We start from the raw sequence: 52,235 nt of genomic DNA on the forward strand, positions 1-52,235 counted from the left end.
CGAACTCGGCTTCGCGCACATCCAACGCAAAGGCAATCTCTACAGGATAGTCTACGAAGCTTAGCGGCCAGTAAAGATGCCTGTGATGCGCCAATCGCAGGGAATGAGGTGAATGACTCCACGACGCTTGCTACTCACGATCACCGAAATGCTAGGCAAGGTCGATGTGCGCGCTGAAGAGCCGATCATCCGGCGACGCGACCGGACGCCGACCATCACCGTGCGCGGCGACATCGCCGATGGCTTGCAGCCCCCCGGACGTGTCCAGAGCTATTACAAAGCAGCTTCAGCCTATAATCGACAAGCTGCCGGCTGGCTATTCTGCCTCCAAGCATGCGGTGGAGGGGTTGTCAGAAACGCTGGATCATGAATTGCGCCAGTTTGGCGTTCGCGTCACATTGGTCGCTCCGCACTACACCAAGACAAGTCTGGAGGCCAACTCGTCGCGGGTTCAAATGGTCATCAACGCTTATGATCACGAATGCAACGCTGTTACGAACGCCGTGGCTGAAAGTGTTGAGAGCGCACCGGGACCGGCTCTGGTGGCTAACACCATCGTCGAGGCGGCACTGGGCGCATGGCGCATGCGCCGCATGCCATCCGGACAGGCGGCACTTTTGAGTATATTGCGCCGCTTCATGCCTACGGGGTCGGTCGACGCCAGCCTGAGAAAAAAGCTGGGCCTTGAATGAAATGCAGGCCAGGTGCAAGCGGCGCTGCGGCGGAAGATGATGCTAGATCAGCTAATGCACGTCGCTTCTCGGCCTATGCGATTAACGCTCGCATCGACGGCCCTGGTGCATAGTCCATACCCAATTGGGCGTACCTGCAACTCTTCAACACGGGATGCTCGCAAAGTAAGAGGAGGGAAGCCGTTCAGCGTTGAGTAATAAAGCGTTGCCAATTCAGAACCTAGGATGAAATCGGGCAACAAACGGCGGCATGTTCGCTATCATCACGGCGTCTTTGCACTTGGCGCCCGCGCTGTGCGGCCACGCATGGCCGGCCTGACTGGCACGCTTTGCCCATACTCATTCCACCAAGCCATGAGCGCTGCCATCGTCGGGCCGAGCCCGCGGGCTTTTTCCGTGATTTCGTATTCGACCCGTGGCGGCACTTCCGCAAACACCGTGCGCAACACCAGACCGTCCGCCTCCAGCTCGCGCAGTTGCGCCGTCAGCATGTGCTGAGTGATGCCTGGAATGGCCTTGCGCAATTCTCCGAAGCGGTACAGGCGCTGATTGAGCAGCCACATGATTTCCAGTTTCCATTTGCCTGAAAGCAAGGCAAATGCGCGCCGCATTTCTTCGTGCATATTCAGATGCACTTCTCCATTAGTCTGCTTTTCCATACTAAGCCCTATTTTTTCATCCTACTTGTGGGTATTCATATTAGTCGATAGTCTGGCTGCATGTCCAACTCTTATGCTGAATAGCAAAAAACTCGATGGCTCTTCTTACCTCCACCTATTGGATCAGCACTGCATTGCTGTCGCTGCTCTATTTCGCGTCTGCCTCCATGTACATCGCCAAGGGCGCCTTTGTCCGGCAAGCGCAAGCGGAGTTAGGCTACGCGTCCTCCCACCTCGTGCCCTTCATGATCGTAGTAAAGATACTCGGACCCGCTGCCATTCTGTGGCGCTTCAACGTGGCGCTCAGTGATCTCGCCTATGCCGGCATCTTCTATCACCTGGTCTTGTCCGGTTTGGCACATCTGGGCGTGCGCAAACCCAAAGGCGCCATTCCTGCGGCCATTGGACTCATTCTCCTGGCCGCATCCTTCGCGACACAAAATGCCGCTCGTGAAATTGCTTCGCCGTACGCACCAGCCGTGACGGTGATCCAAACCTCTCTCAACTAATGGAAACGACTCTAATGGAAACGAACATGTATCGACTCAATAACAAAGTAGCCATCGTCTTCGGTGCCGGTCGCGGTATCGGACGTGCCACCGCCAAACTGTTCGCGGCAGAAGGTGCGAAAGTGGCGGTGCTCTCGGTGACGCAGGCGAATATTGATGCCGTCGTGGCCGACATCGAAGCGGCAGGCGGCACGGCCATCGGCGTGCGCTGCGACGTTAGCAATGGCGATCAAATCAAGGCTGCAGTGGATCTGGTGGCCGATACCTGGGGCCGTATCGACATTCTCGTCAACAATGCCTTCGATCCATCCTCGGTTTCGTCGTCGGTTCTCGATCTCTCGGTTGAGCAGCTGCAACGTAATTTTGAAATGGGGCCAATCGCTTACCTGCGGACGATGCAAGCTTGCTATCCCCATCTCAAGGCCAGCGGTGAAGGTCGCGTCATTAACCTCGCCTCGTTGGCGGGTGTCCTTGGCATGGTGGGTTATGCCCCCTATAACATGGCCAAGGAAGCCGTGCGCGCACTGACGCGATCCGCTGCGCGCGAGTGGGGCGCCGACAAGATTACCGTGAACAACGTCTTGCCGATCGCAGATACCTGGGGCGCAGCCGATGTGCCGCCGCCTGCCAATGCACTCGCCCGCCATGGCTCGCCGCAGGAGGACGTCGCACCGGTGGTTCTGTTCCTCGCCAGCAAGGATGCGCAGTTCATCACCGGCTACAGCCTCACGCCCGATGGCGGAATGATCATCGACGCTGCGCGTTGAGGCGTGGGCGACATCCGCCGGCAACTATTGATGAGGGCGCAGGCGCGCCCATCTTCCTGGCGGGGTTTTATTTGTATTTGAGAAATGCAAGCCGAACGCCGGGCTGGCCCAGCGCCTGGGCCAGCCCGGCAGGATCGGCCAGGCGGCCGATGTGCGAGTAGGAGTAGGGCGATGTGAATGCGTTGTAGAAGACAACCACCGTCTTCGAACCATACAGCATGAGGTCTCCATTGTGGATCATGCCCGGCTGGGTCGCTTCGGCAGGCAGCGCTGTCGGCAGATCTGCATGTTTTTCGTTACCGTTGAGTTCAGCCATGTCCAGCGTTAGCGGCAGCAGTTCGGCAAAGGCTTGCCCAGTCGCGTTGTCGGACAAGGTGACGACGAAGCAACGTTCTCCAACGATCATCCACATGCGCGACTCCTCCGGCTTCAGGGGTACCGCAGCCGCGGAAGAAGCGCATGGCACGGAGGCAGATTGCTGTCGGGCTTCGCAAGCGCCTAGGAAGAGCAGGCCAAGCAACAGGCCCAGTCCATGCAGGCGATCAGATAGGCGGCGTTCGCTCTTGCCGGCCACTGGATGCCGTGCGCCGTTACGAACCGCTGGCTTGCGCGCAGTCATTGCTTGCTCCGGTACATGGATCAGCTTGCCCGCAGCGCTAGCGCACGCGAGGTCAGGAAGGCTGCCAGCAACAGTACGGCCGCGCTGGCGATGAACGTGCTCTGGTATCCACTCCGGTCGAACAGCAGACCGCCGATCGTGGAACCCAGGGCGATGGCGAGTTGCACGACGGCCACCATCAGCCCGCCACCCGCCTCTGCATCCCGGGGCAGCGTTACTGCCAGCCAGGACCACCAGCCTACCGGCGCGGCGGTCGCGACAATGCCCCAGATGCCCAGCAGTGCCGCCACGGCAGCGACCTTGCTGCCAAAGAGGGTCAGCGCCACCGCGATCAATGCCATCAGGATGGGAATGGCAACCAGTGTCCGGGAAAAATTCCACTTCAGGAACTTGCTGATGACGGTGGTGCCGATAAAGCCGCCTACGCCAATTGCCAGCAGAATCAGCGACAAGGTGGATATGCCTACCCGCGTCACGCTTTCAAGGAATGGCCGCAAATAGGTGAACAAGGCAAACTGACCCATGAAAAACGTGCTGACAGCGAGCATGCCCAGGGCAACCTTCGGATCCCGAAGTAGTCTGAAGGCGTTGCGGGAATCCGCCGAGGCAGTCTGGGGTGGCATGGAAGGCAGGCTGATCCACTGCCAGACAAAGGCAATCAACGCCACTGGCACCAGGCAAAAGAAAGCGCCACGCCATCCGACGACGGAACCGAGATAACTGCCCAGGGGTGCGGCGACGACGGTCGCCAGCGCATTGCCGCCATTGAAGATGGCCAAGGCACGCGGCACCTGATGGGAGGGTACAAGGCGCATCGCGGTGGCCGCCGACAGGGACCAGAATCCGCCAACCACCACGCCGATCAGCGCACGTCCCAGCATGTACAGAAAATAGTTCGGCGCCATCGCGACAACGCCACCGGAGGCGGCCATCAGTGCGGTCAGCCCCAGCAGGAGCATCTTGCGATTCATGCTGCCAGCCATGGTGGAAATCGACAGGCTGGTGAGCACCGCAAACACGCCGGAGATGGCAATTCCCTGTCCCGCCATGCCTTCGCTGACCCGGAGATCCCTGGCCATGGGCGTCAACAGGCTGACGGGCATGAACTCCGAGGCGATCAGCGCGAAAACGCACAGCGTCATGGCGAAGACCCCGCCCCACATGGCCGCCTGCGTACCGGCGTCAGCGTGCCCCTGCACGCCATCCGGGATCGTGCTGCTTATTGGTGCTGTCATGGTATGGGCTTATGCCAGATTCTTGTGGAAGAATGCGTTCAACTTCTCCCAGGGGATGAGTTTCACCCGGTCATACAGATCGACGTGCCCGGCGCCTGGCACGATCACCAGTTCCCTGGGGTGGGCCGAAAGCCGGAAAGCCTCTTCGCTGAATTCCCGGGAATGCGCCTGGTCGCCCGTGATAAACAGCATGGGACGCGGCGAAATCGTCGCGATGTCGTTGAACGGATAAAAGTTCATGAACTTGACGTTGCTGGCCAGCGTCGGGTGCGTCGTCAGTTCGCGCGACGACCCTGCCGGGGTGAACTCGCCGCGCTCGGTGCGATAAAAGTCGTAGAACTCGCGCTGGATCGGATGCGTATTGCCATCGAGCTTGTGCACGGTTCCGCCGGTGTACTTGATGGCGCCACCGGTAAATTCCACATAGCGCTGTTGCGCCGCCTCGGCAATGATCTGCTTGCGTTGCTCCAGCGTCTGCGAATGGTGCAGTGCATTGCGGTTGGCGGCGCCCATATCGTACATGCTGACAGTGGCAATGGCCTTCATGCGCGGATCGATCTTGGCGGCACTGATGACGAAACTGCCGCTGCCGCAAATGCCAAGAACGCCGATCCGTTCCCTGTCGACGAATGGCTGGGTGCCCAGATAGTCCACCGCCGCGCTGAAGGCTTCGGCGTAGATGTCCGGCGCTACGGCATTGCGCGGCTGGCCGGCGCTTTCGCCCCAGAACGACTGATCGATGGCCAGGGTGACGAAACCCTGCTCGGCCAGTTTCTGCGCGTACAGATTCGAGCTTTGCTCCTTTACCGCGCCCATCGGGTGGCCGATGATGATCGCGGGATGCCTGGTATTGCGGTTGAGATCCTTGGGCATGAACAGATCGCCGACGACCTGCATCTGGTACTGATTGTTGAAACTGACCTTGCGCGCAGTGACTGTCGCGCTCCTGTAGAAGTTGTCAGCGTTGTTGGACATGTCCGGCACGGGCCTGTTATCGGCGGCGAAAGCTGGACTAGTGGCAACGGAAAGGCTGCCCAGCACGGCCATGCCGGTGCCAGCAGTCTTCAGGAAATCACGGCGTGTTACATCATCTATGGTCATGTCTGTTTCTCCAGTTCGTTAGGTATGGGGCACGTTGTAGGTGTTGACGTGCATCGTACGTCGCGCTTTACGCACCTGCGCACCGAAATCTCGAACAGGTATATGTGTAACAGCCATGAATGTTTTGTATATTTATATTAAAAATCGCACATTCCACTTGGTATCATCGATTGCAAGGCAACACAACGGGATCCCCTTAACAGCCAGTTTCAGGAATTGTTCAAATGGCCAGAGATAATATTATTGATATTCTTATATTTTTCGAGGTCGCTCGCCAACGCAGTTTCACCCGTGCGGCCATCAAGCTGGGCATGTCCCAGTCCACACTCAGTCACATCATTCGGGATCTGGAAGCCCGGCTGGGCGTGCGGCTGCTCAATCGTACGACCAGGAGCGTTTCGCCGACCGAAGCAGGCGAGCGCCTGCTGACCAATGTCGCGCCGCGGCTTGATGAGGTTCATGCCGAAATCGCCGCTGTCAGCGATTTGAATGGCAAGCCCGCGGGAACAGTGCGCATCACCGCCATCGACCATGTTATTGATACCCTGCTGTGGCCAAGGCTGGCACCAGTGCTGCCTCACTATCCGGACCTGAATATCGAGATTCAGTCAGATTACAGGCTGATCGATATTGCGGCCGACCGTTATGACATCGGGGTGCGCTATGGAGATCAAGTGGCGGAGGACATGATTGCCGTGCGGCTCACGCCCGACATTCCTACCATGATCGTTGGCTCGCCTGCCTACTTCTCCTGGCATACGCAACCCGCCAATTTGCAGGACCTGATGAAGCACAATTGCATCACACTGCGGCTCGCAGGCAGTGGCGGCATCTACGCGTGGGAGCTGCAATATGATGGACGCAGCGTGGAAGCCCGGGTGAGTGGGCAGGCCGTGTTTACCAGCGCCGTGCCCATGGTGCAAGCGGCCTTGAGCGGCAATGGCCTGGCGTTCGTCACGGAAGACCTGGTGGCGGGATACATACGGGAAGGCCGATTAATCAGCGTTATGAGCGACTGGTGTGGAAAGTTTCCTGGCCTCCATGCGTACTATCCCAGCCGCCGCCACGAATCGAGGGCACTTCGGATTGTTGTCGAGGCTATTCGTCACAAGGAGTAAGCCAGGAAGCTGATCGTCAGATCAGGCCGCGCCTAAATTGATGTGTCCAAGGCGCTGCTCATACAGATCATTTCTTTGACCGTCTGCCTCTGGCCGCTTACCGTCATCGGCAGCTTACCTATGCTACGCCCAGCTGCCGGATCAGACTTTGTTGGCCAGTACGTAATCGACAAAAGCGCGCAGTTTTGGAAGAGCTTTACTTCGACTGGGATAGTAAAGCGTCAATCCGGAAAACGTCGTCGAAAAGCTGCTGAGAACAACTTCCAGTGTCCCAGCATGAATGTTGCGGGCCACTATGGAGCGAGGAAGTCTGAAGAGGCCCACGCTTTGCTCCGCAGCGTGGATACAAGCAGGGACTTCGTCGAGGATCAGGGGGCCGCGCACGTGCACGCTAACTGCCGCTCCATCGATACTGAATGCCCAGTCGTCCAGCACGATGTCTGCTTGTTTGAAGATGATACAGGGAATGTTTCGGAGATCGTCCGGTGTTGCTGGGCGCCCGTAACGTGCTAGCAACCCAGGTGAGCCCACCACCACTTGCGGTTCGCCAGGCGTGAGAGGCACCGCCACCATGTCCCCATGAATGATCGAACGAGGACGCACACCAGCGTCACATCCCTCAGTGACGATGTCCACCATCCGATCGTCGCCGACGAGCTCCAGTTGTAGCTGTGGATGTGCGGCAAGAAATCCCGTAACGAATCGCTCAGTCAAAACCTGGATACTTGCCCTTGGAGCACTGATGCGCAACAAGCCTGTCACCGAATGGCCGAGACTGCGCGCCGATTCAATTCCATGTAGCAACTGCTGCGCTGCGGGGCGAACTTGCAGCAACAGCCGTTCTCCCGCCTCGGTCAAGCCGACGCTGCGCGTCGTTCGGGCCAGGAGCGTCACGCCAACGCGAGCTTCAAAAGCGCGGATCGCTTGACTGACGGCAGACGGAGTAATACCCAGACGCCTGGCAGCTGCGCGGAAACCGCGCTCCTCGGCCACTGCCAGGAACACGACCACGCCGTCCAGATCGCCCCGACCAATTGTGTAGTTCATCTACACAGTATAAGCAGTGGAGAACGGATTCTCAAGAGCGTTCTCCTAGCGCAAGATAAAGACTTCAACATCAAGGAGTTCTTATGAGTACTAAATCCAAACAATCCCGCGCCTTTGGCATTGACTACGCAATCGGCGTTGCAGGTCTTTCCATTCGGTCGCTGCCCATTCCCACGCCAGCACCAGGCGAAGTTCTTGTGCATGTGCGCGCTTCGTCAGTGAACTATCGGGACGTGATCATCCTGGACGGAAATTACCCCATTCCCAATACGGCAGGCCGGATTCCGCTCTCGGACGGCGCTGGAGAAGTTGTAGCGGTAGGAGAGGGTGTCACCCGCTTCAAAGCAGGCGACCGGGTGACCAACGCATTCTTCCCGGAATGGATCGACGGCCCTTTCACCGGGAAGTACTCGCAGTACGCAGGCAATATTGACGGTTGGCTGGCCGAATATCGCGCGGTGGCCGCAGACGGGTTGATCTTGATTCCAGACAGCCTCGATTTCGAAGCAGCTGCTACGTTGCCCTGCGCCGGCCTTACCGCATGGTCTGCCCTCAAAGGCTTGAAGGCAAGCGAAACCGTTGTCACCCTGGGAACTGGCGGCGTGTCGCTGTTTGCCGTCCAACTGGCAAAAGCGATGGGGGCCAAGGTGATTGCCACGACGTCCAGCGACGCAAAGGCCGAGCAACTCAAAGCGCTGGGTGCGGATGCAACAATCAACTACAAGGAACAGCCCGCGTGGTCTGAACTGGTACGCAAGCTGACAGATGGAAGCGGTGCGAACCGCATCGTGGAAGTCGGTGGCGCAGGAACATTTGAGCAATCGATCAAGGCCATCGCCCTGGGCGGGCAAGTATCGATGGTCGGTGCAGTGGCAGGATTTCAAGGAGCCGTTGAAGTCCTCCCCATGTTCATGAGCCAGGCGCGCTACCAGAGCATTGCGGTGGGCAGCCGCCAAGACCTTGAAGATTTGGTACGATTTATTTCAGAGCACAGCATCCGCCCGGTCATCGACAGCAGTTTCGTATTCGACGATGCGAAGCTCGCATTCGAACGACTGATGACACGCGACGTATTCGGCAAGGTGGTGATCATGCACTGACCATCAACTTCACCGCAACGACACCTTATTGATCAAGGATCGACCATGACTGCCTACGTTATTTTTATTCGGGAAAAGACGCTGGATCAACGCGAAATGGACATATATGCCGAAAAGGTCCCCGCCACGTTGCCCAGTATACCCATCGAGATGCTCGCCGCTTACGGTCGCCTGGAAGTCTTCGAAGGGGAAACGCCGGAAGGTGTTGTCTTGTTCTCATTCCCGACCGTTGAAGACGCTAAGACTTGGTACTACAGCAAAGCCTATCAGTCGGCTGCCGAGCACAGACATGCAGGTGCAAGGTACAGAGGATTTGTCGTAGAGGGCTCGACGTGAGGGTTACGCACTTCTTTTAGAAGTACTTCCGGTCGGTAATCGTCAAGATCGCCACAATTTAGTTCCTGCCTTTGGCGACCTTGCGGGATCGCGATTCGCTGCGCGGCTTCTTCCAGCGTGAGCACTTGGGGCAGCACCAGTTTGACTGCCTGGGCCCGGAACTTTGGTGTCTATGTCGTTGATTGCATGTTTTCACTTCCTTTCACAAGCTTATCAAATGTAGGTGTCCGAAAATGCCAGGCTCGCTCAATAGCGAGGCGTCTCGCGGCCGGAGACGCCATGCGGTGTCTACATTGGCACAGTCCGTCAGAGGCGGTACAGACTGCCGGAGCCAACGCCGTCCACCGGCGTGCCGTCCGTGCAGCCGGCTATCGGCAAACCCTGCGCCCATCCGGCTGCCAAGGCATGCACGTCACGCAAGGGATCGGACGCCTTGGCGCGCTCATTGCGAATGCGGCAGGTTTCAGGATCAGTGGCAAACAGACCGCGCGCGAAAACGCGACCCTGCTCGGCCAGCTTCGCGGTCTTCGGCCCGCGGATCTCCGCGAAGCGCAGCAAGGCTTCATCGAGGCAGCCGTCCGTCCCAACCAGACACCGAGCCAGATGCCAGGCGTCTTCCAGCGCCTGACAAGCGCCCTGGCCAGATGTCGGCAACGGCGCGTGCGCCGCATCCCCCACGAGCAGCACATTGGCCCGGCTCCACGTGGGCAGCGGCTCCAGGTCGTGCACGGCAATCAGTCGGATGGCATGCGCCGCTGTCGCCTGGATGATGCGGGTGACAGGCTCCGGCCATCGCGCGAACAGATCCTCAATCTCCTTACGCATATCCGCTGCGGGCGCCGCCCCCGGCAATGGCCGTGCCTGCGCCGCCGCCCAGTAGACCAAATCCGGCCGGACCGCCACGCAACCGAAGCGATCACCCGACCCCCAATAATCCTGAATCGCGATATCGTCCACCAATGCACTCTCTCCCTGCGCCACACCCACCCAGTTCACGAAGCCTTGATAAACTGGCGTATTGTGCCCCGCGACGAACCGGCGTGCCACCGAGTCCATGCGGCCATCGGCACCGATCAGCAGATCTGGACGAATGCTTACCCCGTTGTCGAACCGCGCCACGGCTTTGCCGCCAGCATCGAGGTCGATCGCCACCGCCCGATGCCCGAATTCTACCGGGATCCCGGCCTGCGCCGCATGATCCAGCAGTACCGCCTGCAAGTCCCGGCGCAAAATCGTATGGGTCGGATGTCCCATCATCTGGTCTAGCAGCGCAATATCGATACCCCCCAAAGAATTACCCGCGGCATCCTGACGGTGCATCGCCACTGGCCGGCCTGCCACTGCAGCGATGTCTTGCAGCAGCCCGAGTTCCTCTAGCACAAAGCCGGCGTTGGGCCAGAGCGTAACGCCAGCCCCCATCGTCGCAGGCCCCGTCCGGCGCTCATATACGCGGGGACTGTACCCCCGCTTGCTCAATGCAAGCGCCACGCTCAACCCTGCAATGCCGCCGCCAAGTATTCCGATTTCCATGCTGAAGCTCTCCTATTCAATCCGTCCCGATGCGCCGCCGGCGGCGATCCATCGGACGAGACGGCATCTTAGATTCCGCCACTGCGGAGTACTAGTATGTGAAAATGGGCAGCTTTCATACCTTAATCGGGATAATAATGCGCAATGCCCTCGACCTCAATACAGTCCGTGTCTACGTGGCGGTCGTCGATGAACAAAGTTTTGCCGGCGCGGCACGCCTGCTGACCCTGCCATCTTCTAACGTCAGCCGCCACGTCGCCTCGCTGGAACGCACGCTGGGCGTCCGCTTGCTGGAACGCAGCACCCGCCACCTGCGCATGACGGAAGCTGGCAGGCTACTCTACGAACGCGCAAAACCCTTGCTCGACGCCTTACTCTCCACTGAGGAAGAGCTTGGCGCAGTACAGCGTGAACTGCGTGGCCCCCTAAGGATGTGCATGCCAGGCGAAGCGCCAAGGCTGCTGGCGCCTATCCTGGCCGAATTCTGTAGCCTCCATTCCGGCATCGAACTGGAATGCGACACGCGCCTGACCGGTCTGGAAGCTCTCCGGGAAGACATGGACTTGTCCATCGTCTTCCATCGTGGGCGCCAGGATGACAGTACCTTCATCACCCGCGAACTCGCGACGCTGCCCAGCATCGTGGTCGCGGCGCCCGCCCTGCTAGCCAAAACTGGAGTGCCGCGCCACGTGCGCGAACTTAGGTCATTGCCTTGCATTACCACCTTGAGCGCATTAAAGGGCCAGCCCTGGCAGTTTCTCGACGCCACAGGCGAAATCGTGAAGGTATCTGTGCGTAGCCGCTATCGTGTTAACAGCGGAGAACTGGCATTGGCGGGCGCGCGGCAAGGCATCGGCTTCGCGATAGTGGCGGCCTATCCATGCCAGGAAGATCTTGCCGCGGGCCGATTGCGGGAAGTGCCGCTGGACCTGTGCCCTGCGCCGCTGCAATTGCTTGGCGTGTACAGCCATCGGCATTCCGTGACTGCGCGGGTTCGGGCTTTACTGGAATTCATACAGGTGCGGTTGGAAGGAGTCGGGAGCGGCTCAAGATGAAAATCGAATTGAGGGATACGCCCGAATAACCGAATGTCTGCTCCGGGGTGCGGGTTCAATCGATCAATGCAACACTTTAACTTAACAGCATCGTTGCAGAGCGGAAATGATGCGGAAGAGAACTCGAATCGATTGCGCCGCGACCCGCGAAACCATAGATAGAGCATCGTAAGGCGGGGAGTTCATATATGGGTCTGCGCACGCTCAAGCAGCTCTTGCTTGAGCGTGATCGTAGTCTCTGCAAGGCGGGGAGGGCAGGTAATCCAGACCCGGTCTCGTCGTTGGATCAGGCAGCTACGAGATCGCACACCAGGAATCGGCCAGGACACCCAGCCCCCTAACTCGATCCATCGGGCCTTCGTCTTCCAGCATTTTGGAGCAGGTGTGTCCAAGCTACGGGTGGCGATTCACAGTGCGATGAATGGCTCCTCCGGCGCGGTGCCGGTGGGCTTCTGCTCGAGCTGTTGGTGGACGCGCGCGGCCAGCAGCAGGTGGGGCGGCCGTTGCCGGCCGAAGACGTCCTGGCGCAGTGCATGCTCGGCGTCGGCTTAGCGCAGGCTCAACAGGCCGAGCGCGGAGAGGCCTCGTCCATCAGCCACACGTCGTCGCTGGCGATGAGCGCATGGGCGATGCCGGCGTGCTGGTGCCTGCCGCCGTCTAGCTACAGGCGCACCCTAAGGGCAGCCGCAGGAGCGGCGGATGCGCATGGTTGCGGGCATGCGCACCACGCTGCGCGCCGCGTCCGGCTCCCTGATGCGCCGGATCAGCTGGCTCACCGCGCGCGCACCGATGTCTTCCAGCGGCTGGGCGGTGACGGTCAGGCTGGGGCTGAACAGGTCGGCCCAGTCGAGGTCATCGAAACCGGCGAAGGCTATTTCCCCCGGTATCACCACGCCCGCTTCCTTCAGCGCGCGCATTGCACCGAGCGTCATCAGGTTGTTGCCGGAGACGATGGCGCTGGGCCGGTCGGGCAGGGCCAGCAGCGCGTGCACGGCCAGGCGCGCCGGTTCGACGCTCGATTCGCCGCACGCCACCAGGCGCTCGTCAATGGCCACCCCGGCCGCCGCCAGCGCCCTGCGGTAGCCCGCCAGCCGCTCGCCGCTGGTCGAGTTCCACTGCGCCCCGGACAGGTAGCCGATGCGGGAGTGGCCGTGTCCGATCAGGTGCGCCACCAGCGACTGCATCGCCTCGGTGTTCTCGACGCCGACCTGGTCGAATGGTGTCGGCAGCAGATGGTCGACCAGCACCGCCGGGATCTGGTTGGCCTCCAGGTACTTCAGCGAGCGCAGCGCGCCGTCGTTGGTCGGTGCCATCAGGATGCCGTCGACCCGGCGCTGGTGGAAGGCCTGGACCACGCGCAGTTCCTGCTCGGGGTCGTCGTGGGTGTCTGCAAACAGCATCATCAGGCCGGCCTTGCCGCAGGCGGTGTCGATGGCCCGGACGATTTCCGAAAAATAGTGGTTGGCGAACGTCGAGATGGCCACGCCTATCGTGCTCGTGGTCGAGCGCGCCAGCGAGCGCGCCAGCGAGTTGGGGATGTAGCCGGCCGAGGCGATGGCCAGACGCACCACCTGCTCGGTCTCCGGGTCGACCCGCCGGGTCCCGTTGATGACGTGGGAAACGGTGGACACGGATACGCCGGCAACCCGGGCGACGTCGTTCATGTTAGCCAAAGAGCGGCCCTTCCATTGTTTTGTGTTCAGTCGTGCAGGATAGCACGGCCAGGCGCAAGCGCTTGCGCGCAGAGACGGGGAAAATTGCAAAGTGTCAAAAAATAGTGGTTTTTTCGCCGCGCAAGCGCTTGCGCAAGCGCTTGTATGTATCGTACTATCTATTCGGAGCTTGAAATGAGGCAGGCCGCTGGCACCGCGGCGAGCCCGTTTTATTGCACCGCGCGCAGACGCGGCCTCCGCACCAGCCGACTTGGCGGACCAGTACTACCTACATGGAGACAAGACAGATGAAAACATTGTTTAGCGCCCTGGCGCTGGCCGGACTGGCCGCGCTCGGCGGCAACGCCGCGGCCGCCCAGCCGGTGATCGGCGCCCTGATTCGCAACCTCGACGACCAGTTCCTCGGTGACTACGGCAGCAACCTGAAAAAGATCGCTGCCGCCAAAGGTGCCGAGTTGAAACTGATGGACGCCCACGGCGACATGGCGACCCAGCTCGACCAGCTCAACACCTTGCTTAGCCAGGGCGTCAAGTATTTCGTGGTGGTGCCGGTGGTGACCGAAGGCAGCGACCAGATCGCCCAGGCGATCGCGGCCAAGGGCGGTGGCGCTGCATTTTCCAACACGGCGCCGACGGTGAAGGCGCTCAAGACGGGGCGCAACTTCTTCCTCGCGTCCTCGCCCGAATCGGTGGCCGGGCAGATTCAGGCCGGCATCGTCGACGACTACTTCAAGAAATTCCCCGCCAAGCTGGGCCCAGGCAGGTCGATCAACCTGCTGATGCTGCTCGGCCAGCTGGGGCACCCGGCGCAAATCTACCGCACCCAGGCGGTGCTGGCGTCGCTGCAGCAGAAAGGCTACAAGGTCAATGTGCTGGCCAAGGACACCGCCAACTGGCAGCCGGAGGAGGCGCAGCAAAAGATGGACGCCTGGCTCAATGCCTACCGCGGCAAGTTCAACCTGGTGCTGGCCAATAACGATTCGATGGCGCTGGGCGCGGTCGAGTCGCTGGTCACCGCCAAGTATGTCGATGACCCGGCCCGGCCGGGCGTGGACGTCGACGGCGACGGCACCTCGCTGAAGGTGCCGGTGATCGGCGTTGACGCCACCCCGGTGGCGCTGCGCTCGATGGCCGAGAAAAAACTCTATGCCACCGTGCTGCAGGACGCCGGCGAGCAGTCGGCGACGGCCTTTGAACTTGCCTACCTGATGGCCACCAAGGGCGCCGTCGGCGGCGCCACGGTGCGCGGCTACAAGCCGCTGGCTGCGGCCATCCAGGAGGCCCCCGCCAACAACGCGGCGGTGGTCGGCCAGGTCTATCTGGTGCCCTTCAAGGCCGTGACGCAGGATAACTACAAGAGCTTCGCGAAGAAGTGAGGCGGACCGGCAGCGCGCGCCGCGATGCCGGCCGCGCGCTGCGTCACTGGAGGGGACGAACATGGATGGCACGTCTTACGTTATTGAAATGAACAACATCAGCAAGCGCTTTCCCGGCGTGCAGGCGCTCGACGGCGTCACGCTGCGGCTGCGCCCGGGCAAGGTGCACGCGCTGATGGGGGAGAACGGCGCCGGCAAGTCGACGCTGATGAAGTGCCTGTTCGGCATGTATCGGCCGGATCAGGGCGAGGTGCGCTTGCGCGGTCAGGTGCGGCAGTTCCAGCATTCCCGCGACGCCCTCGACGCCGGGGTGGCGATGATCCATCAGGAGCTGGCCAACGCGCCAGCGCGCTCGGTGCGCAGTAATCTGTGGCTGGGCCGCGAGCCGACCCGCCGGGTCGGGCCGCTGCGCCTGCTGGATCACCGCAAGATGCGCGCGGACACCGCCGCGCTGATGCGCAAGCTGGGCATGGACATTGATCCGGACGCCATCATCGGCGAGCTGTCGATTTCACACCAGCAGGCGTGCGAGATCGCCAAGGCGGTCGCCTACGACGCCGCCGTCGTTGTCATGGACGAGCCGACCTCGTCGCTCACCGACAAGGAGGCCGAGCAGCTGTTCCGCATCATTGGCGAACTGACCCGGCGCGGCGTGGCGGTGGTCTACATTTCACACAAGATGCACGAAATTTTCCAGATCGCCGACGAGGTGTCGGTGATGCGCGACGGCCGCATGCTCGGCACCTACGACGCCGGCGCGATCGACGAGGAGCAATTGATCCAACTGATGGTCGGGCGCGAGTCGAGCCAGCGCTTTCCCCCGCTCGACAGTGTGCCAGGCGCGACACGCCTGAAGGTGAACGCGCTCAGCTCGCCCGACCCGCGCTCCTTCCAACAGGTCAGCCTGGAATTGCGCCGCGGCGAGATCCTCGGCATCGGCGGCCTGATCGGCGCCGGCCGCAGCGAGTTCGTCGAGGCCCTGTTCGGCCTGCGCCGGGTGGCCTCCGGCAGCATCGAGATCGACGGCAGGGCGGTGCGCATCGGCAGCAGCCGCGAGGCCATCGTCCGGCGCATGGGCCTGGTCACCGAGGACCGCCGCGGCTCTGGCATCTTCCCGCAGTTGTCGATCACCCGCAACACGGTGATCTGCTCGCTGGGGCGCTATAAGGGCCGCTGGCGCACGCTGCAGCACGCGCGCGCTGGCGCCGAGGCGGCGCGGTTGAATCGCCAGCTCGGCACCCGCAGCGCCTCGATGGAGACGCCGATCGGCAGCCTGTCGGGCGGCAATCAGCAAAAGGTGCTGATCGCGCGCTGGCTGATGACCGATCCGGACATCCTGATCATGGATGAACCCACCCGCGGCATCGACGTCGGCGCCAAGTTCGAGATCTACTCGGTCATGGCCGAGCTGGCGCGGCAGGGCAAGTCAATCATCATGGTGTCGTCCGAAATGCCCGAGCTGATCGCCATGTCGCACCGCGTCATGGTGCTGTGCGAGGGCCGCCACACCGGCACCCTTGAGCGCGCCCACGCCAGCCAGCAGGAGATCATGCGCCTGGCCACGCAATACCGCTGACGCCAGCGCCGCCCCCACCCAACATCCCATACGGAGACAATCTAGCATGAACACTCTGACCAAGGCGGCCGACGAGGCCGCCATCTCCGGCGCATCCGCGCCCCGTCCCACCCCGGCGCCGGCACCGGGCCGCCGCCTGCTCGCCTACCTGCGCGCACGCACCAACCTGCTGACCTTTGTCGTGCTGGCCACGGCGCTGGCGCTGCTCACCGACGGTGCCTCGCTGTCGCCGGAATCGATCAAGAATCTGGCCGTCGCCGAGTCGGTGCGCGCCCTGGCCGCGCTGGGTGTGGGCATGATCATCATCACCCGCGGCATCGACCTGTCCATCGGCGCAGTGGTGTGTCTGGTCAGCAGCGTGGCCGCCTCGTTCGCCCAGAACAGCGACTACGCCGCCGCCCTGTATCCGGGCGTCGTATTTCCGCTGTGGTTGCCGGTGCTGGCCGGCGTGCTGACCGGCGCCGCCTTCGGCCTGCTCAACGGCCTGCTGGTGGCGCTGGCGCGCATCCCGCCCTTCATCGCCACGCTGGGCACGATGTCGGTGGCCTTCGGCTGCCAATTGATCTACACCCGTGCCAACGTGGTCGGCAGCCTGACGGACGCCTACAAGGAAATCGGCCAGGGTGCCCTGTTCGGCATACCCCACCTGGCGCTGTTCGCGTTGCTGGCCGCCGCCGCCGTGTACCTGATGCTGGCCCACACGCGCCAGGGCGCCAGCCTATACGCCATCGGCGGCAACCCTGCCGCAGCGCGGGTGTCGGGCATCAACGTCAAGCGGGAACTAGTGCTGGTGTATCTGTACGCGGGCGTCCTGTACGGCATCGGCGGCGTATTGCTGTCGAGCCGGCTCGGCCTGGCCAACGCCCTCACCGGACGGGGCATGGAGCTCGACGCCATCGCCGCCGTGACCATCGGCAGCGTCTCGCAAAGCGGCGGCATCGGCACCGCCGGCGGCATGGTGCTGGGCGTGCTGACGCTGGGGATCATCAACTACGGCATGACCTTCCTCGGCGTCGACTCCTACTTCCAGCTGGTGATCAAGGGTGGCATCATCATCGTCGCCGTCTACTTCGACATGAAAAAAACCGCCAGCGGCGAATAAGGGAGACAAACATGCTTGTTGGAATTCATCCCTGCGTCAGCCCCGAGCTGCTCTACGCCTTGGCCCGCATGGGCCACGGCGACGAGATCGCCGTGGTCGACGCCTACTATCCGGGCCACAGCAACAACGACCTGGTGATCCGCTGCGACGGCAGCACGGCGGCCGAGTTGCTGGCCGGCGTGCTGCCGCTGCTGTGCCTGGACGACTACGTTGCCGCGCCGGTGGCGATGATGCAGCCCGAAGCGCATGACCGCTGCGACCCGGAACTGGAGCGCGACTTCCGCGCCGCCATCGACCGCTGCTGGCCGGGCACGCCGGCGATCGCCCACATTGCCCGCCAGGAGTTTCTGGCGCGCTCGCGCGCCGCCTTCGCCATCGTCGTCACCGGCGAGCGCCGCAAGTACGGCAACATCTTGCTGCGCAAGGGCGTGCCGGGGCCACAATGAGCGCCGGCGCCGACACGGTTGTCGCCGGGCCGGCGCTGCTCGGGTCGCTTTGCTACCCTCCTTGCGCTTGAGGAGTGCGCCCAGGCGCAGCCGGTGGACGGTTGCCAGCGTGTCGCTCAGCGTAGCGTGAATGCGCCGGTTGGCTCGGGTGATCGCGTCGGCGTTGAAGGTGTGGTAGCGGATCAATTCATCTTTGGCGTCTGGTCGTGCCAACAGGCTTTCGCGCTCAGTGGCAGACAGGAACGAACGGCGTGACATGTAGTTTTCTTCTTCTTGAAAACGAGGGATGCTGAGAGGCCACACCAAGCTATCGACGCGACACGCGAAATCAAGGCATTGCGAATCTCGAACATAGTTCTTGAAATGTGACTTTCAAACAAATACTATTTCAATGAGTTTTGAGAAGGAAAATTCTAATGTTCGTCGTTTTACTGCACTACGTTCAACCGCTGACGGTCGTCGAAAAATATCTGGAGGAACATCGCAAGTTCCTGGATACGCACTACGCTGCTGGTCATTTCCTGGCCTCTGGTGCCCAAGTGCCTCGAACCGGTGGCGTCATTTTGGTTAGAAACCTGAACCGCGAAGAATTGGATGTTGTACTGAATGAAGATCCGTTCTGTCGTGAGCGGCTGGTCACGTACCAGATCATCGAATTCAGCCCAACTAAGTGTGCTGTTGGCGCGGAAAAGTTCTTTTCATTAAAGAGTTGACTGGCGAGAGACAAGCGATGTTGATCGGTTGAGCGGGTACGTTGCACACCAGCCGATGCTGACCGAGATGACGTCAATCGGGAAGAGCATCCCTTTAAAAGTGGGCATGCCCTGCTGCCAAAGTTTCGATAGAGCAGCTTACCCGACGCAGCGGCCGCGTCGCCAATGGGACAGAACCCTGGCGAACACGCGGAAAAATCGTGATGCAAGTGGCCGCGAACGGCTAGCTTGCGGCGCGCGGTCCGGTGCCGCTGCTTTCCCGTATCACCAGCGACGATGCGAGCTGCAACTGCCGCGGCGGCGTACCCGACAATTGCGCGAGCAGACTGTCGACCAGCGCCTTGCCTGCGTCGATCATCGGCGTGCGCACGGAGCTCAGTGGCGGCTGAAAATTGGAGGCGGTGATGATATCGTCGTAGCCGATCACGCGCACGTCGTCCGGCACCTTCTTGCCGAGCGCCGCCAGCGCGCCGATCGCGTTCATCGCCATCGGGTCGGTGGAGGCGAAAATCCCGTCGAACGCGCCGTCGCGGGGATAGCGCTCGGCGATCACGGCGACCACCGATTCGCGCGACTGGTTGGCTGCCAGGGTCAGGTCGGCGGCAGGGACCAGCCCGCGCGCGTGATGGGCCTGCAGATAGCCGGCGTGGCGCTGGCTGATCTCGGGCAGCGCCGTGTCGCCCAGGAAAGCGATGCGCCGTGCGCCCGCATCCAGCAAGTGCGACGTCGCCAGGAAGCCGCCCTGCGCATCGTCGCCGCCCACCGAACCGTACAATTGCCCGGGCAGCCGCGCGCCCCACACCACGAAGGGCAGGCCTTGCACGGCCATCGCCGTCAATTGGTCATGATGCCCCCACTGGCCGATCAGGATAAAGCCGAGGCACCGCCCGCCCTTGTACGCCTCCGCCGCCAGATCGAGCCGGTCGGCCGACACCCGCGACAGCAGCATGTCCATGCCGCACGCGGTCAGGGCGTCGGCGATGCTGCCGATCAATGTGAGAAAGAACGGTTCCGACAGCGGCAATTGCTCGACCGGGTCGTACGGCACCACCACCGAGATGGTGCGGTTTTGATTCAGGCGCAGATTCCTGGCGCTGGCGTCGATGCTGTAATTGGTTGTTTTGGCCAGTTCGGTGATGCGCTTGCGGGTTTCCTCGCCGATGCGCCCGGTCCCGGACAGCACCCGCGACACGGTCGAGCGCGACACGCCGGCCATCCGCGCGATGTCTTCCATCTGTGTGCGCGACGGCCGCTGGAAAGGTGAGGCCACGCTGTCGTCCGGCTGCTTCTTGTCAGTCATTGTGAATCCCGATAACTATTTAAAAATTGCGATGGCTGTCCGCCGGGCATCTTACACCGGGCGTCGCCAACCTTCACGTCGCACGCGGCCGATGAAAAAGCAACCGATTGCGCAAAATGGCTTTGCCTGTATACACGTTCTCAGCGCCAATGTCACTCGAAAGGCTACTTGTGTTTGAAATTGTCAGTTTTCGGCCAAAAAAAATTAAATTATTGCAGCCAATCCACATAAATGCGATAGTGAGCAATCGATTGCGCAAAAGCGACATTCAGATTGCTAAGTAACCCTCGGGAAATTATTGTGAATTTATGACGAACAGAACCGGATGCTGTGCAAGGCGCCTGCAGTGACGCAGTGCGAGTACTGCTAGCTGCGGACAACACCGCACAGTGCCGGTGATGGAAGTCAGAAATCACAATAATCTATTGGGGGTTACTTAGTCATCAAAGCCCGGTACGACCGAGGCGACGGCGCATCGAGTATGAGGACAAGCTCGGAACCTAAAAAATCAAGGAGACCAGATGACGTTTCAACTCACCCCCCTTTCCCTGGCGTGCGCCATGCTGGTGCACGCTGCCGGCGTCCACGCGCAGGAGGCCGCCGCAGACAAGGCCTCCGACACCGGCACGCTCGAAGCGGTGACCATCACCGCCCAGCGCCGTTCGGAAGTGCTGTCGAAGGCGCCACTCGCGGTCAGCGTGGTCAGCCAGAAGGCGCTGGACGCCCAGGGCATCACTTCGTTGACCGACATCGCCTCGTCGGTGCCCAACATGGCCGTCGCCAGCAACGGCTTTTCCATGCGCGGCATCGGCAGCAACGCCTCCTTCGGCGGTTACTCGACGGTCGCGGTCCACGTTGACGGCATCTACGAACCGAACTATCAAGTGCTGAGCCTCGGGCTATATGACGTCGGCCGCATCGAGGCGCTGCGCGGCCCGCAGGGCACGGTGTACGGCCGCAACGCCACCGTCGGCGTGGTCAATGTGATCACTGCGCGCCCGACCGCGCGCCAGCAACTGTTCGGCGACGTCAGCTATGGCGAGCACAATGACGTGACCGCGCGCGCCGTGGTGAACGTACCGGTATCCGAGACGCTGCTTCTGCGCGCCTCCGCATTGCGGCGCACCAGCGACGGTGACGAGCCGGGCAGGGCGGTCTCCAGCCGCTACGGCAAGGTCGACCTGTCGAGCGCGCGCGTGGCGGCGGCCTGGCAATTGGGCGACAGCCTGAAATGGAATGTGTCGTTGAGCAAGCTGGAGGACAAGGGCACGATCGCGGCGGTCCACAGCGTCGCCTATAACTACTTCCCCGACGCCAACATCGCCGCCGGCACTCTGGGCAAGCGTGTCACCGTGCCGGTCGACACCAACGTCGGCGGCATCGGCGGCGGTGGCGCCGGCACCGGCATCCGCAAGGATCTGGCCCAGACGGGGCTGCGCTCGTCACTGGTGTGGGCCGTCAACGACGATTGGACGGTGACCTACCTGGCCGGCTTGACCAAGCTGGTCAATAACGGCGTCGACCTCAACTCCGGCATCTTCAGCCTCTACAACAAGGACAACAAGACCATCACCCGCAGCCACGAGTTGAACGTCAATTACGAGAGCGACCGCCTCAAACTGGTCGGCGGCCTGTACGACTACCGCGACGAGCAGACCGGACTCTACGGGGTGCGCATCGGCAACGCGCTGCCGGCGCCGCTGGCGGGCGTGCTGCCGCCGGGCCTCGCCTTCGCCCCCGGCGCCGGCAACCTGCCGTCCGGGTATGGCAACCTCGACGCGGCAGTGCGCAACAACGCGTTGAAGAACACCTCCAGGGCGGTCTTCGGCCAGGCCACCTACAGCGTCTCTGATGTCTGGCGCATGACCCTGGGCCTGCGGGGGACGCGCGATACGGCGCTGACCGACACCGATACCCAGGCTTGCCAGTACGGAACCATGCAAGCGCTGGCGGCCAACCTGCCGTGCGGCGTGCCGTTCGGCCCGGCGGTCAACGCCTCCGGCACCACCAGCTCGCGCAACACCAGCTACAAGGTGACCTCCGAGTTCGATCTGAGCAAAACCGACATGTTGTACGCCACCGTGTCGACCGGCTATCGCGGCGGCGGCGTCACGCCAAACGTGGCGACCCCGTACCTGACATACAAGCCGGAGACCCTGACCAGCTTCGAGGCGGGCTGGCGTGGCCGGCTGCGCGGCGACACCTTGGGCCTGAACCTGACGGCCTTCAGCATGGATTACAAGGACCTGCAGGTGAGCACTATCGGCAAGAATCTGTCGGGCAATAACGCCGTCGTGACCGGTAACGCCGCCACCGCGCGCGTGCGCGGCATCGAGGCCGAGCTCGACTGGAGGGTCACGCGCCAGGACCATCTGCAGGGCTTCCTTACCCTGCTCGACGCCAAGTTCGGCACCGTCGCGCCGGGCATCGACAACGCCAACGCCGTCGACGTGCTGTACAACAACTTCGCGCCGACACCGATCAACACCGCACCGCTCGACAACAGCGGCCGGCGCTTGCCCAACGCGCCCAAGGTCAGCGCGCGCCTGCGCTACGCCCATACCGTCGATCTGGGCGCCAACGGGCAATGGACGCCGTCGATCCAGACGTATTGGCAGAGCGGCAGCCATTCTGTCATCGACAACCTGACCAGCACCGATCCGCTGCTCGGCTACCGCAAGGCCTACAGCAAGACCGACCTCAACCTTGACTGGCAAAGCCAGGACAGGCGCTGGAACGTCAACGCCCACGTCTATAACGCCGAGGACCGCAAGGTCTATACCAGCAACACGCAGATATTGGCGCTCAGTATCGCGTCGTATATGCCGCGGCGCACCTTCGGCCTGCGTGTCGGCTACACCTTCTATTGAAAGTGATCGTGCATTCAACAATATCCAACCAACGGAGTCCAGCGCATGCTAAGTAAAGTCTATCGGCCAGCCATCCGTTCGCCCGAGGTGGACGGCGACGGCTCGCTGATTTTCCGGGTGGCGGCACCGGCGGCCCGCCAGGTGCGGGTCGAGCTCGACGCGCTGGCGGCGCCGCTGCCGCTGGACCGCGCCGCTGACGGTATCTGGCGCGGTAGCAGCCCGGCGCTGCCGCCAGACCTGTATTGCTACCGGCTCGTCATCGACGGCGTGTCCGTGCTCGATCCCGCCAACCCGTGGATCAAGCCATCGAGCACGGGCCTGGGGGAGAGCATGGTGCTGTTGCCCGGCCGGCCCGATGCCGCTGCGTTGCCGTGGCAGCATGGCGACGTGCCGCGCGGGCTGGTGGTGCGCCACAGTTACCGTTCCGCCGCCATCGGCGGCGACCGCGAGTTCTACGTCTATACTCCGCCCGGCTACGACCGGCGTTCCGGCCGCACCTACCCGGTGCTGTATTTGCTGCACGGCTTGGGCGATGCCGCCGGCGCCTGGTTCAATGCCGGACGCGCAGACGTCATGCTCGACGCGCTGATCCACGACGGCCGCTGCCGGCCCATGCTGGTGGTGTGTCCGTCCGGGCATTGCGATCCAGGCATGGCCAGCGACCTGCCGCCGCCGCTCGCCGGGGTGGCGCTGCGCAACATCGAGCTATTGGGCGCCAGTCTGCTGGATGAGGTGTTGCCGCTTGTTGAGTGTAACTACTCGGTTGACGCCGACCGGCGGGGCAGGGCGGTCGGCGGCTTGTCGATGGGCGGCGCGCAGGCGCTGTTCGTCGGTCTGAACGCGCCGCACCGGTTCGCCCATGTCGGCGCGTTCAGCCCCGCCACCTTCATGTTCGAAGGTCACTTCGAGGCCTGCCTGCGGCAGGCGCCGTCGCCAACGGCGGTGCCGCGCCTGTCCGTCAGTTGCGGGCGCGACGACTTTTTGATCGACGACGTCCGCCGCTTCGTCGACTGGCTGGCCGCGCGCGGCGTCCCGCACAGTTGGCAAGTGGTCGACGGCGCGCATGCATGGCCGGTCTGGCGGCGCAATTTCATCGATTTTGTCGGTACATTATTTAACAAGGATCATCATGACGATTCACTTGACAACTCTGGCGCGTAGGCGCCTGGCCGCCGCTATCGCCGCCGCGCTGTGCTGCGCGCTGCCGGCGGCCGCCGCGACACCGTCCCCGAATACGCAAGGCATGGTCGAGGCGCCTTGCGCCGGCTTGCCGGCGCTACCCGACGTGCCGCGCGCGCTGGTCGACATGTTCATCGAGCCCGGCGCCATGCGTCCGGCGGAACTGGAGCGCCTGATCGCCGGACCGATCATGGCGCAGCGGGCGCGGGCCGAGGAGATGCGGCGCCAGCTCGACTGGCCGGACCTGTGCCGCTACGCCGCCGCCAACGCCGGCGTGTTGGCGGCCGGCACCGCCGTCGACGGCGTCTTCCTGGGCGACTCGATTACCGAGCTGTGGTCAGAGTCGGCGGCCCGGGTGTTCGGTGACCGCTGGCTCAACCGCGGCATCGCGGGGCAGACTTCGCCGCAGATCCTGTTGCGCTTTGCCGCCGACGTGGCGGCGCTGCGGCCCCGTTTCGTCCATCTCATGGCGGGCACCAACGATATCGCCGGCAACACCGGCCCCACTTCGGCGCGGCGCTATCAGGACAACATCGAAGCCATGGTGGCGATCGCCAAGCGTCAGGGAATAGCCGTGCTGCTGGCGAGCATCCCACCGGCAGCCAGCATGCCCTGGCGTCCCAGCCCCGGCACGCCGGCGCGTATCGAGGCCTTGAACCGTTGGCTCAAGGCGCTGGCGCTCAGCGAGGGCCTGGTCTACGTCGACTACCATGCCGTGCTGGCGGCGCCGGATGGCGCGTTCCGCGCGGACTTTTCGAACGATGGCGTCCATCCGAACAACCGGGGCTATGCGCGCATGAAAAGCGTACTGGAATCCGCGCTCGGCCAATTACCCGACAAGAGGTCGCAAAACGGGCGCGCCGCCACACCTACCGTCAAGGAGTAACAGAATGAGCGAGTTCAATTTCAAGTCAGTGCAGACGGCGCCACGACGCGCCTTCTTCAGCGCGTGCGGCGCGCTGGCGGCCGCCGTCGCGGCACACGGGGCGGCCCGGGCGGCGGCGCCAGTCTCGGCGCAGCCGGGGCCGATACCGCTGCCCCCGACTGTGTCGGATGGCTGGCCCAGGATGTTCGCCGACCTGGCGGCCTTCCCCAAACCGGCGCTGCCGTCGCCGGACGATGTGGAAGCCTGGGACGCCTTGCGCCAGCGCCTGGCGGCGATGTTCGAGGAGATGAGCCGCGAGCGCGTCGCCGCCACCGGCGTGCGATCGCGCAAGGGTACGCTCGGCGGCGTGCCGGTGATATGGCTGGAGCCGCCGCATGTGCGGCGCCGGGACTGCCTGATCGTCTATGCCCACGGCGGTGCCTACACGCTCGGCACTGCCGGCTCGACGCTGCTGGCGCCGGCGCAAATGGCGCTGGCGACGGGCTTGCGCGTCGTCTCGATCGACTACACCACGGCGCCGCGCGCGAAGTGGGAGCGCACCACCGACGACGTGGGCAAGGTGTTTTCCGCACTCTACGCCGATGGCTACGCGCCGCGCCGGATCGGCTGCTTCGGCGACTCGGCCGGCGGCGGCCTGCTGGCGGGCGCCTTGCTGCGCATGCGCGACCGCAAGATACCATTGCCGGCCGCAGCCGCGCTGTGGTCGCCCTGGACCGATCTCGACTTCCAGGGCGACACCCTGCGCACCCTGGCCGCCGCCGACCCCATCGTCTCGACGGAGGCATTGCGGCCGAGCCGTGACGCCTATGTCGGCGTTGGCGAGCGGCGCAATCCGTACGCCTCGCCGGTGTATGGCGACTACAGCAAAAGCTACCCGCCGACCCTGGTGCAATGCGGTTTGCGCGAGGTCTTGCTGTCGGACTCGGTGCGCTTGTACCAGGCGATGGCCGCTGGCGGCGTCGCGGTGACGCTGGATGCGTACGAGGGTATGCCGCACGTGCACCAGACGATGGCCGACACCAGCCCGGAAGCCCAGCGCGCCATCGCCAAGACGGTGGCTTTCTTAATCGGCCACATCGAATCCTGACGCCACGCCATCAAGCGCACTTGCGCCGGCACGGTGGAAGGGACCACGCTGAATGGGGTGCCCGCCGTCCGGCTTCGTTTTTATCAAGTTAATCAAATCGGGATGACAACATGACACGCTGCTTCGTTCGATACAAACAACGCCCGCATGCCGCCGCGGCGCTGCTCGCCTGCCTGGGCGCCATCGCCGCCGCGCCGTCCTTCGGCGCCAGCTTCGAGCAACGCTGCCTGGCGATGGGCGACAAGGCGCCGCCGTCCACCACCTTCCGCGTGCGGCAGGCCATCTATCACGCCGACGGCGAGCCCCAGGAAATCCGCCTGGAGCAGGGCGGCATCCGCATGGCTAGACTGCCGGCCCACTGCGAATTGATCGCCGAGACGCCGGCACGCCAGGCTGACGGCCAGCGTTACGCCATGCGTTTCCGCCTGCGGCTGCCGTCGGACTGGAACAACCGTTTCCTGTTCCAGGGCGGCGGCGGCAGCAATGGCGACATCGGCGACGCCACCGGCAAGCTGTACGGCGCCGACGACACAGCCATCGAACGGCGTTACGCGGTGCTGAGCCAGGACTCCGGCCACGACAACGCCAGCAACAACGACCCGCTGCGCGGCGGACAAATGGTGTTCGGTTCCGACCCGACCGCGCGCAGCGACTACGGCCACGCGTCGCTCAAGCGCAGCGCCGACGCCGGCCTTTGGCTGGTCCGCCAGTACTATGGACAAAAACCGCGCTATAACTATTTCGTCGGCTGTTCCAAGGGCGGGCAGGAGGGCATGGCGTTCGCCCAGCGCTACCCTGAAATCTTCGACGGCATCATCGCTTCCGCGCCGGGCTTTGCGCTGCCCAAGGCGGCCCTGGCGGAGGCATGGGATACGCGCGCCTTCAGCCGTGTTATCCAGACGCCCGGCGCCGCCGGCTTCGACGTGTCGCGCTTGCACACCGCCTTCAACGGTGTGCAGCTCACGCTGGTGCGCGAGGCGATCCTCGACGCCTGCGACGCCGACGACGGCCTGCGCGACGGCATGGTCGCCGACGTGGACCGCTGCACCGACCAGAAGGTGCTGGCGCAGCTGCGCGGAAAGGTCTGTCCGGACGGCGGCGCGACGGCCGGCTGCCTGAGCCTGACGCAGATCGACGCGCTGCTCGAATCGATGCGCGGGCCGTTGGGCAGCGCCGGCCAGGCCCTCTACAACCGCTGGTTCTGGCCGTCCGGGATCGACAGTCCGGCGTGGCGCGTATGGAAGATCGGCTCGGAGGATGGCCAGGTGCCGCCGCTTAACGTAGTGCTGGGCGGCCAGGCGCTGGCCTCGGTGTTCAGCACGCCGCCGGTGATGTTGCCGCCGGGACCGCAGGCGCTGGCCGACTATCAGGTCGGACTTGACTTCGACAGCGCGGCGGCAAAGGTCCAGGCGGTGGTGGCGCCATTCCGGCACTCGGCTTGGGACGACATCTCCGCGCGCTCGACTGACCTGACGTCCTTCAAGGCGCGCCACGGCCGTCTGATGGTCCCTCACGGGGAATCCGATCCGGTGTTTTCGCTGGCGGACACGCTGGACTGGTACGACCAGTTGAACCGGCGCGAGCATGGCCGGGCCGGCGAGTTCGCGCGGGTGTTTCCTGTGCCGGGGATGTGTCACTGCTCGGGCGGTCCGGCCACGACGGAGTTCGATTCTCTGGCGGCGATGGTGGACTGGGTGGAGCACGGCCGCGCGCCGGACCGTCTTGAGGCCAGCGCGGGACCGGGCACGCCATGGCCGGGCCGAACCCGTCCGCTTTGCCCCTATCCGCAAGTGGCGCGCTACCGCGGCAATGGTGATCCCGAGAAGGCGGAGAATTTCGCTTGCGCGCCTTGAAAAGTGGGGGCGGCCCGCGCCGAAGCGCGAGGTAGTGCGGTACATTGTCGACCACTGCAGCCGCACTCTACGGCGGGCCTGTACGCTACGCTCTTTGTCGCTGGCCAACTAAGTAATAGCCAGCGACAGCAAATTCCGCACCCTGACCATCATGCAAGGAGGTCAAGGACGAACCCGGCCAACTGGTCAGGGTACGCAAGCCTGTCAGAAGTCACTGTGGCAAAATGTAGGCGACTCCAAAATGATGGTAACGTTTTCCTTTCACAGTCACCGCTGGTTGAACAATTGCATCTGGAAATCTGCTGGCAAGATAGTGAGGCAGCGCAACACCTTCCTCGCGCATATTCCACACGATGACAGCTCCGGCCCTTTTGATTTCCTCGGTCTTTGCCCAGGGGCTTACATGGAGATCGGCATGAGAGAAAATGACGGAAGGGCGGTCCTTTGCGTAAAATGCGACATTTCCTGCATTCCATGTACTTCCTACCACATATTTCAATGGTTTTTTCGTTATTGCGCTCCACCTGTTGTTTATCGAATTGCCAAAATTTTCGCCAGGAAAGTTAACGGCCTGCTCATTCCCCGTGATATCAGTTCCATATATTTTTTCGGCGACAAAGAACGATGCGGGAAATGCCAATAGCACAATCCAGGCACGGATAAAATGGCGAAAACGTTTTTTTGTTAAAATTGGCTGAAAAATAAGAACAATAAAAATTCCCGTAAAGAGCCACAGCGGTGCACCCCACATGGCCCGCAATGGCCGCTGTGCAAGCAATGACAGCAGCAAGGAAAAGATAACCGGTCCCAGAGCTAGAACAGCAATATAGCAAAAGTCAAAGTCGTGCCATCGCGCCCTTAACCAAATACGGGACGAGCGCCACCGCCACAAAGATGATGCCACTAGCAGCATGGGTAACAGTGCCAAGAACTGCGCACCGATGAATGAAATGTATTCTTTGATGAAAGTAAATGCATGTGGAATTTCAGGCGCCCGGTTCCCGACATATTTTATTGAAATAAAGTCGCTTTCAATGATCCAGTATAAATGTGGAGCAAATACCAGTGCGGATGTCAATGCAAGCAGCCACGGTCCTTTCGAGCTTAGACGGCCGCGGGAAGTCGGGTGAATAAGAACAAATATCGCGATGGGTACTATATATGCCCCCATAGAATAGCGCGACAACAAGCCCAAGCTGGAAACCAGCCCTGCCAGCATCCAGTATCTCAGCTGATTATCCTGGATCGCCTTATGTAGCAGCCAGGCAAACAGGGCAGAAAATGGCATCTGCAATACGATGTCATTCAATTCCAAAACAGGAAGGCTGAGATAATAAATGCCTTCCAGCAACAACGCACCGACCAGTGCCTGCATCTCAGTGGCAACCCGCCGCCCCAGTTGCCACACAGCGAAGAAAACAGTGGCGACGCACAGTTGCCCTGCAAGATAGCTTATCCATATCCCTCTATTTGACCAGGAGGTAATGGTCTGTATCACCCACGGAAATAATGGTGGATCTTTCTCATAGCCAAGTTGCCATTCTTTCCCCCAGGCCAAACCCTCCGCCATGTCGAGCGCAATATTGCGTTGAAATAATAACGGCAATATGACCCAGATGGTCACATGCGCCAAAACGGCAATTGAGAAAATTTTCTTCAGTGTGGAGGGGGTGGTTTCGTCTAGGCATTCCGACGCGGTGATCGCTTCTGATTTCATGTCTTCTCTATTTTTCAGGTACTGTCCGGTGCATCCCGAATGCATCGTGCCTCTCGATGACTGTCATGGCTTGCAGATGGGAGGAACACGCTGACGAGGGATGGATCAGCGATGGACTATAGCGATGCACCATGGAGAATCTATGGAATTTGGATGAATGTTTCCTAAAGCCGCCCCATTGGGGGGGCTGGCCGCACTCGCAGGCGTCGGGCGGGCATTCGGTACGGATGGGGAGGGGCAAGGCAGCTGGCACGTCGTGGACTCGGTGGGGAGGAAATCGCTGTCCCACGTTCTCCCCCTCGTTGCACGGCTGGTTAAGTCGCTTGCGCGTCCAGTTATAAGGCGGATGGGAGGGGCGAAAAGATTGGTATTTCGCTATAGGATGCGACGCTGTATCACCGTTCGACAACAACCATCCAAAATCAGGAGATTCAGATGTCTACCGCCCTTGCAACACAAGAGCAATTCTTCAGCAACCCTTTGTCGGCACTGGACTTTGTCGATCGCATAACAGGAACCGGCGTCAGCAACGCGCAGCTGTCCAAACTTGGGGCCCTGCCCGAGCAGGCGTGGTCGTCCCTGATGCGGGTGGCGGTGCACAAGCATGGCGTAGCGGCGCCCCCGGGCATCGAGATTCCGCTGCCAGATCAGAAGGATGACGCCTACACCAAGGAAATTCTTGAAGACGTGGGCATCGCCTTGAGCACCTACCTGGGCATCGCTTCGGTGGTTGCCGGCGTGCTGGCCGCGATCTTCTCCGCAACGGTCGCGCCGGCCTTGTTCTTCGCCGTTTGCTCGGCGATCTTTGGCCTTCTCGCGCTGGGGCTTGCCGCGCTGATCGCCTTCCTGAAGTGGGTCATCCAGCCGGAGCTGCATTCCTCCATCGAGTTCGGTGGTAAGGGCGGCACGCTGTTCCGCGACGTGCTGGACCACCACCAGACCACGGATTGGGCATTCCGTGATTTCCCGCAGAGCGTGGCCAGTCAGTGGGAAGTGGATCGCGTGGATATCTGGACCGGCAACGTGGTCGATGCGATCCAGATGCATTGGCGCGGCAAACCGGGCTCGCCGTATGCGGACAAGCGCGTCAGCGGACGCAAGTTCGGCGGCGGTGGCGGCCAACTGCATCAGTTCACGTTGCATCCGGGCGAATACATCGCCAGCGTCAAGGTCAAGGCTGGCGTGGTGGTGGACAGCGTGCAGTTCAAGACCAATAGCCGTGTGTCGGACCGCTTTGGTGGCGCTGGCGGCGACCGTGAGACCACGCTCGGTGGCGGCGATGACGCTCAGGGACCGGTGATCGGCCTGCTGGGCCGCGCTGGTGGCGTGATCGACGCGCTGGGCGTGCAGCATGCGCTGCAAACCCATCACACCGTGGTCTATGGCGGCAGCGGCGGCATTCCATTCCTGATCAACCTGTCCGACATGCAGCGCCTGGTGCGGCTCGACGTCTGGCAGGGCGCTTACATCGACGCCATCCAGCTGCACTGGCTGAACCAGGACGGCGCCCTGGTCAGCGGTCCGATGTTCGGCGGCTATACGATCGGTGGCGTCGGCGGCGAGAAAAAGTCGATCGAGTTCGCCGCCGACGAGACGATCCAATCGCTGGTGCTACGCTCGGAACTGTACGTCGACCATATCCGCGTGGTGACCAACAAGCAGACGGTCGATTTTGGCGGTAATGGCGGCACCGAACGTCCAGCCATCAAGCTGGGCGGCCGCAAGCTGCTGGGCTTCGCGGGACGCTACACGAAGTTTGTGGACCAGTTCGGCGTGATCTTCGCCGACTGACTGCACCGCGCCCCCCCAGCGGCATCACTCGGCCCATGACGCAGGCGGTGCGCGCCGCGCGTCACGCCAGCCGCTGGATCCATTCATCCCAGCGGTCGGGCGACCAGGCCGGCGACGCTGTGCCGCCGCGATTCGCCAGTGCGAAGGCGCGCGCGCCGCGGGCGCTGATTCCGTAGGCGCGGGTGAAGGCGCGGCTGAAGCTCTCAGGATAGGTAAAGCCGACCGTGCGCGCCACGGCGGCGATGCTGAGCCGCGCGTCGGGGGGCAGGGGCGCATCGGACGCGAGTCCCGTGTGCCACGGGCCGGGGGAGCACAATAGCTGGCGCGCCTTCTGCAATCGGCGGCGCTGAATGTAGCGGGCGGCGCCGCCGTCGGCCTCGAACAGATACTGCAGCGTGCGCAGCGACAGTCCGGCATGCGCCGCCAGCCGGGCCGGCGACAGCTGGCTGTCGTGCAGGTTCTGATCGATGTGGCGCAGCAGGACCAGCTTGATCCCGGCCGCCGACGCCGGACACTGTGCCTCGGCCGGCGCGCCATTGAGCGCCGCCGCCGCCAGAGCCAGGATGGTGGGGGTGATCGCCGCCGCATGCGAAGCGCGCATCTGGCCCGAGGTTTGCAGGATCGTCTTAAGATGCTCGCGCAGCAGCGTCACCAGCGGCAGGCGGCCATCGAGCACCCGCTGATGCTGGCCGTCCGGCTCGTGGAGCATGGACGCCAGCAGGGCACGCGGCGCCACCAGCGTGAGATTGGTGGCCGTGTTGATCTCGGTGGACAGCGGCTGGCCCAGGTCCGTCACCCACAGGTCGCCGGGGCTGGTGCCGGGCGGCTGGCGGCCGGTCAGGCTGCGGCAACTGCCGTGGGTGTAAAACTGCAGCAGATAGTGGTCTAGGCCATCGCGCCAGACCCGGCTGGCGGGACGCTGGAAGCGCTGCGGCGTCATGCTGGCCATGCCCACCGCCAGCGCGCCCAGATGACAGGCCTCCACGCGATAGCGAGGGTCCTCGCGCCCGCTGGACAATGGCTGCGAGTCGAACATCACGCCGATCTGCTCGCGCCAGACGGCGGTGGCGCGGGCGGGCGGCAAGCCCTCGGTATCCATCACTATGCGCGGGATGGGCGCGTCGGTTGATGCTTTCATCGGGAGGCACGAAATGAATTCCGATGAGGTATTTTGCATTATTATCAATCAGAAATGGCTGCGAATGATAGGGTGGAGGGTGACCATCTCATTACCCGCGCATTATTCGAGCGCCTGACGGAGACCGTCTGTTACGCAGTTTGAATGGATAAAGTCCAGCTTAGTTGCCCACCGCCCGATCCGGGATGATCCATTGGAAATCCGTGAGGGTGAACGGTGCCAGGCAGGAGCTCCTGGGGTTGAGCGAGGCGCGCAGGTTCGGGCATTGTGGATTTTGATAGCTGGCCACGCCCGGTGTCATGGCTTTAAAGCTGCTGGGCCAGCCCGCGTTGGCGTGGCAGGTGTAGCAGCTGGTGCCGACGGGGTGCGTCACCAGTTCGATGTATGGGTTGGTGGCGACAGGGAGCAGAGCCGGATTGCCTTTTTCCGGGATGCCGTAGGCTTCCGTCAGCAGATAGTGTTTCCATGGCCCCGTGGCCTGGATGTCGGCCGGGCGGTTGGCGGCGTATGGCATGCTGTCGGGGCGGTCCGACCACCACACGCTTTGCAGGCCCCAGCTGGGAATTTCCTTGGTATTGATGTGCATGGCGACGGTGACCAGGTAGTCGCCTGCGCCGAATGGCTGGCCGTTCAGCCAGTAGCTGGCGGCGTTGATGATGGCCTTGTCGGCATCGTCGAAACTGGCCCAGTCGGCGTCGCTTACCTTGTGGTGGTAGAAGTCCTGCAAGCCGTATACCTTGGCCAGTTTGGTGATCCTTGGCCATGGCGTGGTGCCGCCGTGCTTGTACACGCCATGCAGGTAGCTGACCTTCGCCATCTGGCCGGCTTGCTTGCCGTCCGGGTCGATGGCAACGGCGGTATGCCACTGTTCGTAGCCCGCATAACCGGTATATTTGGCGCTGAAGTCGTCGTGCCACACGGGCAAGGCGGTCAGGCCCTTGGCTTTCACTGGCCAGTACATGTGTTTGGTCACGACATAGCTGGCTGGCGCATTCAGGTTATGCACGCGCTTGGCAGGGTCGTCCTTGCTGTACAGGGCGTCCAGGGTGCTTTTCTTGTAGACCGGTTGTTTGGGATCGCGGATGAACTCGAGCGCCTCTTTGCTCAGCGATTCCGTCGCGATCATGATATCGCCGTTGAACGCGAAGTGGATGCCATCGAGGATGCCGCTGACTTTGCCATCCGTTGTGTACGTGATGGTGCGCGGATAGGCCTTGATGACCTGTTCCGGAATCGGGTAGCTTGGCGTATTTTTCAGGTTGACGGGAGTCAAGGTGCTTGCGCCCAGGCGGCCCATGCGGCGCTTGGATGGCTTCGCGCCCGCCGTGTTGGTTGCCGCAGTGTCGGTCAATGCCGCGGTGTCGGCAAACGCGTCAGTACCGTTGGGCCAGGTGTACCAGACTGGCCAGTCCAGGCCAGCGGCCGGTTGCATGATGCCGGCCCACAAACGCCAGCCGTGCGCGCGCACGACGGCGTTGTCGCCTGTCTTTACGGCCGTCTGCAGCGCGCGGGTTTCTGCCGGTTCCAGATAGCCATAACCCTTGGGGAAGGGCTGGTAGGCTGGCGTGCCGGCGGCTGCGGTGGCGCAGAGCAATACGGCGAGGCTGGCGGACACTAACTGGGGAACGGACATGAATGCACCTGTTTAAGTTTGGTTATTGAAAGACATAGTATCCGCAAATAATTGATGGAATCTCAACAATTGTCACCGCGGATTGCCCTCGCGAACGACACCGGGCGTTTGATTGCATCACCTGAATGACATGCACATGAAAAATACCAACAAGGCCACCCTGACCGGGCTGGGCGCCATTCTGCTGTGGAGCTCGATTATCGGGCTGATCCGCAGCGTTACCGACCTGCTGGGCCCCACGGGCGGGGCGGCGATGATGTACAGCGTGGCGTCGGTGTTCCTGCTGCTGTCCGTGGGCTACACGAGGCCGAGCGAATTTCCACGCCGCTATCTGGTCTGGGGCAGCCTGCTGTTCGTCACCTATGAACTGTGCCTGGCGCTGTCGATAGGCTATGCCGGCACGGCGCGCCAGGCCATCGAGGTGGGCATGGTGAATTACCTGTGGCCAACCTTCACCATCGTCGCGGCCATCATGTTCAATGGGCAGAAGAGCAATTTTCTCATCGTGCCGGGTTTCCTGCTGTCCGTCGCCGGCATCTGCTGGGTGCTGGGCGGCGAACAGGGCTTCGACCTGGCCGGCACCGTGGCCAACGTGCGCGGCAACCCGCTCAGCTATGGCCTGGCGTTTGCCGGCGCGCTGATCTGGGCCGCATATTGCACCGTGACGGCGCGCATCGCGCAGGGCAAGAATGGCGTGACCCTGTTCTTTATCCTCGTTTCCATCAGCTTGTGGATCAAATACCTGCTGCAAGGCGGCGGCCACATGGCGTTGACTTCCGAGGCCGTCATCTACCTGCTGCTGGCCGCCGGCGCCATGGGCTTTGGCTACGGCGCCTGGAACGTGGGCATTTTGCACGGCAACGTCACGATCCTGGCCGGCGCCTCCTATTTCATCCCCGTGCTGTCCGCCGCGCTGTCGTCGCTGCTGCTGCGCACGCCGCTGTCACTGACCTTCTGGCAAGGCTCGGCGATGGTGTGCGGCGGCGCCATCCTGTGCTGGCTGGCGACGCGGGCGGGGCGTGCCAGGCCGGTCATCAGCCAGCACTAGCCGAAACACGCCGCCGCGCAACCCGCCAGGCGGTGCGTGCAGGATCAAGGTATCGCCATCAGAAAGTCCTGCAACCTGGGCCAGGAGCTGGTCCCCACGACTTGCCGAAGCTGCCCCGCTTGCACGCTTCCAGCGTGGAATTGGGTCTGGATTTGCCGCTGCATTGCCGCGCCGACCAGCAAGGGGCCAAGACGTTCTCGTCCGCGGCGGCGTCCTTCTCTGCCTTGGCGGTGGCCGGGCTGGCCGCCGCATTTGCCTTCGGTAATTCCTTGTCCTGCTTGGCGGCACTCGCCATGGAAACGGCCGAGACCAAAGCGACAAGGCAAAACAGACGTTGCAGTTTCATATAAACCTCCTGGTTGGGTGAGAAAAGTCAAACACACTGTCGTACTGCGGGGAAAGAATGGCGATTTAATTTTTCATGGCTTCTGGGGACTTGCCTTGTCCGGCGGGGGAATGTTGGTCCGGTCCTGATTCCTGTAGGCGATGGGCCTGATCTGTGTCCCATCCGAGCGCGTTACCACCAGATCGGTCAGTAATTGCCATTGCCACACACGGGCTGTTTCCTTGAAGATCAGCTGCTCCGAGTATTCGATGCTGGTCTCTTCCGTGCGGCCGCTCAGCTGCGTTAATGAAAACGTGTTGGTCATGGAGAGGGACGCCGATGCGCTGGGACCTTCGAATACTGCGCCGACCTCGACATTCGTGGTGATCGACGTCGACCGCTCGAAGGTCGTGGATTCCTCTTTCGTCACGCCGACGCGGTAGGTTGTCGTCGTGGTGCCGCCCCCGGTAGGCGATAGAACGTTGTAGCAAAAATAGTAAGGCTGGGCGGCGATGAAGTAGAAGGGCGACGTGTAAGGCTGGTCGGGTACGTTGCTGGCATCACCGGGGATGGCGGTAAACGGGACGATCACGACAGGGCTCAAGCCGGCCTTCAGCTTGTGATTGACCACAATTGCCGGGTCCAGCTTCGGCTGTTGTGGGGCGGGAAAATCAAATGATTCCACGTCGAGGCAGGCCATGGGCAGACGCAGGTAAAATGCCGGCAAGCTGTCATAGGTATAGGCCAGCGGCGACAACAGGACGTATCCATCCGGAATGTCCTTCCATTTGTCCGGCTGCGCCTTGGGCGCGTCCACGCTGCCGTTGCCATGCCATCCGTGCTCTTGCCATACCCGTATCTTGTCGACGGCAATACACAGGTCTTTTCTCACGCACCAGTAATTGCTTCGGTCGGGCTCCCTGGCGTTGAAGCAGATGCCAAGCGCGTAATAGCCATCCGGCGCAATGGGCTGCCAGTAGCTGATGTCCCTGGGATTTTTGGAGCCTCTGTCATTGACCAGAAAACGGAACCCCGTCGGATGCGCCAATGCAGGACCCAGCGGGGACGGTGGCGCTTCCGGGCACGGTGACAGGTAAAACATGGGCGACGCCCGGGGCGGCTGATACGGCGGAGCCAGTCTGGTGGACACCGCGATATCGCCGACAGGCAGGCAATTCGCATCGCGCTGTCCGCTGCCCGTGAAATGGTAAAGGCCGATCCACGGCATGTTATTCAGGTCGGGGGGGAACGTGCTCAGGTCCAGTTGGCTCCAGACTTCGCTGAACTCCTCCGGCTTGCCTAAAGTCAGGCAAATTTCACCATGGCGCACCGCCGTCCTTGTCCAGTCCCTGGCGCGTACTGCCTTGACGATGGCGGCGTTCGCCTTTTCATTGTATGGCGCCAAAGCGAGGGTGGCGTCGCTGGCATCGTTGTTGTCGTTAAGCATGGGTGCTGAACTCCGTCGAGAGTAGGAACCGGTCCCGCAACTGTTGCGGGCGTGTAGGAATCTTGATTTTCCATCCCCGGTTCACGCCGACTTGACACCCTGTTTCACTTTTTCAAAATATTATTCTGAGGAAAGATCATTCCGGACTGTTCCCGAACTGTTCACGGTAATCGCGCGGCGACATGCCATACGCGCGGCTGAATGCGCGTGAGAAATCGGAGGCGCTGTTGAATCCCAGTCCCAGCCCGATTTGCGTCACGGCAAGATGGCGCATGGTGGTCAGTTCACGTGCCGCGTCGCGCAGGCGGCAATGGCGGATGTAGGCGGCCAGGCCCCCCTGGGATTCAAACAGGCGGTAGATGGTCGAGCGGGCGACGGGGAATGCCCGCATCACGCCGTCCGGCGTCAAATGTTCCTCGTGCAGATTCGCCTGGATATAATGTTCGATCTGTCCCTGCAGCGCGGCCCGGGCGGCAGCGCGCCCATGCTCTTCCAGGCGCTGCTGCTTGGCAAATGCGGCAATGATCAGGCGGGCGCAGGTGCGTATCGTCTGCTCTTGCTGGTCTGCCGGCAGCGAGGGCAGGCGCTGGCACAGGATCTTCAGGTAACCCAGCAGCATGCGCGTCAGCGGCGTGGTGTAGCCGACGATGCGCCCGTGAATGGCTTCGGCATCGGGCAGGTGCGCGCCGACCGCGGCACGGGGCAGGAAGAAGGCCAGTACATGCGCCCGCGTCGGCCGCGCCATGCTCATCGGCTGGTTCATGTCCAGGGCCAGTATGCCTGGCGTGTATTGCAGTGCTTTTGCGCTGGCGCGCGCCGTGCTGGTCTCGATGATGCCCTGCACGGCGATGTGAAAGACGAAATCGCGCATGCTGTCGGTGGAGATGCGCTGATTGCTGCGTAGCTGGGTAACCGCATCCGTACGGCTATCCAGATACGCCATGTCCGGCAGCAGGTAAGTGTCGAGTTCTGCGTGAAATCCATTGTCCAACTGCTGGCGCCGTACCTGCAGGTCGAGAAACCGGCCCAGATAATCGCGCCAGGCCAGCAGCTGCAGTTCCTTGTGTTCGCCGGCGACGCTGAAGTGCTGCCGCGTCAGCCCGCTGACGGGTGGCGTGCGGGCATGCCGGGTGTCGCGCGCGGCGAGTAGGTCGCGCATCGCCGTGGAATATTCCTGGTTCAATGGTCGCTCCGGTGCTAGAGGGTAGCTGTTGCCGGCACCTTGTCTGTCTGCGGGAAGCCAGCGGCATGATCTTGCCGGGGTTGGGCGCGGCCGTCAAGACAGGTTCTCGTCCGGTCAAGAACGAAACGATGACGCAGCAACCTCCGGCGACGGAAGCAAGGCGCTCCGCATCGTGGCTGGGCTAACGGGCGGTTGGCAATGCCAGCCGCCCGTTGGACGCTAATGCGACAACACCGAATCGCGCGACCTGTGCCCGATGTACGGCAGCAAGCTGATGAGGCCAAGTATTGCCAGCGCGACACCGACCCACAGCGGGGAGCGCAAGCCGTAGCCGGCGGCGATGCCGAGGCCGCCGAGCCAGGAACCGGCGCCCAGGCCGATGTTGATGACGGAGGTATGGACGGTGTTGACCAGCGGCCCCGGATGGGCGGTCTTCATCACGCGGGCGATGATGGCGGGATTCATCGACATGCCGACCAGGCCCGTGACGACCAGCAAGGCGACGCTGATGGTTTTGTCGTGCGCAAAGACGGCGAACAGCGCCAGGCTGACGCTCAGGATGACCATGCCCCAGAGCATGATGACGGTGGTGTAGCGGTCCGCATAGCGGCCGACCACGCCATTGCCCACCACGTTGGCGACGCCGTAGGCGCCCAGCAGCCAGGGGATGTCGGAAGCTTGAAATCCTGTAATTTCCGTCAGGATGGCCGCGAAGTAGCTGAAAGCCGCGAAAATCGCACCGATGATGAGGCCGCTGCTGGCATACGCTGCCCATAGGTGGCGGTTGCGGAACTCCCCCAGTTCATTGCCGAGGCTGACGACTTCGGACGGCTTGGCGCGCGGCACCAGCACGGTGATGAGCGCCACGCACAATAGCGCCAGCAGCACCACCAGCCAGAAGCTGGCGCGCCATCCCAGGTGCTGGTCGATGAGCGTGGCGACCGGCACGCCCACCACCGAAGCGAGCATGAGACCGCCGATCACGACGGCGGCGGCCCGTCCGCGCGCGTTGGGAGCGACGATGTCGGCACAGATCGCCAGGGACAGGCCAAAGCAGGTGGCGGCGGCCACGCCCGTGACCACCCGCGCGATGGCCAGGATGTCATAGCTGGTGGCCGAGGCGGCAACGGATTGGGCAAGGACATAAAAGCCCAGCAGCCACAGCAGTCCCTTCTTGTTCGGCACGCGCAGCTTGAGCAGGACGATGGTGCTCAGCGGACCGCCGATGACCATGCCCATGGCGTAGAGCGAGATCAGATAGCCGATCCGTGTTACCGGTTCGTCCATGGTCAGGGCCAGCGACGGCATCATGCCCGCCACCATGAATTCGGATGTCGTCAACGAAAAGATCGTCAACCCCAGAATGTAAACAACCAGCGGCATAGCAATATCCTTCGAAAGTAATGACGAAAACACCTGTCAGGTGTTGCAAGACGTAAAGACGCTGTCCGGAATGTCGCCGACAAGCAGGTTGGGAAAGTCGCGTACCGAAAGGTGCTGCGGGTCATTGCCGGTGACCATGCGCAGCAGGCGGTTGCCACCGGCCTCCAGGTAAAAGACCGATGGCGGCTTGCCCGTCCGCTCGACTACCCAGGCATCCGCCTCCCGGCCCAGCACGCTGTGGCGGCCGTCGTGACGGGCACCGCCGTCCAGCAGCACCGCCTGCGGCAGGAACAGCGCATGGAACGGCGTCACCTCATCGGCCAGCGCCGTGCCCTGCAGCTGCTCGCCAGCCGCCTCCGCCTGCCTTGCGTAGGCCACTTTCTGCTTGCGGCTTTGTTCGCGTCTGGCGTCGCCGATTTCCGACATCCACAGCAGGTGTCCGTGTTCCTTTTCCGGCCAGGGATTGAACAGGCCATCGATGCGGCAGATGTTGCGTGCATAGTCGAACCAGCAATAGCCGGACGTGACCTGGTCGTCCTCCTGCATCGGCGTCCAGTAGGAGATATAGGCGCTGCTCCATTGCAGCGGCAGCAGCGGCGGGGCGAGGTGTGTCGGCATGGCAGCTCCCTAGCGGCCCAGCGCGTAGCCAAGGCTGGCCATCAGCGCTTCCTGCAGCGACGGCAAGTCCTTGCGGCGGGCGTCGAAGCTGGCGGTCAGCTCTGCATTGCTCAGTTCGATACGCTCGCCCACGCTTTCAAACCACAGGCGGCTGCTGTTGGCGTGCTCCTTGAACAATTGCACCAGGGGCACGGCGCGGGCATTGAAGCTGTCCAGGGCGGCGGCCGTGCCGGTTTCGGTATGGAGGATTTTGACCAGCAGCAGGGCGGCCACCACTGCCATGGTAGTGCCATGGCCGATGGAAAAATGCCCCGATTGCAGCGCATCGCCGAGCAGGACGAACTTGCCGTCGCAGGCCCGGTCGTGGCTGAGGGTCATGAAGTTGCGCCAGCCCTGGCCCGGCTGGCTCTGCAGTCCATGCTCGCCGAGTTCGGCCTTGAACGTTCTGGCGATCGTCGCGGCGGCATCGCGCTCGGACAGCGCCTCCAGTCCGGCCTTGGCATACGTCTCTTCGCTGCATTCGACGATAAAGGTGCTCATCGTGTCCGAGTATTTATAGGCGTGGCCGATAAAAATACCGTGCTCATTGCTGCGGAACACCAGGTTCATCTGGTCGAACAGCTGGGTCGTGCCGTACCAGATGTATTTGTTGCGGCCGAAATCGATGTGCGGCGCCAGCGCGGGCGGCAAGTCCAGCGATTTGTAATTGACGCCATTCGAGACCACCACCAGGTCGTACTCGGCTTCCAGTTGCGCTTTGTCCGCCGGCGGCGTTTCGTAGCGGATCGCGATACCGGCAGCCACGCACTTGGCGCGCAGGGCTTGCACCAGGGCCTGGCGTCCGACGCCGCACAGGGTAACGCCGGTGCTCATCAGGTTGGGCTGGTCATGATGCACGAGCTTGAATTCTCCCAGGAACTGCGGATTGAGCCGTTCCGGCTGCTCCAGGTAGGACAGGGGATTGGCGGGATGGCGCGGCGGCCGTCCCGGCAGTACCACGCCCCAGCCGAGTACTTCTTCCGCAGTGTTTTTTTCCGTAATGCTGATATTCCAGCCGGGTTGAGCCTGTTTCATCTGACTGGCAAAGAGCAGTCCTGCGGGGCCTGCGCCGATGACGAGAATGTTCATTAATTTACCCTTCCAAGTTTGTACCAAACGTTTTGTTTCTTCTGGATTTGCTGCAATTCATCGTAAGGAATCGATGTAAAGAACAATTTATCCGCCATGTCGGGTGGATAAAAACGGGGGAATTTTTGGTGCATAAAGCGGTTGTAGCGCGTCTGCAGGAAGAAAATCAGATTCGGATTGCTCAGCGCTTCATAGTTGGCGATCGCCATATCCTGCATGGCGTCCGCCTGTACCTTGCGCTGCAGCGTGAATTCGGCCAGGGCGGGAGCCAGCGCGTTGCCGTGCTTTTCCAGCAGAGTGACGAAGATATAGGTGTCTTCCAGCGCCATGTTCATGCCCTGTCCGAGGAAGGGGGCGGTGGCATGCGCCGCATCGCCGATCAGCAGGACATTGCCCTTGTAATGGAAGGTACTGGAGCGGACATTGATGAGGTCGTTGCTGGGCAGGGCGATGAACTGGTTCACCATCTCTTGCCGGCTGGCCGCCGGCAGCTTGTCGTAGTAGCGGTCGAAGAAGGCCGCCATGGTTTCCCGGTTCAGCGTGTTCAGGCTGGGCGTGCCGGAGTAGGGCAGGCAAATGACGAAGCTGACGCTGCCGTCTGGAATGGTGGCGGCGCGGCCGGCAAACTGGCCCTTTGAAGCCATGCCGAAGAAATACAGCAAATCCTTCCTGAAACCCAGGCCCTCCGCATTTGGCAGCACGAGGGTCTTGTAGCCATGGCGGAAGAAGCTCTGCTTGAACTCAAAGCGCCGCATGCCGCTCTGCATGGCGCGCCGCACGGCGGAATGGGCGCCGTCGGCGCCGATGATCAGGTCGCCATGCAGGTGCTGCAGGGCGCCGTCCGGGCCCTGGATCAGCACGACTTTTCGTTCCAGGTCGACATCCAGGCATTTATGCTCGAAGTAGTATTTCACTTCGTGCCTGGCGGCGTAGGTGTTTAACAGGCGCTGGAAGGCGGACCTGTCCAGCGACAGCGGGAACAGGCCTTCGCGCTGCTCCAGTTCGCGCACCTTGAATGTGCCGCCGACGGAAAACGCCATGCCAAGGATGCGTTCGCCGCACCGCTCCAGCTCCTGCCTGCTGATGCCTGCGTCCAGCACTGCCTTGACGCCGCGCACGGTCATGGTGACGCCGATGGCGCGCGAGTTGACCGGATCGGCGGTTGCGGAAGCTTTCTGCAGCGGATCGCCGCGTTTTTCGACCACGTGGACATCGTGTCCCCGTTGCGCCAGATAAATGGCGCTGAGGCTACCTGCCAAGCCTCCGCCGACGATAATGATTTTGTGCATTTCAGGCCTCTCTTGACATCTTTCCCCGAGATAAATCGGTAAGTTGCTGATTAAAAAACTCCAACATTTCTATCGGCGCCATGCCGATGGCATCGCTCTCAAGGCCGCGCGCGTACTGCGCCAGCGCCAGGCATTTCTGCGCCAGCATGGCGCAGCCCAGGCTGTAGTCGCTGCTGACCTGGCTGCTGACCGGCTCGGGCACGGGCGGTCCCGCATGGCGGCCGGGCAAGCCGGACGGCATGTTCATCAAGGCGGCCGACAGGGGGCGCAACAGGCCGGTCATGATGTCGATGGCGGCGTTCATCAGGCGCGAGCGGCGCAGGCTGCCCAGCGGCTGCTGCGCGAAATGGTGCGCCATCATGAGGAAGGTCAGTTCGTAGCAGCCTTGATACAGCTGCATCAGCGCGCGTGCCTTCTGGTCGGTCACCACGCTGCAGTCCGCGCGCGCTTCCAGCACCGGATTCTTCAATGCCGGTAGCGCCGGCTCGAACGGCTTGCCGCAGGCCGCAAACTTGCCGGCGATGGCGCGCAGCCGCTGGAAGTGCGAGGAGGCGAAATGCGGCGAATCGACGGCCACGCCTTCGCCCTGTTCCGTGACGAAGTCGATGGCGAACAGCGCGCTGTCGCGGTCGGACACTTCCAGCTGGTAGCCTGGATAGGCGCGGTTGGTCAGTTCTTTCAGGAACAAATGATGTTCGCCGCCGCGCTTGCCGCCGCCGCTTTCGAACAGGCCGGGCAGCTCGGCCAGGGCCTGGCGGATCGCGATATAGAAGGTGGCAATCGATTTGCCCGGCGTGGGAATGTAGTCGGGCCATTCGAAACGCACGAAGCGGGCCAGCACGTGTTCGGAAAATGGCTCGAACGCAAATTCCGTGTCCAGGCCGAAACGCTGGCGCGCCTGCTGGCCCAGCAGCGGGGTGCCGCCGTAAAACGGTTCGCCAAGCGCCATCAACACATTGTTCACTAATAAGTAGTGAATCATTTCTTCATGGGCGATTTCCAGCAGCGCGCCGCGCGTGCCGCTGTTGCGGCGCCGGTCTTCGGCGCCGCAGGCCAGTTCCAGCTCAGCCGGCAGCCAGCGGCCGGCCTGCACCAGCGCCGCCCCCTGCGCATAATTGGGAATGGAATAGGCGGCATACAGGTATTGCAGCATGAGCGACAGTTCCAGGTCGATGGCCTTTTTCAGCTCGTCGATCAACTCCGCCTTGCCGCCGATGGCATGCGGCGCGGCCGATTCCGGCAGCGCCGCCTTGGCCTTTGCCTCGACCTGGGTCAGGTATTTCAGGAACAGGCGCGACTTCGGCAGCGACAATTCGCGGGTGCTGGGCATGTAGTAGCTCTTGTCGCGGTTCTGCGGATCGCACATCTGCCACATCAGGCGTGCATACGTTTCGCACTTGCACTGGTCGGCCAGGCTGAAGACCTTGTCCGACATGAAGGGATACACGAGCTCGTAATAGCTCATCACATGCCGGTAGAGGAAGGCGTAGTCGACCTGTTCGGCCGGTACGTCGTCGAGGTCCCAGTCGTCGGGCAGCACGCGCACGCCGAGGTATTGTTTATCCTTGCCAGCCCCCAGCACGATGCGGGTCGCGCCCGGCTTGCACCCCGTCAGCGTCAGCGCCGTGTAGCCGTGCCCGAGCGGCGACGGTTGCTGCTCCACGGCCAGCAGCGCGCCGTCTTCCGCTTGCGCCGCCAAGGATGGGGGGGGCGCCAGCTCGCCGCGGAAGCGGCTTTGCACGGTGATGGTCTGCGGAAATACCTCGTGCTTGTTCCGGTTCGGCGCTTCCAGGTACAGCTGGTTGCTGTCCGATTGCAGCACCCAGTCGGCTTCGTCCCACTGCGCCTGCGCGCTGCCCAGGCTGAGCGAACCTGCGGCGGGGGCATGTTGCAGCGGCACGTCGAAGACGCCGTGATGGCGCCAGTAGTCGCGGTACAGCTGCTCGGGAATCCGCGCCAGCACGGTGCCGGCGCCGTCGTGCAGCAGCAGGTCGCCCAGCGCCTGCTTGCCGCCCAGGGCATGCGTGGGATGCTGTTCCGAGACGGCGCCCGCGTCGCGCGCGGTGAAGGGGATGGCGGTCGGCATGTTGAACGCGACGCGGTCCGCATGCAGTTTCACCAGCACCGGCCCCAGGCTGGCCTGGCGCGGCTGCAGCAGGCGGCCGGCCGGATAGGTGGCCAGCTCGTCGCGCCGCCACAGGCCGATGCTGCCGGCCAGGTCGTAGAACACGGGCGAGTCGGGTTTTTGCGGCGTCGACATGTTGAACAGGCAATACTGCACCGTCAGGCCCAGCACCTCGTCGTCGTCCAGGGCTTGCTGCAAGGCACGCATGCTGGCCGGCAGCGGCAGGTCCGCATTGAACAGGAAATGCGGGTCGTGCTTGGCCACGGAAAACTGGAACAGCCTGGCGCGGCCGAATTCCTCGTCCAGGAAATGTCCGCTGCGTTCCGTGATATGGCCGCTGCCGAGCCAGCGCACCGAGTGCGGCTGCGCGATGTCGGCCGTGAACAAGGTGGGCGTGTTGGGCGTGGCCAGTTTGTCGCTCAAGGTGAACTGGCCGGCGTAGATCAGCGTGGTGTCGGGCTGGGCCGGGTTGTTGTCGATCCACCTGGCGCGGTTGAACGTCGTGCGCAGATACTCGTTGTAGTGGCCCCACAGGCCCAGCTTGGCGCCCACCAGCGGGTCCTGCGTATCGACCTCGCCATCGCGCAGCTGGACGCCCGTGATCCGCGCGTTTTCCCACGAGAAATGATTGTTCCCGCCAAAATTATAGCCTGCCGCCTGGCTGAAGATGCCGTCCGGATCGGGCTTGCCCTTGGCGTTGAAGCGGGGGGCAAGCTGTTTCAGGTGCGCATGGAATTCCGCTGGCGGCCGGCTCAGGTCGACAGCTGCGCCCGCCATCGATACCGCATTCGTGGCGATATCGATGTTGCCGTGCGTATTGCGATTCCCGGTCGGCACATTGGCGCGGGCAAAACCCCGAAAATGCAGGCGGGGGAAGTCAAGTAGGCTCATGCGCGCTCGGTCGAGGAAGTGATGAAGGTATCGTTCGCGGCAGCGACGTCCTCCCGTTGATCTAGCCGCTGCAGCAACAGGCCGCTGGCTTGCTTGGCGCTGATCAGGCTGCCTTCCATCCAGCCGCAATGCGCGGTATAGGCATCCGAGCAGGAGATGATGCCGTCCCGGTGCAGCAGGACGGCAGGGTGCTCGGCTTCCGCCTCCACGCAAAACTCGACGCCATGCGGCCAGAACTTGTGGAAGTGCGCCTTGATCTGCGGCAGCGGCTGGCCATCGAGCGGCAGGACTTCTTCCAGGTGGCTGCGGACACGCTCCAGGTACACGTCTTCACCGAGTTCCAGGCTGTCGCGCCAGTAGGTGGCGCTTTTGCTGTCGGTGTAGAACAGCACATACTTGTCGCTCTTGAAGTAGATCTTGCGCAGGGGGTTGGCCGCCATCAGCACCTTGTCGGTCAGCCCCAGCGCGTCCCACCAGGCCGTGTCGAAGGTGAAGAATCCCTTGAACAGCGGCAGCGAGTCGTATTGGAACGGACTCCAGGCGGCGGGGAAGTCCAGGTTCAGGCGCGGCATGGCGGACGGCGGGATGGTCATCACCAGATGGCGCGTGCGGTGCATCTGCGTGTCGCCGTGGTGGCTGAAGGCGAGCACATGCTCGGCGCCGGATTTTTCAACGGACAGCAAGCGGTGTTCGAGCCGGAATTCCACCCCGGCGGCCTGGGCCTGGTGCTGCAACTGGCATAGCAACTCGTGGTAGCCGTCGGTGGCATAGCGCCACTGGTTGGCGGCGTTTTCCGTAAAGTGCTGCGTTTCCGGGTGCTTCTTGATGATGTCGTAGGCCATGGCAGCCGACACCATCGGCAGCAGCAGGGCGTCATAGCCGGTCGCCTTGATGATGTGGGTGGCCTTGGCGGCGCCCAGGTAATGGCAGACGAACTCGAGGAAGGAGTCGTTCGGATGCTCTTTCAGCATCGGGCTCAGGCCATCCAGCGTTGCCTTCAGCTCGTCCAGCATGCTGTCGTGGGAGATGACCTCGGTGAATGGGTAGACGGCATGCGGCAGTCCGCTGCCCTGCATCAGTTGCTGGAAATGCGGATGCAGCTGCGGCGAGTAGCGTGCGGCGCCGAGTTCGGCGATTTCCTCGCCATCTATTTTTCGCGACTGGATGCGGCCGCCTACGGTGGCATTCAGGTCGAAGACCCGGATGCGCAGGTGCCTGTTGGCGGCGGCGTCGATCAGGCGGTTGGCGCAAGTCAAGCCTCCTATGCCGGCGCCAACGATGCAAATGTCAGAATACGTGCTCATACGAAATTCCTTTTTAACGTTCATTAATCAAAAAGCTGCAAAATCGCTAGCAAAAGCTTCCCCAGCACGTGCAGGCAAGGGAGGGGGAACGCAGGGTGTTACCGCACTTGGCGAGCGCTATCGGCTGGGAAATGAAGAGCCTGGCGAGAACTGGCGTTGTGTCTGGAATGGTCGATTCTTGGCAGCAGAGTTTCTGTTTCAAATCAAAGATGGCACCGACAGTAGCCCAGGCGTCGGGCAGTCAATTTGATAAATATCAATGTAGTTGTCGTTCGGCGTTGCGTCCTTGTCGACGCGGCGAGGCAGGCGGGATGGCGGCGGCAGTGCGCCGGGCAGGGGCAGGGCGGTCTGGAATGCGGTGCGGTGCGGCTTCGCCAGCCGCTGCGCGAGTGTCGCCGTTTGCCGATGGCGCCGGGACCTGCAATGGATCCTGGCGCCATCGGCGCTGGCTTGGTCTGCTTTTTACTTTACTGCCGGCGCCCGTCAGAAATCCACGGCGGCCGACAGTTGCACGCTGCGGGGCGCCGATTGCGAGACGGTGCCATACGAGGCCACGCCGGCCCAGTAATGGCGGTCGAACGCGTTCATCAGGCCGGCGCGCAAGGTCGTTGCCTTGCCGGCGAGGGTCGTGCGGTAGCGCAAGCCCAGGTCCACCTTGGTCCATGACGGCACCGACTGCAGATTCGTCTGGTCCACATACTGCCTGCCGGTGTAGCTGACGGCGCCCGTGGCCGTCAGGCCCGGCCAGTACGGCACATCCCATTCGCCCCCCAGGTTGGCCATGGAGGTGGGCACGCCCACGGGGCGCTTGCCCATGGTGGCGGCGTTGTTGGTCCTCACCAGGCGGCCGTCGAGCAAGGTGATGCCGGCCAGCAGGCGCACGGCCTTGCTGGCGGCGCCCGACAGGTTCAGCTCCAGGCCGCGGTTGCGCTGCTCGCTGTCCATGCTGTACACCTTGCCATACAGCTGGCCGCTGGGTTTGCTCACCTGGAACACGGCCAGGGTCGCCAGCACCACGCCGAAATCGGCCTTCGTGCCCACTTCATACTGCTTGCTCCTGTAGGGCGCAAACACCTGGCCTGCGTTGTCGGCGATGTTCGGCGCGATATCGCCCTTGCTCAAGCCCTCGATATAGTTCGCGTACAGCGACACGTGGCGCAATGGCTTGACGACGATGCCGGCCAGCGGCGTCAGGGCGCCCTGCTTGTAGTGCGTGGTCTGCGCGCCGGTCGTCGCATGGTAGTTTTTCGCTTCGACCAGCTGGCGGCGCACGCCCAGAGTCAGCTGCACGCGCTGGTCCAGCATGTCCAGGGTATCGGCCACGGCCAGGCTGGACAGCGTGGAGGCGGACAGCTTCGGCGCGCGGGCCGGCGCGGCAATGCCGGGGTCGGCCACGGCGACAGGGTGGTAGATATTCGAGGCGATCAGCTTGCCGGAATTGCTCACGCTGCCAAATTCGTCCTGGTAGACATTGCCCATCACGACCAGCGCATGCCCGACGCCGCCCGTGCGAAAGCGCGCGCGCACGCCCGTGTCCGCACTGGCGCGCCGCACGCGGAATTTCCAGTTCATGGGCGTGACCGTCATGTCGCCGGCCGCGCTGGTAATGCTCGGCGTCTGGTCCGAATAGCGCGACACGTCGGAGCGCGTGCCGCCCACGTCGGCAAACACCGTGACGTTGTCGTTCAGGTCGTATTCGACCTTGCCCAGGGTGGCCAGGTCGTTGGACTTCCACCAGCCCCAGGACTGGGCGATGTTGCGGCGGCCATCGGGCGCTTGCGGCACCGGCAGGCGCGCGGCCACGAGGAAGGGGCGCGTGGGCGCGTCGATCCACTGGTATTGCTCGATCACGTCGAGCGAGGCGCGCAGCCGCTGTCCCTGGTAATCGAGGGCGACGGCCGCCACTTCCGCGCGCGACGTCTGGTGGTCGAGCGGCGTCTTGCCCTGGCGGTGCAAGCCATTGAAGCGCACGCCGAAACGCCTTTCCTCGCCGAAGCGGCGGCTGACGTCGATGGCCGCGCCAGCCTGCGAGCCCGTGCCGTAATCGACGCTCAGGCGCGTCAGGTCGCGCGGCAGCGAGCGTTTCGGCACGGCGTTGACGACGCCGCCCACGCCGCCGTTCGGCGACATGCCGTACAGCAAGGCGGCCGGTCCCTTGAGCACTTCCACGCTCTGCAGGTATTCCGTGAACAGGTGGTAGTTGGGCGAGACGCCATACACGCCGTCAAACGCCACTTCGCTCAGATTGCCCTCGTTGAGGGGAAAGCCGCGGATGAAGAAGGAATCCGTGACGCCGCCGATCTGGCCCGTGAAGCGCGTGGACGGGTCGCCGCCCAGCACCTCGGCCAGGGTCAGCGCCTGCTGGTCCAGCATGCGCTGGCTGGTGTAGCTGGTGACGCTGAACGGCGTGTCGAGCAAGTCTTTTTCGCCCAGCATGCCGGCGCGCGCGCTTTTGGCGATCTGCCCGCCGGCGTCCGCTTCGGCCTGTCCGTTGACCAGCACGGTGGCGAGCGGGGCGGATGCATCGGCCGCCGCCTGGGCGATCGCCTGCGGCGTCACGCTGGCGACGAGCAGGCCGGCGACGATCAGCCGGGTGGTGAGGTGGGGGTGGACGAGTCGGGAATCTGGAATGGGCATCAGGGGCAGGCGTATAAAGTTGATAGGGAGGAATTGCACACGGGCTATTATAAATGAGAATCATTACGATTTATAATGGTTGGCATAGTCATTGCCGCCACGGCCGCGTACATGCCGCGCGCGTGCCTGGAGGGCATTTCAGCGCGGAAAATGGCCATCCTGGGCCTTCAGATCCGGATATTTGCTGTCTTATATAAGATTCGTCGCCATCGGATACACAAACAGCGGCAGGACAGTCTAAAATACGCGGTGGGCAAGCACGGCGTCACCGCCGGCACACTAGCCGTCCAAAGCAAGGCTAACCGTCCTGTGTTTGGAATGAAGAAAGTTAACCACCAGGCATCACCGCATACAAGGGAATGAACATGGCAACACAAAAATCCAAAATCATCTACACGCTGACTGACGAGGCGCCGCTGCTCGCGACGTATTCCCTGCTGCCAATCATCAAAAAATTCACCGCGCCGGCTGGCGTGGACGTGGTCGCCAGCGATATTTCGGTGGCGTCGCGTGTACTGGCTGAATTTCCCGAATTCCTGACGGACGCGCAAAAAGTCCCGAACACCCTGGCTGAACTGGGCAAATTGACCCAGAATCCGGACACCAACATCATCAAGCTGCCGAACATCAGCGCCTCGCAAGGCCAGTTGATCGCCTGCGTGCGCGAATTGCAAGGCCGTGGCTACAAGCTGCCGGATTACCCGGAAGATGCGAAGACGGACGAAGAGAAGGCCTTGAAGGCCCGCTACGGCAAGTGCATCGGCAGCTCGGTCAACCCGGTCTTGCGCGAAGGCAATTCCGACCGCCGCGCGCCGAAGGCCGTCAAAGAGTATGCGCGCAAGCACCCGCATTCGATGGGCGAGTGGAGCCAGTCGTCGCAAACCCACGTCTCGCACATGCACCATGGCGACTTCTACCATGGCGAAAAATCGCTGACCCTGGAAAAGGCGCGCGATGTCAAGATGGAACTGGTCACGGCCTCGGGCAAGACCATCGTGCTGAAACCGAAGGTTTCCCTGCAAGCCGGTGAAATCATCGACAGCATGTTCATGAGCAAGAAAGCGCTGCTGGAGTTCTACGAGAAGGAAATCGACGACGCCTTCAAGACGGGCGTGATGTTCTCGCTGCACGTCAAGGCGACCATGATGAAGGTCTCGCACCCGATCGTGTTCGGCCACTGCGTGCGCATTTTCTACAAGGACGCGTTCGCCAAGCACGCTGAACTGTTCGACAAGCTGGGCGTGAATGTCAACAATGGCATGAGCAACCTGTACGACAAGATCGACACCCTGCCGGCGTCGCAAAAGGATGAGATCCTCAAGGACCTGCACGCCTGCCACGCGAATCGTCCGGAACTGGCCATGGTCGATTCGGCCAAGGGCATCACCAATTTCCATTCGCCGAACGACATCATCGTCGATGCGTCGATGCCAGCCATGATCCGTATCGGCGGCAAGATGTGGGGCGCCGATGGCCGTCCGAAAGACGTCAAGGCAGTCATGCCGGAATCGACTTTCGCGCGCATCTACCAGGAAATGATCGGCTTTTGCAAATGGCATGGCAACTTCGATCCGAAGACCATGGGCACCGTGCCGAACGTGGGCCTGATGGCGCAGCAAGCGGAAGAATACGGTTCGCACGACAAGACGTTCGAAGTGCCGGAAGGCGGCATCGCCAACATCACCGACCTGGAAACGGGTGAAGTGCTGCTGACGCAAACGGTGGAAGAGGGCGACATCTGGCGCATGTGCCAGGTCAAGGACGCGCCGATCCGCGACTGGGTCAAGCTGGCCGTCACGCGCGCGCGCAACTCGGGCATGCCTGCCGTGTTCTGGCTCGATTCCTACCGTCCGCACGAGAACGAAGTCATCAAGAAGGTACAGGTTTACCTGAAGGAGCACGACACCAAGGGCCTGGACATCCAGATCATGTCGCAGACGCGCGCCATGCGCTACACGCTGGAACGCGCCTTCCGCGGCCTGGACACCATCTCGGTGACCGGCAACATCCTGCGCGACTACCTGACCGATCTGTTCCCGATCCTGGAACTGGGCACGTCCGCCAAGATGCTGTCGATCGTGCCATTGATGGCCGGTGGCGGCATGTACGAGACGGGCGCCGGCGGTTCGGCGCCGAAGCACGTCAAGCAACTGGTGGAAGAAAACCACCTGCGCTGGGATTCGCTGGGCGAGTTCCTGGCCCTGGCCGTGTCGCTGGAAGACATGGGCATCAAGACGGGCAATGCGAAGGCCAAAATCCTCGCGAAAACCCTCGATGAAGCCACCGGCAAGCTGCTGGACAACAACAAGTCGCCATCGCCACGCACCGGCGAACTCGACAACCGCGGCAGCCATTTCTACCTGGCCATGTACTGGGCGCAAGCTCTGGCCACGCAGAAGGACGATGCGGAACTGGCAGCGCATTTCGCGCCATTGGCCAAGGCCCTGGCCGAGAACGAAGAAAAGATCGTCGCCGAGCTGAAAGCAGTACAAGGCAAGGAAACGGATATCGGCGGCTACTACCTGCCAGATCCGGCGAAGACGGAAGCGGTCATGCGTCCTAGCGCCAGCCTGAATGCCGTGCTGGACACCATCTGATGCAGTCCTGACAGGCAGTAAGTTCTTTGCTGCCTGACAAAAAACAACGCCGCCGGAAGCGATTCCGGCGGCGTTTTTCATTGGCTCTGTCCTCGGAAAATAGGGGAAATGCCGGAATCTTCTCTTGGCAGTGCTGTCTGACTCTGCATACT

The 52,235-nt window shown here is 62.4% G+C and carries 41 protein-coding genes and 1 pseudogene; 21 read left to right on the plus strand and 21 right to left on the minus strand.

The genetic code is table 11. The features are described 5' to 3' along the window. Positions 1–317: 317 nt before the first annotated feature. A pseudogene (locus AC54AF_RS22240) lies at positions 318–692 on the plus strand (SDR family NAD(P)-dependent oxidoreductase); the annotation flags it as partial. A gap of 263 nt (positions 693–955) precedes the next feature. Here AC54AF_RS22240 and AC54AF_RS22245 read toward each other — a convergent pair. Next, entirely contained in the window at positions 956–1,351 is a 396-nt protein-coding gene (locus AC54AF_RS22245) for a winged helix-turn-helix transcriptional regulator (protein ID WP_496638277.1), read from the minus strand. Between the two features lie 95 nt (positions 1,352–1,446). On the opposite strand from AC54AF_RS22245, the gene AC54AF_RS22250 reads away from it, so the two are divergent. Beyond that, positions 1,447–1,860, plus strand: a complete 414-nt coding sequence (locus AC54AF_RS22250) for a DoxX family protein (protein ID WP_496638278.1) — start codon at positions 1,447–1,449, stop codon at positions 1,858–1,860. A gap of 14 nt (positions 1,861–1,874) precedes the next feature. Further along, positions 1,875–2,627 (plus strand): SDR family NAD(P)-dependent oxidoreductase, encoded by a 753-nt coding sequence (locus AC54AF_RS22255; RefSeq protein WP_496638279.1) that lies wholly within the window; start codon positions 1,875–1,877, stop codon positions 2,625–2,627. Between the two features lie 67 nt (positions 2,628–2,694). Here AC54AF_RS22255 and AC54AF_RS22260 read toward each other — a convergent pair whose 3' ends face one another. From AC54AF_RS22260 to AC54AF_RS22270, 3 genes are all read right to left on the minus strand, one after another. Beyond that, a complete protein-coding gene (locus AC54AF_RS22260) occupies positions 2,695–3,039 on the minus strand; it encodes a cyclophilin-like fold protein (protein ID WP_496638280.1) in 345 nt (114 codons plus the stop codon). A 227-nt stretch (positions 3,040–3,266) separates the two neighbouring features. Continuing rightward, entirely contained in the window at positions 3,267–4,481 is a 1,215-nt protein-coding gene (locus AC54AF_RS22265) for an MFS transporter (protein ID WP_496638281.1), read from the minus strand. Positions 4,482–4,490: 9 nt separating this feature from the next. Further along, positions 4,491–5,582 (minus strand): dienelactone hydrolase family protein, encoded by a 1,092-nt coding sequence (locus AC54AF_RS22270; RefSeq protein ID WP_496638282.1) that lies wholly within the window; start codon positions 5,580–5,582, stop codon positions 4,491–4,493. Between the two features lie 224 nt (positions 5,583–5,806). On the opposite strand from AC54AF_RS22270, the gene AC54AF_RS22275 reads away from it, so the two are divergent. After that, entirely contained in the window at positions 5,807–6,700 is an 894-nt protein-coding gene (locus AC54AF_RS22275; RefSeq protein ID WP_496638283.1) for a LysR family transcriptional regulator, read from the plus strand. A gap of 141 nt (positions 6,701–6,841) precedes the next feature. On the opposite strand, the gene AC54AF_RS22280 is transcribed toward AC54AF_RS22275, so the two are convergent. Further along, entirely contained in the window at positions 6,842–7,747 is a 906-nt protein-coding gene (locus AC54AF_RS22280; protein WP_496638284.1) for a LysR family transcriptional regulator, read from the minus strand. Positions 7,748–7,830: 83 nt separating this feature from the next. Between AC54AF_RS22280 and AC54AF_RS22285 the strand changes: the two genes are divergently transcribed. Both AC54AF_RS22285 and AC54AF_RS22290 read left to right on the plus strand, forming a co-directional pair. Beyond that, positions 7,831–8,847, plus strand: a complete 1,017-nt coding sequence (locus AC54AF_RS22285; RefSeq protein ID WP_496638285.1) for a zinc-dependent alcohol dehydrogenase family protein — start codon at positions 7,831–7,833, stop codon at positions 8,845–8,847. Positions 8,848–8,892: 45 nt separating this feature from the next. Next, a complete protein-coding gene (locus AC54AF_RS22290; protein ID WP_496638286.1) occupies positions 8,893–9,183 on the plus strand; it encodes a DUF1330 domain-containing protein in 291 nt (96 codons plus the stop codon). Positions 9,184–9,489: 306 nt separating this feature from the next. Here AC54AF_RS22290 and AC54AF_RS22295 read toward each other — a convergent pair whose 3' ends face one another. Then, a complete protein-coding gene (locus AC54AF_RS22295) occupies positions 9,490–10,713 on the minus strand; it encodes an FAD-dependent monooxygenase (protein ID WP_496638287.1) in 1,224 nt (407 codons plus the stop codon). 137 nt (positions 10,714–10,850) lie between these two features. Here AC54AF_RS22295 and AC54AF_RS22300 point away from each other — a divergent pair, with 137 nt between their 5' ends. Further along, positions 10,851–11,768, plus strand: coding sequence for a LysR family transcriptional regulator (locus AC54AF_RS22300; protein ID WP_496638288.1), 918 nt, complete (start codon positions 10,851–10,853; stop codon positions 11,766–11,768). Between the two features lie 674 nt (positions 11,769–12,442). Here AC54AF_RS22300 and AC54AF_RS22305 read toward each other — a convergent pair. Then, the gene (locus AC54AF_RS22305; RefSeq protein WP_496638289.1) at positions 12,443–13,432 is read right to left on the minus strand and encodes a LacI family DNA-binding transcriptional regulator; all 990 of its coding nucleotides are present in this window, start codon (positions 13,430–13,432) and stop codon (positions 12,443–12,445) included. 296 nt (positions 13,433–13,728) lie between these two features. Here AC54AF_RS22305 and AC54AF_RS22310 point away from each other — a divergent pair, with 296 nt between their 5' ends. The 5 genes from AC54AF_RS22310 (at position 13,729) to AC54AF_RS22330 (ending at position 18,654) form a co-directional block, all read left to right on the plus strand. Then, the gene (locus tag AC54AF_RS22310) at positions 13,729–14,817 is read left to right on the plus strand and encodes a substrate-binding domain-containing protein (protein ID WP_496638290.1); all 1,089 of its coding nucleotides are present in this window, start codon (positions 13,729–13,731) and stop codon (positions 14,815–14,817) included. A 61-nt stretch (positions 14,818–14,878) separates the two neighbouring features. After that, complete coding sequence (locus AC54AF_RS22315) at positions 14,879–16,393, plus strand: sugar ABC transporter ATP-binding protein (protein ID WP_496638291.1); 1,515 nt, start codon at positions 14,879–14,881, stop codon at positions 16,391–16,393. A gap of 46 nt (positions 16,394–16,439) precedes the next feature. Next, positions 16,440–17,495, plus strand: coding sequence for an ABC transporter permease (locus tag AC54AF_RS22320; protein WP_496638292.1), 1,056 nt, complete (start codon positions 16,440–16,442; stop codon positions 17,493–17,495). 11 nt (positions 17,496–17,506) lie between these two features. Further along, positions 17,507–17,941, plus strand: coding sequence for an RbsD/FucU family protein (locus tag AC54AF_RS22325; RefSeq protein WP_131687877.1), 435 nt, complete (start codon positions 17,507–17,509; stop codon positions 17,939–17,941). A 416-nt stretch (positions 17,942–18,357) separates the two neighbouring features. Next, complete coding sequence (locus AC54AF_RS22330) at positions 18,358–18,654, plus strand: YciI family protein (RefSeq protein WP_131687878.1); 297 nt, start codon at positions 18,358–18,360, stop codon at positions 18,652–18,654. A 223-nt stretch (positions 18,655–18,877) separates the two neighbouring features. Here AC54AF_RS22330 and AC54AF_RS22335 read toward each other — a convergent pair whose 3' ends face one another. Then, complete coding sequence (locus AC54AF_RS22335; protein WP_496638293.1) at positions 18,878–19,954, minus strand: LacI family DNA-binding transcriptional regulator; 1,077 nt, start codon at positions 19,952–19,954, stop codon at positions 18,878–18,880. Between the two features lie 521 nt (positions 19,955–20,475). Here AC54AF_RS22335 and AC54AF_RS22340 point away from each other — a divergent pair. From AC54AF_RS22340 to AC54AF_RS22360, 5 genes are all read left to right on the plus strand, one after another. Then, entirely contained in the window at positions 20,476–22,824 is a 2,349-nt protein-coding gene (locus AC54AF_RS22340; protein ID WP_496638294.1) for a TonB-dependent receptor, read from the plus strand. A 45-nt stretch (positions 22,825–22,869) separates the two neighbouring features. Further along, positions 22,870–23,985, plus strand: a complete 1,116-nt coding sequence (locus tag AC54AF_RS22345) for an alpha/beta hydrolase (protein WP_496638295.1) — start codon at positions 22,870–22,872, stop codon at positions 23,983–23,985. Further along, positions 23,954–24,889 (plus strand): GDSL-type esterase/lipase family protein, encoded by a 936-nt coding sequence (locus tag AC54AF_RS22350; RefSeq protein WP_496638296.1) that lies wholly within the window; start codon positions 23,954–23,956, stop codon positions 24,887–24,889. Before AC54AF_RS22345 ends, AC54AF_RS22350 begins: the two co-directional genes overlap by 32 nt. 4 nt (positions 24,890–24,893) lie before the next feature. After that, positions 24,894–25,976 carry an alpha/beta hydrolase fold domain-containing protein gene (locus tag AC54AF_RS22355; RefSeq protein ID WP_496638297.1) on the plus strand — a complete coding sequence of 361 codons (1,083 nt, stop codon included), beginning with the start codon at positions 24,894–24,896 and terminating at the stop codon, positions 25,974–25,976. Between the two features lie 110 nt (positions 25,977–26,086). Next, on the plus strand, positions 26,087–27,829 hold the full coding sequence (locus AC54AF_RS22360) for a tannase/feruloyl esterase family alpha/beta hydrolase (RefSeq protein ID WP_496638298.1): 1,743 nt from the start codon (positions 26,087–26,089) through the stop codon (positions 27,827–27,829). A gap of 211 nt (positions 27,830–28,040) precedes the next feature. Here AC54AF_RS22360 and AC54AF_RS22365 read toward each other — a convergent pair whose 3' ends face one another. Beyond that, positions 28,041–29,546, minus strand: a complete 1,506-nt coding sequence (locus tag AC54AF_RS22365) for a glycosyltransferase family 39 protein (RefSeq protein ID WP_496638299.1) — start codon at positions 29,544–29,546, stop codon at positions 28,041–28,043. A 435-nt stretch (positions 29,547–29,981) separates the two neighbouring features. Here AC54AF_RS22365 and AC54AF_RS22370 point away from each other — a divergent pair, with 435 nt between their 5' ends. Beyond that, positions 29,982–31,337, plus strand: coding sequence for a jacalin-like lectin (locus AC54AF_RS22370; protein WP_496638300.1), 1,356 nt, complete (start codon positions 29,982–29,984; stop codon positions 31,335–31,337). 61 nt (positions 31,338–31,398) lie between these two features. On the opposite strand, the gene AC54AF_RS22375 is transcribed toward AC54AF_RS22370, so the two are convergent. Beyond that, complete coding sequence (locus AC54AF_RS22375; RefSeq protein ID WP_496638301.1) at positions 31,399–32,514, minus strand: AraC-like ligand-binding domain-containing protein; 1,116 nt, start codon at positions 32,512–32,514, stop codon at positions 31,399–31,401. Between the two features lie 121 nt (positions 32,515–32,635). Then, on the minus strand, positions 32,636–34,108 hold the full coding sequence (locus tag AC54AF_RS22380) for a hypothetical protein (protein WP_496638302.1): 1,473 nt from the start codon (positions 34,106–34,108) through the stop codon (positions 32,636–32,638). 136 nt (positions 34,109–34,244) lie between these two features. Between AC54AF_RS22380 and yddG the strand changes: the two genes are divergently transcribed. Further along, complete coding sequence (gene yddG, locus AC54AF_RS22385) at positions 34,245–35,156, plus strand: aromatic amino acid DMT transporter YddG (RefSeq protein ID WP_496638303.1); 912 nt, start codon at positions 34,245–34,247, stop codon at positions 35,154–35,156. A gap of 58 nt (positions 35,157–35,214) precedes the next feature. Here yddG and AC54AF_RS22390 read toward each other — a convergent pair whose 3' ends face one another. The 9 genes from AC54AF_RS22390 to vioA all read right to left on the minus strand — a co-directional run bounded on the left by AC54AF_RS22390 (position 35,215) and on the right by vioA (position 46,849). Next, a complete protein-coding gene (locus AC54AF_RS22390) occupies positions 35,215–35,502 on the minus strand; it encodes a hypothetical protein (protein ID WP_496638304.1) in 288 nt (95 codons plus the stop codon). 73 nt (positions 35,503–35,575) lie between these two features. Then, positions 35,576–36,928, minus strand: a complete 1,353-nt coding sequence (locus AC54AF_RS22395; protein WP_496638305.1) for a Vps62-related protein — start codon at positions 36,926–36,928, stop codon at positions 35,576–35,578. Between the two features lie 136 nt (positions 36,929–37,064). Further along, positions 37,065–38,087 carry a helix-turn-helix domain-containing protein gene (locus AC54AF_RS22400; RefSeq protein ID WP_496638306.1) on the minus strand — a complete coding sequence of 341 codons (1,023 nt, stop codon included), beginning with the start codon at positions 38,085–38,087 and terminating at the stop codon, positions 37,065–37,067. A 243-nt stretch (positions 38,088–38,330) separates the two neighbouring features. Next, positions 38,331–39,494 (minus strand): MFS transporter, encoded by a 1,164-nt coding sequence (locus tag AC54AF_RS22405; protein ID WP_496638307.1) that lies wholly within the window; start codon positions 39,492–39,494, stop codon positions 38,331–38,333. Positions 39,495–39,530: 36 nt separating this feature from the next. Further along, positions 39,531–40,112 (minus strand): violacein biosynthesis enzyme VioE, encoded by a 582-nt coding sequence (gene vioE / locus AC54AF_RS22410; protein WP_496638308.1) that lies wholly within the window; start codon positions 40,110–40,112, stop codon positions 39,531–39,533. Between the two features lie 9 nt (positions 40,113–40,121). Then, positions 40,122–41,240 (minus strand): flavin-dependent violacein biosynthesis monooxygenase VioD, encoded by a 1,119-nt coding sequence (gene vioD, locus AC54AF_RS22415; protein WP_496638309.1) that lies wholly within the window; start codon positions 41,238–41,240, stop codon positions 40,122–40,124. After that, positions 41,240–42,529: an NADP-dependent violacein biosynthesis oxygenase VioC gene (gene vioC / locus AC54AF_RS22420; protein ID WP_496638310.1), complete on the minus strand. Its 1,290-nt coding sequence runs from the start codon at positions 42,527–42,529 to the stop codon at positions 41,240–41,242. Before vioC ends, vioD begins: the two co-directional genes overlap by 1 nt. 1 nt (position 42,530) lies before the next feature. Further along, the gene (vioB, locus tag AC54AF_RS22425) at positions 42,531–45,545 is read right to left on the minus strand and encodes an iminophenyl-pyruvate dimer synthase VioB (protein WP_496638311.1); all 3,015 of its coding nucleotides are present in this window, start codon (positions 45,543–45,545) and stop codon (positions 42,531–42,533) included. Continuing rightward, positions 45,542–46,849 carry a flavin-dependent violacein biosynthesis tryptophan-2 monooxygenase VioA gene (vioA, locus tag AC54AF_RS22430; RefSeq protein ID WP_496638312.1) on the minus strand — a complete coding sequence of 436 codons (1,308 nt, stop codon included), beginning with the start codon at positions 46,847–46,849 and terminating at the stop codon, positions 45,542–45,544. Before vioA ends, vioB begins: the two co-directional genes overlap by 4 nt. On the opposite strand from vioA, the gene AC54AF_RS22435 reads away from it, so the two are divergent. Then, on the plus strand, positions 46,824–47,099 hold the full coding sequence (locus AC54AF_RS22435) for a hypothetical protein (RefSeq protein WP_496638313.1): 276 nt from the start codon (positions 46,824–46,826) through the stop codon (positions 47,097–47,099). The genes vioA and AC54AF_RS22435 overlap by 26 nt on opposite strands. A 233-nt stretch (positions 47,100–47,332) precedes the next feature. Here the strand turns inward: AC54AF_RS22435 and AC54AF_RS22440 are convergent, their stop codons facing one another. Beyond that, a complete protein-coding gene (locus AC54AF_RS22440; RefSeq protein ID WP_496638314.1) occupies positions 47,333–49,486 on the minus strand; it encodes a TonB-dependent receptor in 2,154 nt (717 codons plus the stop codon). 365 nt (positions 49,487–49,851) lie between these two features. On the opposite strand from AC54AF_RS22440, the gene AC54AF_RS22445 reads away from it, so the two are divergent. After that, on the plus strand, positions 49,852–52,083 hold the full coding sequence (locus AC54AF_RS22445; RefSeq protein ID WP_496638315.1) for an NADP-dependent isocitrate dehydrogenase: 2,232 nt from the start codon (positions 49,852–49,854) through the stop codon (positions 52,081–52,083). Positions 52,084–52,235: the final 152 nt, after the last annotated feature.

This window comes from Janthinobacterium sp. JF4 (assembly GCF_059617925.1).

What these genes read in the sequence shown, in the direction of transcription:
- AC54AF_RS22280 (WP_496638284.1), bottom strand. Translation starts at nt 7,747, where the DNA reads ATGAACTACACAATTGGTCGGGGCGATCTGGACGGCGTGGTCGTGTTC.
- AC54AF_RS22375 (WP_496638301.1), bottom strand. Translation starts at nt 32,514, where the DNA reads ATGCAAAATACCTCATCGGAATTCATTTCGTGCCTCCCGATGAAAGCA.
- AC54AF_RS22275 (WP_496638283.1), top strand. Translation starts at nt 5,807, where the DNA reads ATGGCCAGAGATAATATTATTGATATTCTTATATTTTTCGAGGTCGCT.
- AC54AF_RS22285 (WP_496638285.1), top strand. Translation starts at nt 7,831, where the DNA reads ATGAGTACTAAATCCAAACAATCCCGCGCCTTTGGCATTGACTACGCA.
- vioE (WP_496638308.1), bottom strand. Translation starts at nt 40,112, where the DNA reads ATGCCGACACACCTCGCCCCGCCGCTGCTGCCGCTGCAATGGAGCAGC.
- AC54AF_RS22370 (WP_496638300.1), top strand. Translation starts at nt 29,982, where the DNA reads ATGTCTACCGCCCTTGCAACACAAGAGCAATTCTTCAGCAACCCTTTG.
- vioD (WP_496638309.1), bottom strand. Translation starts at nt 41,240, where the DNA reads ATGAACATTCTCGTCATCGGCGCAGGCCCCGCAGGACTGCTCTTTGCC.
- AC54AF_RS22435 (WP_496638313.1), top strand. Translation starts at nt 46,824, where the DNA reads ATGCAAATGTCAGAATACGTGCTCATACGAAATTCCTTTTTAACGTTC.
- AC54AF_RS22245 (WP_496638277.1), bottom strand. Translation starts at nt 1,351, where the DNA reads ATGGAAAAGCAGACTAATGGAGAAGTGCATCTGAATATGCACGAAGAA.
- AC54AF_RS22295 (WP_496638287.1), bottom strand. Translation starts at nt 10,713, where the DNA reads ATGGAAATCGGAATACTTGGCGGCGGCATTGCAGGGTTGAGCGTGGCG.
- AC54AF_RS22335 (WP_496638293.1), bottom strand. Translation starts at nt 19,954, where the DNA reads ATGACTGACAAGAAGCAGCCGGACGACAGCGTGGCCTCACCTTTCCAG.
- AC54AF_RS22380 (WP_496638302.1), bottom strand. Translation starts at nt 34,108, where the DNA reads ATGTCCGTTCCCCAGTTAGTGTCCGCCAGCCTCGCCGTATTGCTCTGC.
- AC54AF_RS22305 (WP_496638289.1), bottom strand. Translation starts at nt 13,432, where the DNA reads ATGAACGACGTCGCCCGGGTTGCCGGCGTATCCGTGTCCACCGTTTCC.
- vioC (WP_496638310.1), bottom strand. Translation starts at nt 42,529, where the DNA reads ATGCACAAAATCATTATCGTCGGCGGAGGCTTGGCAGGTAGCCTCAGC.
- AC54AF_RS22255 (WP_496638279.1), top strand. Translation starts at nt 1,875, where the DNA reads ATGGAAACGAACATGTATCGACTCAATAACAAAGTAGCCATCGTCTTC.
- AC54AF_RS22340 (WP_496638294.1), top strand. Translation starts at nt 20,476, where the DNA reads ATGACGTTTCAACTCACCCCCCTTTCCCTGGCGTGCGCCATGCTGGTG.
- AC54AF_RS22315 (WP_496638291.1), top strand. Translation starts at nt 14,879, where the DNA reads ATGGATGGCACGTCTTACGTTATTGAAATGAACAACATCAGCAAGCGC.
- AC54AF_RS22250 (WP_496638278.1), top strand. Translation starts at nt 1,447, where the DNA reads ATGGCTCTTCTTACCTCCACCTATTGGATCAGCACTGCATTGCTGTCG.
- vioA (WP_496638312.1), bottom strand. Translation starts at nt 46,849, where the DNA reads ATGAGCACGTATTCTGACATTTGCATCGTTGGCGCCGGCATAGGAGGC.
- AC54AF_RS22320 (WP_496638292.1), top strand. Translation starts at nt 16,440, where the DNA reads ATGAACACTCTGACCAAGGCGGCCGACGAGGCCGCCATCTCCGGCGCA.
- AC54AF_RS22345 (WP_496638295.1), top strand. Translation starts at nt 22,870, where the DNA reads ATGCTAAGTAAAGTCTATCGGCCAGCCATCCGTTCGCCCGAGGTGGAC.
- AC54AF_RS22300 (WP_496638288.1), top strand. Translation starts at nt 10,851, where the DNA reads ATGCGCAATGCCCTCGACCTCAATACAGTCCGTGTCTACGTGGCGGTC.
- AC54AF_RS22265 (WP_496638281.1), bottom strand. Translation starts at nt 4,481, where the DNA reads ATGACAGCACCAATAAGCAGCACGATCCCGGATGGCGTGCAGGGGCAC.
- AC54AF_RS22260 (WP_496638280.1), bottom strand. Translation starts at nt 3,039, where the DNA reads ATGTGGATGATCGTTGGAGAACGTTGCTTCGTCGTCACCTTGTCCGAC.
- AC54AF_RS22290 (WP_496638286.1), top strand. Translation starts at nt 8,893, where the DNA reads ATGACTGCCTACGTTATTTTTATTCGGGAAAAGACGCTGGATCAACGC.
- AC54AF_RS22325 (WP_131687877.1), top strand. Translation starts at nt 17,507, where the DNA reads ATGCTTGTTGGAATTCATCCCTGCGTCAGCCCCGAGCTGCTCTACGCC.
- vioB (WP_496638311.1), bottom strand. Translation starts at nt 45,545, where the DNA reads ATGAGCCTACTTGACTTCCCCCGCCTGCATTTTCGGGGTTTTGCCCGC.
- AC54AF_RS22405 (WP_496638307.1), bottom strand. Translation starts at nt 39,494, where the DNA reads ATGCCGCTGGTTGTTTACATTCTGGGGTTGACGATCTTTTCGTTGACG.
- AC54AF_RS22400 (WP_496638306.1), bottom strand. Translation starts at nt 38,087, where the DNA reads ATGCGCGACCTACTCGCCGCGCGCGACACCCGGCATGCCCGCACGCCA.
- AC54AF_RS22270 (WP_496638282.1), bottom strand. Translation starts at nt 5,582, where the DNA reads ATGACCATAGATGATGTAACACGCCGTGATTTCCTGAAGACTGCTGGC.
- AC54AF_RS22310 (WP_496638290.1), top strand. Translation starts at nt 13,729, where the DNA reads ATGAAAACATTGTTTAGCGCCCTGGCGCTGGCCGGACTGGCCGCGCTC.
- AC54AF_RS22330 (WP_131687878.1), top strand. Translation starts at nt 18,358, where the DNA reads ATGTTCGTCGTTTTACTGCACTACGTTCAACCGCTGACGGTCGTCGAA.
- AC54AF_RS22395 (WP_496638305.1), bottom strand. Translation starts at nt 36,928, where the DNA reads ATGCTTAACGACAACAACGATGCCAGCGACGCCACCCTCGCTTTGGCG.
- AC54AF_RS22360 (WP_496638298.1), top strand. Translation starts at nt 26,087, where the DNA reads ATGACACGCTGCTTCGTTCGATACAAACAACGCCCGCATGCCGCCGCG.
- AC54AF_RS22390 (WP_496638304.1), bottom strand. Translation starts at nt 35,502, where the DNA reads ATGAAACTGCAACGTCTGTTTTGCCTTGTCGCTTTGGTCTCGGCCGTT.
- AC54AF_RS22440 (WP_496638314.1), bottom strand. Translation starts at nt 49,486, where the DNA reads ATGCCCATTCCAGATTCCCGACTCGTCCACCCCCACCTCACCACCCGG.
- AC54AF_RS22355 (WP_496638297.1), top strand. Translation starts at nt 24,894, where the DNA reads ATGAGCGAGTTCAATTTCAAGTCAGTGCAGACGGCGCCACGACGCGCC.
- AC54AF_RS22365 (WP_496638299.1), bottom strand. Translation starts at nt 29,546, where the DNA reads ATGAAATCAGAAGCGATCACCGCGTCGGAATGCCTAGACGAAACCACC.
- AC54AF_RS22445 (WP_496638315.1), top strand. Translation starts at nt 49,852, where the DNA reads ATGGCAACACAAAAATCCAAAATCATCTACACGCTGACTGACGAGGCG.
- yddG (WP_496638303.1), top strand. Translation starts at nt 34,245, where the DNA reads ATGAAAAATACCAACAAGGCCACCCTGACCGGGCTGGGCGCCATTCTG.
- AC54AF_RS22350 (WP_496638296.1), top strand. Translation starts at nt 23,954, where the DNA reads ATGACGATTCACTTGACAACTCTGGCGCGTAGGCGCCTGGCCGCCGCT.